Source organism: Streptomyces sp. NPDC052236 (assembly GCF_044548015.1).
GTDB lineage: Bacteria > Actinomycetota > Actinomycetes > Streptomycetales > Streptomycetaceae > Streptomyces.
Genome location: NZ_JBIUBL010000016.1, coordinates 167684 through 220832, shown reverse-complemented (window position 1 = coordinate 220832; position 53149 = coordinate 167684). Strand labels below are relative to the sequence as shown.

The following is a 53149-nucleotide window of genomic DNA, read 5'->3' as shown; positions in this document are numbered from 1 at the left end:
GTACTGCAGGGGGGACCCTGTGGGAGAGTAGGACGCCGCCGAACAATCATTGTGGGAATGCCCCGCACCTCTGGTGCGGGGCATTCCTGCGTTCAGGACCCATCGACTCCAGCCCGCGCCCAAAAGACGGCGCCTCGATTCCGCCCCCCCGCAGACGCCGCCTCCGTTTTCTAGAGGCGCCCTGCCGCCTTCAGCGCCAGGTAGGCATCCGCAAGTGCAGGGGCCAGATTGTCGGGAGTGGCATCGACGACTGTGACGCCGTGGCGCTGGAGCTGTTCTGCGGTGCGACGGCGCTGTGCCTGGGCCTGAGTGCCCGCTGCGGCATCGTAAACGGCGTCTACGGTGCCTCGGCTCTTGGTCATCTGCTCGATATAGGGATCCGCGACCGAGGCCACAAGCACGGTGTGGCGCTGCGTGAGCTGAGGGAGCACAGGCAGCAGCCCTTCTTCTATGGGCGCGGGGTCGAGGCTGGTGAGCAGAACAATGAGCGAGCGACGCGGAGCGCTGTGCAGTGTCGCGGCGCTGAGGCCCCGTGCATCGGTCTCTACGAGTTCGGGTTCCAGCGGAGCCATCGCGTTGACGACGGCGGGCAGAAGCTCGCCGGCAGAGCGGCCTTGGACCTGGGCACGGACACGGCGGTCGTAGGCCAGCAGGTCCACGCGGTCGCCTGCGCGCGTGGCCAGCGCGGTCAGGAGCAGTGCTGCGTCCATGGCGGCGTCGAGGCGCGGGACGTCGCCGACCCGGCCCGCAGAGGTACGTCCGGTGTCGAGGACGATGAGGATGTGACGGTCACGTTCGGGCCGCCAGGTGCGTACGGCGACGTTTGTCTGCCGGGCGGTGGCGCGCCAGTCGATGGACCGGGTGTCGTCCCCGGGGACGTAGTCGCGGAGGCTGTCGAATTCGGTGCCTTGGCCGCGGATCAGAACGCTGGTGCGGCCGTCGAGCTCGCGCAGCCGGGCCAGCCTGGACGGCAGGTGCTTGCGGCTGGTGAACGGCGGCAGGACGCGCACGGTCCAGGGAGCTCTGTGGGTGCCCTGGCGGCCCGCGAGGCCCAGTGGCCCGTATGAGCGGACGGTGATGCGTTCCGCCTGGCGGTCGCCGCGGCGTGTGGGGCGCAGGATCGTGGTGAGACGTCGCCGTTCGCCGGCCGGGATGGTGAGCTTGTGCCGGGACGCAGCGTGCTCGGTGCCGGTCAGCCAGCTGCTGGGCGGCCAGGCGTCGCGCAGGTGGGCACGCAGCGGGCGGCTCGAGGGGTTGGTGACGGTGAGATGGACTTCTGCGCTGTCACCCAGTCGAACTGATGTATCACCACTTCGAGTGAATCGGAGCGTTCGCACTGGCGCGGCGAGGGCGTAATCGCACAGGATTGCTAGTGACAGAGGCGCATTGACAGCGAGCATCCCGGCCCAGCTCGGTCCGAGGATGCCGACGGGGAGAGAGCCGAGAGCGGCGAGTAGCGCGGTTCGTCCGGTGAGAGCCATGGTCGCCGCCTCAGCGGGGGACGGGGACGTGGGTGAGGATCGCGGTGATGACGGAGTCGGCTGTGACTCCCTCCATCTCCGCCTCGGGCCGGAGCTGGATCCGGTGGCGCAGGGTAGGCAGGGCGAGGGCCTTCACATCGTCCGGGATGACATAGTCCCGGCCGGTGAGCCAGGCCCAGGCGCGGGCGGTGGAGAGCAAGGCTGTGGAGCCTCGGGGGGACACACCGAGGCTGAGTGAGGGGGATTCACGCGTGGCACGGCAGATATCGACGACATAGCCGGTGATCTCGGCGGAGACCGAGGTCTTGGCGACGGCGACCCGGGCCGCTTCAAGGTCTGCGGGCCCGGCGACGGGGCGTACGCCCGCCGCGTGGAGGTCGCGCGGGTTGAAGCCCTCGGCGTGCCGGGTGAGGACGTTGATCTCGTCCTCGCGGGAGGGCAGCGGGACCGTCAGCTTCAGGAGGAAGCGGTCCAGTTGGGCTTCGGGGAGGGGATAAGTGCCTTCGTACTCAACCGGGTTCTGGGTCGCGGCGACCAGGAACGGGTCGGGCAGCATGCGGGGTGTCCCGTCGACCGTGACCTGGCGCTCCTCCATCGCTTCCAGCAGTGATGACTGGGTCTTGGGCGGGGTGCGGTTGATCTCGTCGGCGAGAAGCAGGTTGGTGAAGACAGGGCCGGGCTGGAACGAGAACTCGGCGGTGCGTGCGTCGTAGATGAGAGACCCGGTGACGTCGCTGGGCATCAGGTCGGGGGTGAACTGGACGCGCTTCGTATCGAGCTTGAGGGACGCGGCGAGGGTGCGGACGAGGAGTGTCTTGGCGACGCCGGGGACTCCTTCGAGCAGGACGTGGCCCCGGCAGAGCAGGGCCACGACGAGCCCTGTGACAGCGGGATCCTGGCCGACCACAGCCTTGGCGATCTCGGTGCGCAGGGCCTCCAGGGAGGCGCGGGCGCGGTCCGAGTTCTCGGCTGTCTCGGGGGTCGGGGCGCTCATGAAGTGCGTACCTCTCTATCGAGGGCGTCTAGTTGGTCTGCCAGGCGGATGAGAGCGGTGTCGTTTGCCGGAGCCGGGCCGAAGAGGAGGGCCTTGAGGTCCCGGTCGCTGGTGTGGAGATGGGCCGAGACCGCCGGGAGGAGTGCCTCGGGGGAGTGGGCGTCGACCGGCGGGACGCCCAGGAGTGGCGCCAGCCGGGTGCGCGTCGCCGAGCGCAGGGACGAGGCCGCGCGGTCGCGGGCGTCCGCCTTGCGGTAGAGGCGGGCGCGGCCCTCGGTGGACTCGGAGGCGCGGATGGCCACGGGGAGTCGTTCGGTCACCAGAGGGCCGAGCCGGCGGGCGCGCCAGATGGCGGCCAGGACGGCGGCGAGGGTGAGTTGGAGCGTCCCCCAGAGCCAGCCGGAGGGGATCAGGTCGAGGAAAGAGCTGTCTTCCTCGCCCTCGCCGTCGGCGCCGCCGTCAGCAGCGGAGCCGTCGCTGACCGAAGGGAGGTACCAGATCAGTTGAGTGCGGGAACCGAGAAGCTGCAGGGCGAGGGAGGCGTTGCCGTGCTTGTCCAGACGGTCGTTGTACAGGATGTCGGGGGAGCCGAGCAGGACCGTGTCCCCGCTGTTGGGGGTGTCGATCCTGAGCAGAGTCGGCAGGCCGTCGCTCGGGTAGCAGCTGTCCGCGCCGGGGACCTCGGAGGCGTATCGCTCACCGCCGAGGTCGGCATTGCCCGCGCTGCGTGCGGCGGGGAGAGAGCATTGGGGGGTGCGTGCCGAGACGGGCGCCGGGGAGTCCGTGGTGACGCCGGGGGCCAGGGTGTCGACGGACGCGGGACCGGCACCGAGAAGAACGATGCGGCCGCCGGACGAGGCCGTCGCCGTGCTCAGCCTTTCCTGCTGGCGGCCCGTCAGCAGGTCAGGAGCGACGACGAGAAGCGTGGTGTCGGCGCCGGCCGCAGTGGTGGCCTCGTCGAGGGTGGTGACCACACGGGTGGAGACGCCGCGGTCCTTGAGAAGCTCGGCGACCGCCCGGCTGCCATAGCGGTCCGCGGAGCGGGGATCGAGGCGGCCATGCTGGTTTCCGGAGCGCAGAGCGGCCATGGCGATCCCGGCCGCGACGACGATGACGAGCGCGAGCAGCAGACCGCGGGTGCGGGTCCACACCTGGCGGGTGGTGGGGGACATGGAGGTGGAGGCCACGGACGCAGCGCTCATTCGGCTGCTCCTTGGGCAGCGCCACTGAGCAGCGGCTTGGCACGCTCCAGCCCGAGGTCCAGATCCCGCAGGCGCAGATACGCCTCCGGGGAGGCAGTGCGGCCTCCGTATGTGACGTCGTCGAACTCACGGGCGCCGACGCGGAGCCCGTGGGCGTGGTCGGGGAGGGAGCGGCCGGCCTCGGCGGCGGCCTCGTCGGCGGTGCGGCCCGGGCGCGGGTCGAGGAGAGTGCGTTCCTCCAGAGAGCGCACGATGGCTCGCATCCGTTCCTGGACGGCTTGGTTCCAGCGTCCGGCTGCGGCATGCGCCTCGGCGGCGGTGCGGTGTTCGGACGCGCTGCGGGGGCTGTCGTCGAAGAGGGAATCCGTGGAGCCAGGAGCACGCCGGGGCGTGCCAAGGCGCCACCAGAGAGCGGCGATCAGTGCCACGACGATCAGGGCGACGACGAGGAGACCGAGCACGCCACCCGGCGCGGAACCGGAGGCGGCATCGAAGATGCCGCCGACCCAGTCCCAGAAACGATCGAGAGCACGCTGGAGAAGGTTCGGATCGTTTTCGTGGTACATCGGCCTGGACAATTCCCGCTCCGCCGCCTCTCGGGCGGGGACGCGGGGAATGTCCACCGGTACGTCGTCGCTCTCGCGGGCCAGTAGCCGCGCCGCTGTCACGCCCCCCGTGATGGACACCGCGTCAACTCCGGGGGAAGTGGTGGCCCGGGGGCTCGGATCCGTAGCCGGGGACGCCCGCGGCCCGTGCGAGTTCGAGGTCGAGAGCCTCACGGCGGATGCGCTGGTCCACGTAGAGGAGGACGGTCACACCCGCGGAGATCGGATAGGTGATCGAAGAGGCGATCACCGAGCCGATACCCGTGATGATCAGGAACGGCCAGCCGAAGTCGGGCCCGCTCTCGGAGAACAGGTCGCTGAACCCGGTGCCGTCCACGGCGAACGCGATCAGGGCGAACGGCACAGCGATGATCATCGACACCAGCAGAGTCAGCAGCAGCGTCAGCGCGAGAATGCCGAAGGTCCGCCACCAGGCGCCCTGGACCAGTTTCGCCGAGCGGCGAAGGGAAGGAACGATGCCCTGGCGCTCCAGCATCAGAGCAGGAGACGAAAGGGCGAACCGGACCATCAGCCAGAGAGTCACGGCACAGCCCGCGAGGCCTCCGAGGATCGAGAGTGCGATTCCGGCGCCGCCGCCGAGCAGCACGCCCGGAAGGATGCCCGCGGTCAGGATGCCGACGCTCATGAGAGGCAGCAGCAGCGTCAGACCCAGCAGCTGGGGCAGCCGGGGCCGGGCCTCCTGCCAGGCCTCGGAGAGCGTCACCGAGTGGCCCAGCACGGAGCGGCTGATCACCACCGTGAGAACCGCTGTGGTGAAGAGCGTGCCGATCAAGGCAATGAGAATCGCCGGACCGGTGGCGAACAGGCTGGCCTGAAGGGAGTCCACAGACTGGCTGAGGGCTTCCGAGGGGCTCGCGTTCGGGTCGACCTCGGGTGGCTCAGGGAGCAGATAGCGCTCGACGAGGATGTCGCAGATCTGGGTGATCACGGACACAACGATCGTGACACCCAGCACCGTGCGCCAATGAGCGCGCAACGTCGACACCGCGCCGTCGAGGATCTCGCCGACGCCGAGAGGACGCAGCGGGATGACACCGGGCTTGGCCGCGGTCGGCGGCTGCCCCCAGCCGCCGGGCGGCTGACCACCCCAGCCGGGGGCGGGCGGCGGCGGTGCGGGGTTCGTGTGCGGGGCGGTCGGCGCGGACCACTGTCCTGCGGCCGGCTGCTCCTTGGACCACTTCGACGCGGGGCCGCTCTCGTCCGCGGGCCCGGCGGGCCGGGGCACGCCGGCTTCCTGACCGCCGGAGGGAGCAGATCCGGGCGAAGCCCAGCCCGGAGTGTCGTTCACGGTCGTCCACCTCATGGGTTGATCGCTTGGCCGACTCGGCGAGCCGGCACGTTCGCGGTGCCTGTCCGCCTGTCAAGGCGGTGGGTTGGCTGCCATCGTGCCACGCGTTGCCCGCTGGTGGGCGGGCCCTTGTGTCTCCTTCGTAGCTTCATTGTCAGTGCCTCACCGGGCAGACTGGGCAGATGGCTGATCAGTACGCACAAAACCCGTTCGGTACGGAGCGGCCGATGCTTCCGTCGCTGCGCTGGGACGAGCCACCGGAAGGGCCCGTGCTGGTCCTGCTCGACCAGACCCGGTTGCCCGCCGAGGAGGTCGAGCTCGTCTGTACCGACGTGCCCGCGCTGGTGGGTGCGATCCAGACGCTGGCCGTGCGGGGGGCGCCGCTGCTGGGGATCGCGGGTGCGTATGGTGTGGCACTTGCCGCCGTGCGGGGATTCGATGTGGATGAGGCGGTGGGACTGCTGGAGAACGCGAGGCCCACCGCGGTGAACCTGGGGTACGGGGTCCGGCGGGCCGCGGCCGCGTACCGGACGGCGGTCGACAGGGGAGCGGACCCGGAGCAGGCGGCCCGGACCGTGCTCGCGACGGCCAAGAAACTGCACCGCGAGGACGCCGAGGCCAGTGTCCGTATGGCCGCACACGGACTGGCGCTCCTCGACGAACTGCTGCCGGGCGGCAGCCACCGGATCCTGACCCACTGCAATACCGGGGCGCTGGTCTCGGGCGGGGAAGGGACCGCGTTCGCCGTGGCGCTCACGGCGCACCGGGCCGGCCGGCTGCGGCGCCTGTGGGTGGACGAGACGAGGCCGCTGTTGCAGGGGGCCCGACTGACCGCCTACGAGGCCGCCCGCAACGGAATGCCGTACACACTGCTCACGGACAATGCCGCTGGGTCTCTCTTCGCGGCGGGGGAGGTGGATGCCGTACTCATCGGGGCGGACCGGATAGCGGCCGACGGATCGGTGGCGAACAAGGTGGGAAGCTATCCGCTGGCGGTGCTGGCGAGGTATCACCATGTGCCGTTCATCGTGGTCGCGCCGACGACGACGGTGGATCTGAACACGCCGGACGGGGCGTCGATCGAAGTGGAGCAACGACCGGGGCATGAGGTGACTGAGGTCACAGCGCCGCAGCTGGCGGCGGCCCGGGTGAGCGGCGGGCTGCCGGTCGCGCCGCTGGGAACTCAGGCGTACAACCCGGCGTTTGATGTCACGCCCTCGGATCTGGTGACGGCGATCGTCACCGAGCAGGGTGCGTTGTCCCCGGTCACCGGCGGAGGAATAGCGGAGCTGTGTGCCAGGTCACGTCCAAGTAACGATTAGCTAATGGGATGATGTCGGTTATGAAGGGACGAGTCCTTGTCGTCGATGACGACACCGCACTGGCCGAGATGCTCGGGATTGTGCTGCGTGGTGAAGGTTTCGAGCCGTCGTTCGTAGCGGACGGGGACAAGGCACTTGCCGCTTTCCGTGACGCCAAGCCGGATCTTGTTCTGCTGGATCTCATGCTGCCCGGACGGGATGGCATTGAGGTGTGCCGGTTGATCAGGGCCGAGTCGGGCGTGCCGATCGTGATGCTCACTGCCAAGACAGACACTGTGGATGTGGTGGTCGGCCTGGAGTCCGGGGCCGATGACTACATCATGAAACCGTTCAAACCGAAGGAGCTGGTCGCCCGGATCCGGGCGCGGCTGAGGAGGTCGGAGGAGCCGGCGCCGGAGCAGCTGGCAATCGGGGATCTGGTCATTGATGTGGCCGGTCATTCGGTGAAGCGGGACGGGCAGTCGATCGCTCTGACCCCGCTCGAGTTCGACCTGCTGGTCGCCCTCGCCCGCAAGCCGTGGCAGGTGTTCACCCGCGAGGTGCTGCTGGAGCAGGTGTGGGGCTACCGCCACGCCGCGGACACCCGGCTGGTCAATGTGCATGTACAGCGGCTGCGCTCCAAGGTCGAGAAGGACCCTGAGCGCCCGGAGATCGTGGTGACAGTCCGTGGTGTCGGATACAAGGCCGGGCCGAACTGACATGGCCATGGGCAGCGCTGCTCCGAATCCCGGGGAGCCGGGAGTACGTACGGGGCAGGCTGCCCGGCCCGGGCGGGAGCCCTCACGATTCGGCCGGCTGCTTCAGGTGATTCAGAGCGGTCGGCTGCCCCAGGACGGGGCGCCCGGTGGACCGGTGCCCCGGCTCGTCATGCGCTGGGTGCGCCGTCCGCTGCTGCCCGCCGTGCGGCTGTGGCGGCGGAACATCCAGCTCAGGGTGGTCGCGAGCACACTGCTGATGTCGCTCGGCGTAGTGGTGCTGCTCGGCTTCGTCGTCATCGGGCAGGTGCGCAACGGACTGCTCGACGCGAAGGGGAAGGCCGCCCAGAGTCAGGCGGCCGGTGGCTTCGCGGTGGCGCGGGAGAAGGCGAACGAGCTGTCGGGGCAGGGCGAGGACGGCTCCGCCACAGACGGCAGGACCGCCCAGAACTCCTGGCGGTCGGATCTGGTGGAACAGCTCGCCAGTGGCGGTCAGGGCGCTTTCAACCTGGTGGCCCTGAGCGCCGACGACTCCGAGAACGCGGGCTCCAGCCGTGCGCCCCGGACCTCGGGCGGTGTGGACCACACGAGCATTCCCGAGGACCTGCGGGAAGCCGTCGGCCAGGGCACCGGGACGTACGAGACGTATGTCCTGATCAAGTACAACAACGCTGTCCACGATCCGGAGCCGGGGCTGGTGGTCGGCACCCGGCTGAACGACATCGAGGACAATCCCTACGAGCTCTACTACCTCTTCCCGCTGGCGCAGGAGGAGCAGTCGCTCAGCCTGGTCAGAGGGACCCTGGCCACCGCCGGGCTGTTCGTAGTCGTCCTGCTCGGAGCCATCGCCTGGCTGGTGGTGCGGCAGATTGTCACGCCTGTACGAATGGCTGCCGGGATCGCCGAGCGGCTCTCGGCCGGCCGCCTCCAGGAACGGATGAAGGTCACCGGCGAGGACGACATCGCCAGACTCGGCGAGGCCTTCAACAAGATGGCGCTGAACCTCCAGCTGAAGATCCAGCAGCTGGAGGAGCTCTCCCGGATGCAGCGGCGCTTCGTCTCGGACGTCTCGCACGAGCTGCGGACGCCGCTGACAACCGTACGGATGGCCGCCGATGTCATCTATGACGCGCGCAGCGCCTTCGACCCGGTGACCTCACGCTCCGCCGAGCTGCTCGGTGATCAGCTCGACCGCTTCGAGTCGCTGCTCTCCGACCTGCTGGAGATCAGCCGCTTCGACGCGGGAGCGGCGGCTCTGGAGGCCGATGCGATCGACCTGCGCGAGGTTGTACGGCGGGTGATCGGCGGCGCCGAGCCGCTGGCCGAGCGCAAGGGCACCCGGATACGGGTACTCGGCGACGAGCAGCCGGTCGTGGCGGAGGCAGATGCCCGGCGCGTGGAGCGAGTGCTGCGCAACCTGGTCGTCAACGCCGTCGAGCACGGCGAGGGCAAGGACGTCGTGATCCGCATGGCAGTGGCCGGCGGGGCCGTCGCGATCGCCGTGCGGGACTACGGGGTGGGATTGAAGCCGGGCGAGGCGACCCGGGTGTTCAACCGTTTCTGGCGGGCCGATCCGGCGCGCGCCCGTACCACGGGCGGCACAGGCCTTGGGCTGTCCATCGCGGTCGAGGACGCCCGGCTGCACGGAGGCTGGCTGCAGGCGTGGGGCGAGCCCGGCGGCGGCTCGCAGTTCCGGCTGACCCTGCCGCGTACGGCGGACGAGCCGCTGCGCGGCTCGCCGATACCGCTGGAGCCGGAGGACTCAAGGCAGAACCGCGAGCACGGAGGTCCGGTGGAGCCAAAGGCGAGCGGGCAGCTGCTCGCGTCAGTGCCGGTGCAGCCGATGGCGGACCGGCCGTCGCTGGCCGTACCGCCGCGTGTTTCCCTGCCGCCCCGTACGGCGCCTGCCGGGGTGCATCCGGCGGCCCTGCCGGGCAGCGGTGCCCGAGTGGTGGCGCGCCCTGCGGGGGAGCGGCGCGGCGGGGACCTCGCACCGCAGGGCCCGGGTGACCCGCAGATTCCGTCCGAGCGCTCAGGGCATTCAGGACACGCAGAGCCCTCGGAACTCTCAGATCGCTCGGAACGTACGGAACGTGAGGACACGACTCGTGGGCGCTGATCCCCGTCGGAACGGCCGCGCCGACGCGTTCCGCGCGTCCGCCCTGCTGGCCTGTAGCGGAGTGCTGCTCGCCGGCTGCGCGTCGATGCCCGACAGCGGTGACATCCATCCGGTGAAGGCGTCCCAGGGCGCGGACTCCCAGGTGCGCGTATACGCGGTGCCGCCGCGTCAGGGGGCCTCGCCGGATGAGATCGTCGCCGGCTTCCTGGAGGCGATGACCAGCGACGACGCGAATTTCGCCATCGCCCGGAAGTACCTGATGGCGGAGAAGGCCAAGGAGTGGCGGCCGGAGGAGAGCACGACGGTCCTGACGGCCGCGCCGGACTCGGAACCGCCCGAAGCCGGCGATGGAGAGAACCCGGGCATGAGCTCCAGGCTCGTCGGCAAACAGATCGCGATGGTGGACGCCCAACACGCATATCAGCCGATTACGCCCACCGACTTCAGCAGGACGATTCACCTCTCACGGCAGAGCGGTCCGGACGGCAAGGAATGGCGCATCGACCGCCTGCCGGACGGGCTGGTGCTCGGGGAGTCCGATTTCCAGCGCAACTACCGCTCCGTGAACAAGTATTACTTCGCCGCCGGGCGGGGTGATGTGGTGGTCGCCGATCCCGTCTTCATCCGGCAGCGACTGGACCCGGTCACCCGCATGGATCCGCTCACCCAGACCGTCAAGGCGCTGCTCGAAGGCCCGACGGACTGGCTGAAGCCGGTGGTCGAATCGCCGTTCCCCGCCGGTACGGCGCTGAAGGAGGGCACCAGGTCGCTGACGGTCGACGACCGGAACGCGCTGAAGGTGCCGCTCAATGAGAAGGCCTCCCACGTGGGCCGCACGCAATGCCAACAGCTGGCCGCACAGATCCTCTTCACCATCAGGAACATGACCTCCACGCGGGTGGACCAGGTGGAGCTGCAGCGTACGAACGGCTCGCAGCTGTGCGTGCTCGACAGCAGCCAGGCGGAGGGGATCGTGCCGGACCCCACCTCGGGCAGGCCCGGGAACCAGTACTTCGTCGACAAGCAGAAGCACCTGGCGCGGCTGCCTGGCGGCGCGAAGGACATCAGCGAGCCGGAGAGCGTGTCCGGGCCGTTCGGCAATGGGCAGCTGCAGGTCAGCCACGTCGGGGTGGCCCGGGACGAGAGCACCGCGGCGGCCGTCTCCGCGGATTCCAGCCGCCTGTACGTGGCGTCGATCATCTCGGACAGCCAACTGGGCGACGCGGTGGTGCGGAGCAAGGGCAAGACCGCCGTCAACCGGCTCTCGGCACCCAGCTGGGACGGTCGGGGTGACCTGTGGGTAGCCGATCGCGACCTCAAGAATCCGGCGCTGCTGCGCCTCCCGGGTGGTTCCGGCACACCGCAGCCGGTCGAGGTTCCAGGTCTTGACGGCGCGCGCATCGAGGCGCTGCGGGTGTCGGCGGACGGTGTGCGGATCGCGCTGCTGCTGACGAAGGGCGGTAAGACCACGCTGAGCATCGGACGCGTGGAGCGCGAGGGCCCCAAGAAGGACAAGGTGTCCGTGGCGGAGCTGCGGCCCGCCGCACCCCAGATGGAGACGGTGACGGCCGTCTCCTGGGCCGGTCCCAGCAGGCTTGTCGTGGTCGGCAAGGAGTCCGGCGGGGTCCAGCAGGTGCGCTACATCCAGACGGACGGCTCCACCTCGGCCGCGAGCATCCTGCGGGGCCTCAGTGGGGTCAAGGCGGTAGCGGCCTCGGACGACGAGAGCCGGCCCCTGGTGGCGTACTCCGATAGCGACGGCATCGTGCAGCTCCCGGCCGGCGCCAACTGGCAGACGCTGGTCAAGGAGGGCTCGTCGCCGGTCTACCCGGGGTAGCCGAGGCGGCCCGGGCGTCCGGTGCGGGGCGGACAGCTCTGCGCGCCGTTGTCCACAGGTCCAGTTGTCCACAGGGGTGGGAGGGCGCCCCGGATATGGGCAGAGTTGTCGCCATGCGGGGGTGGTGGCGCGAAATCACCGGTCTGGTGCTGCCGGTCGCCTGCAGCGGCTGCGGCACTCCGCGTACACCGCTGTGCGAGGAGTGCGGCCGCGCTTTGTATGGCGGCGCGGCGCGCCGGACGAGGCCGGTGCCGGAGCCCGCGGGCCTGCCGGTGGTGCATGCCGCCGCCCCGTACGAGGACGCGGTACGTGCCGTGCTGCTCGCCCACAAGGAGCGGGGCGCGCTGGGGCTGGCCCGGCCGCTGGGCGTCGCGCTCGCCGGGGCGGTACGGGCGTCGGCGTCCGCAGGGGCGGCGGGTCCGCTGCTGCTGGTGCCCGTGCCGTCCGCGCCTCGTGCGGTCAGGGCGCGTGGGCACGACGCGGCGCGGCGCATCGCGCTGGCGGCGGCGGGGGAGCTGCGGCGTACGGGGATCGAGGCGAGGGCTCTGCCCGTGCTGAGGCAGCGGCGGGCTGTGGCCGACCAGTCGGGTCTTACCGCCCGGCAGCGCATGGTGAACCTGGCGGGGGCACTGGAGGTGGTGCCCGGTGGCGGTCGGCTGCTGGAGGGCGGCCGGGCGGTGCTGGTGGACGACCTGATGACGACCGGCGCCTCCTTGGCCGAGGCGGCGCGGGCCCTTCGCGCGGCCATTGGTCTGCGATCCTCCGCATTCGTACGACTGCGGGCGGCGGTCGTTGCCGCGCCACCGCTGTCTTTCGAAGAACATCGAACGAATCGAACGAATGGAATGAACCGAGCGCGCCGATCGAACCGGAACTGATGAACAGGAACTGACACAGCCCCTGCATCGTTGCAGTAAGTAACGGAAGGAAATAACGTCGGAATCGAGGTACGCGCTGGTAGCGGGTGCCGTCAGCTGTCCGATCGAGCTATGTTCGGTGGTGAGGAAATGGCGATTGCCGGACCTCACCAAAATGGGCTGAGCCATGGATCCGGCCAGGGATTCGAGTCGGTGACAACCCCGGAAACTGGTGGGGTGGGGATCATGTCGGCTGGGGAGGAGGAGGTGAAGGTCGCCAAGTCCGAGGCTCCGGTGATCATCGGAGTCTGGTGCAAGAGGGAGACGCTCCGCAGCCAGTGAGCGAGCGGAGCCATCCGGAACGGAGTTCTGCGTGGACATCGTCGTCAAGGGCCGCAAGACCGAGGTGCCCGAGAGGTTCCGCAAGCACGTGGCCGAGAAGCTGAAGCTGGACAAGATCCAGAAGCTCGACGCCAAGGTGATCAGCCTGGACGTCGAGGTGTCCAAGGAGCTCAACCCGCGGCAGGCGGACCGTTCCGACCGCGTGGAGATCACACTGCACTCCCGCGGACCGGTGATCCGGGCCGAAGCCGCAGCCGCCGACCCGTACGCAGCGCTCGACCTGGCCACCGGCAAGCTCGAGGCGCGGCTGCGCAAGCAGCACGAAAAGCGGTACAACCGCCGTGGGCACGGCCGTATTTCGGCATCCGAAGTAGCCGATGTCGTTCCCGGCGTCGCCGAGCTGAGCGCGAATGGGCGGCCCCCTGCCGAAGAGGCGCAGCAAACCATTCCGACCACCAGGATGGGCTCGCTCGAAGTTCAGGGCGAAGGTCCGCTGGTGGTCCGCGAGAAGATCCACACCGCGGCCCCGATGACACTCGACCAGGCGCTCTACGAAATGGAACTGGTCGGGCACGACTTCTATCTCTTCGTCGACTCCGAGACGAAGCAGCCCAGTGTTGTCTACCGGCGGCACGCCTACGACTATGGCGTCATCCATCTGGAGACTGACCCGCTGGCCGGGTCCCGGGCAGGCGGCGCGGGAGGTGCGCTCGGCGGCTGATTCCGCCGACAGGTAGGCGGCGCCCCTGGGAGGCTTACGCGCCCCCCAGGGGCACCACCGTGCGACCAGAGGAACAGACGATCACCGCTCTGTCGTCCAGGCATGAAAGCATGGCGTCGCAAGCCAACCGGTGCCTTGTGTACTGATGTTGGCCGACCGCACATGACCATCAGGCCACGGCTTCAGGGGGAGGAACGATGGCGGACAGCTTCGGGCCGGTGCACGACGACGAGGGCAATACCGGTGCCACAGTCGCCGGGGCCGGCGCGGACACGGGCGGCTCACGCAAGGAGCCGATCCGGGTCCTTGTGGTGGACGATCACGCACTCTTCCGGCGGGGACTGGAGATCGTCCTCGCGCAGGAGGAGGACATCCAGGTCGTGGGCGAGGCGGGCGATGGCGCGGAGGCGGTCGACAAGGCCGCCGACCTGCTGCCCGACATCATCCTGATGGATGTCCGGATGCCCAAGCGCGGCGGTATCGAGGCCTGCACCTCCATCAAGGAGGTGGCCCCCAGCGCGAAGATCATCATGCTGACGATCAGCGACGAGGAGGCCGACCTCTACGACGCGATCAAGGCGGGCGCCACCGGCTATCTCCTCAAGGAGATCTCCACCGACGAGGTGTCCACCGCGATCCGTGCGGTGGCCGACGGCCAGTCGCAGATCAGCCCGTCCATGGCGTCCAAGCTGCTGACCGAGTTCAAGTCGATGATCCAGCGCACCGACGAGCGCAGACTCGTCCCGGCGCCCCGGCTGACCGAGCGCGAGCTCGAAGTGCTCAAACTGGTCGCCACGGGGATGAACAACCGCGACATTGCCAAGGAGCTGTTCATCTCCGAGAACACCGTGAAGAACCACGTCCGCAACATCCTGGAGAAGCTCCAGCTGCACTCCAGGATGGAGGCCGTGGTCTACGCGATGCGGGAGAAGATCCTCGAGATCCGGTAACCCCAAGATCCGGTAACCCCAAGATCCAGACATCCGGGGTCAGGCGGAGACGGCCCGGACCAGGTCCGTGGTGAGCTCCGGGCGGTCGACCCGTTCGATTCGTACGGAATCGCAGCCCACCCACTCCGCCGCCTCGCGCAGTGCCTGTGCCATGGGTGCCACGGCCTTGGGGGTGTCCAGGGACACCTGGCGCGCCACCAGCGTCGTGCCCTCACGGGCCGGGTCGACCCGGCCCAGCAGCTTTCCGCCCGACAGCAGCGGCATCGCGAAGTAGCCGTACATCCGCTTGGGCTTGGGGACGTACGCCTCCAGGCGGTGTACGAAACCGAAGATCCGCTCGGTGCGGGCCCGTTCCCATATGAGGGAGTCGAAGGGCGAGAGCAGGGTCGTACGGTGTCGGCCGCGCGGCTCGGAAGCGAGCGCCAGCGGGTCCGCCCAGGCGGGCTTGGACCAGCCCTCGACCGTGACCGGGACCAGCCCGGAGTCCGCGACCACCGCGTCGAACTGCTCGCCCTTGAGGCGGTGGTAGTCAGCGATGTCCGCACGAGTGCCGACGCCCAGGGACTGTCCGGCGAGCCGGACGAGTCTGCGCAGGCACTCCGCGTCGTCCAGGTCGTCGTGCAGGACGGCGTCCGGGATCGCCCGCTCCGCCAGGTCGTACACCCGCTTCCAGCTGCGCCGCTCGGTGCACACCACCTCGCCGTACATCAGCGCCCGCTCGACGGCGACCTTCGAGCCGGACCAGTCCCACCACTCGCCGCCGTTCTTCGCGCCGCCCAACTCGGTGGCCGTCAGCGGGCCTTCGGCGCGCAGCTGCTTGATCACCGTGTCGTACGCGTCGTCGGGGAGGTCGTGGTTCCAGTGCGGGCGGGCGCGGTAGGCGCGGCGGCGGAAGGCGAAGTGCGGCCACTCCTCGACGGGCAGGATGCACGCCGCGTGCGACCAGTACTCGAAGCTGTGGCCCTCGGTCCAGTACGCATCCTCGACCGTCCTGCGACCGACCGCGCCCAGGCGTGCGTACGGGATCAGTTCGTGGGAGCGGGCCAGCACCGAGATCGTGTCCAGCTGTACGGCGCCGAGGTGACGCAGCACGCCCCGCACCCCGCCCCGCCGGTCGGGCGCGCCCAGGAACCCCTGGGCGCGCAGCGCGATGCGGCGGGCCTCGTCGGCGGAGAGTTCGGCGGCGGGGGGCGGCAGCGTCGTCATGCTCCCGCACGATAGACGGCGCCACTGACAATCGGCCCGGCGGTCGGCCTGACAATCGGCCCCGCGCTCGGCCCTGCGCTCGGCCCTGCGCTCGGCCCCGCGCTCAGTTCCGCGCCGGGAGATACGGGTACGCGCTCGGCAGCCCCAGATCGGACGGGAGCAGCGCGCCGATCCAGGTATCCCTGAGGGTGTCCTTGTTCAGCAGCGCGGCGCGCAGCGCCCCCTCGACCACGAACCCGGCCTTCTCCGCGACAGCCCGCGACCCCGTGTTGCCGACCTCGGCGCGCCACTCCAGACGCGTCGCGCCCAGTCTCGTGAAGACCCAGTGCGCCACGGCGCCCACGCTCTCCGCCATGACACCGCGCCCTCGGTGCTCCTTGCCCGTCCAGAAGCCGATCTCCCAGGTGCCGGAGAACGTACGCAGGGTGACCGCGACCGAGGCCAGCAGCGGGCCGCCCGTGCGCGGCAGCACCGCGAACGTGTACATCGTGCTGGTGCGCCAGCCGTCCGGCACCAGCTGCCCGGTGAATTCGGCCGCGTGCTGCCGTTCGTACGGTGAAGGGACCGTCGTCCACCGCTGGATGTCGGGATCCTGGCAGGCCTGGTAGACCGCCTCGGTGTCTTCGGGAGTGAAGGGACGCAGCAAAAGGCGGTCGGTGGTAAGAGTGATGGGCTCCATGTCCGGATTCTTGTCAGGACCGCGGTCCTGTGCGAGTACTTTTCGTACCCCACCGGCATACTTTTCGTACCTCACCGGCACCTTCCAGGCGTCCCACGCGTTGTCTTGGCGGGTGAGAGCAGGCCTGGGTGACTTCGGACTGACGATGGACCTCCCGACCCGGCGGTGTCCTCGCTTACGATGGCCGTTGCGGTGGGGCCTACCTGCCGTGCCCGCGCCAGTGTCCATAACACGACCCAGTGCCCAGGCCCGATCGGCAAGGAGACCAACCTCAGTGTCCGTCTTCAACAAGCTCATGCGTGCAGGCGAAGGCAAGATCCTGCGCAAACTGCACCGCATCGCGGACCAGGTCAACTCCATCGAAGAGGACTTCGTCAACCTCTCCGACGCCGAGTTGCGGGCGCTCACGGACGAGTACAAGGAGCGCCACGCAGACGGTGAGAGTCTGGACGACCTGCTGCCCGAGGCGTTCGCGACCGTCCGCGAGGCCGCCAAGCGCGTCCTCGGCCAGCGCCACTACGACGTACAGATGATGGGCGGCGCGGCGCTGCACCTCGGGTACGTCGCCGAGATGAAGACCGGTGAGGGCAAGACCCTCGTCGGCACCCTCCCCGCCTATCTCAACGCGCTCTCGGGCAAGGGTGTCCACCTGATCACGGTCAACGACTATCTGGCCGAGCGTGACTCCGAGATGATGGGCCGGGTCCACAAGTTCCTGGGCCTGACGATCGGCTGCATCCTCGCCAATATGACGCCCGCCCAGCGCCGCGAGATGTACAGCTGCGACATCACGTACGGCACGAACAACGAATTCGGCTTCGACTACCTCCGCGACAACATGGCGTGGTCCCAGGACGAGCTCGTCCAGCGCGGCCACAATTACGCCATCGTCGACGAGGTCGACTCGATCCTCGTGGACGAGGCCCGTACGCCGCTGATCATCTCCGGCCCCGCCGACCAGGCCACCAAGTGGTACGGCGACTTCGCCAAGCTGGTGACGCGCCTGTCCAAGGGCGAGGCGGGCAACACGCTCAAGGGCATCGAGGAGACCGGCGACTACGAGGTCGACGAGAAGAAGCGGACCGTCGCCATCCACGAGCCCGGTGTCGCGAAGGTCGAGGACTGGCTGGGCATCGACAACCTCTACGAGTCGGTGAACACCCCGCTCGTCGGTTATCTGAACAACGCCATCAAGGCCAAGGAACTGTTCAAGAAGGACAAGGACTACGTCGTCATCGACGGCGAAGTCATGATCGTGGACGAGCACACCGGCCGTATTCTCGCCGGCCGCCGCTACAACGAGGGCATGCACCAGGCCATCGAGGCGAAGGAAGGGGTGGACATCAAGGACGAGAACCAGACCCTCGCCACGATCACCCTGCAGAACTTCTTCCGCCTCTACGGCAAGCTCTCCGGCATGACCGGTACGGCCATGACAGAGGCCGCTGAGTTCCAGCAGATCTACAAGCTGGGCGTCGTACCGATCCCGACGAACAAGCCGATGGTCCGCCTGGACCAGTCCGACCTGATCTACCGCACCGAGGTCGCCAAGTTCGCGGCGGTCGTCGACGACATCGCGGAGAAGCACGAGAAGGGCCAGCCGATCCTGGTCGGCACCACCTCGGTCGAGAAGTCCGAGTACCTCTCGCAGCAGCTCAACAAGCGCGGTGTGCAGCACGAGGTGCTCAACGCCAAGCAGCACGACCGGGAGGCGACGATCGTCGCCCAGGCGGGCCGCAAGGGCGCGGTCACCGTCGCCACGAACATGGCCGGCCGTGGTACGGACATCAAGCTCGGCGGCAACCCCGACGACCTCGCGGAGGCGGAGCTGCGCCAGCGCGGTCTCGACCCCGACGAGCACGTGGAGGAGTGGGCTGCGGCCCTGCCCGCCGCGCTGGAGCGGGCCGAGGAGGCCGTCCAGTCGGAGCACGACGAGGTCACGGGCCTCGGCGGGCTGTACGTCCTGGGCACGGAGCGGCACGAGTCGCGCCGTATCGACAACCAGCTGCGCGGTCGTTCCGGCCGTCAGGGCGACCCGGGCGAGTCCCGGTTCTACCTGTCGCTCGGCGATGACCTGATGCGTCTGTTCAAGGCGCAGATGGTCGAGCGTGTGATGTCGATGGCGAACGTCCCCGACGACGTCCCGATCGAGAACAAGATGGTCACGCGCGCGATCGCGTCGGCCCAGTCGCAGGTCGAGCAGCAGAACTTCGAGACGCGTAAGAACGTCCTGAAGTACGACGAGGTCCTGAACCGGCAGCGCGAGGTCATCTACGGCGAGCGCCGCCGCGTACTGGAGGGCGAGGACCTGCACGAGCAGATCCGCCACTTCATGGACGACACCATCGACGCGTACATCGCGGCCGAGACCGTCGAGGGCTTCGCCGAGGAGTGGGACTTGGACCGGCTGTGGGGCGCCTTCAAGCAGCTCTACCCGGTGAAGACCACGGTTGAGGACCTGGAGGAGGAGGTCGGCGACCGGGCCGGGATCACGGGCGAGTTCATCGCCGAGTCCATCAAGGACGACATCCACCAGCAGTACGAAGAGCGCGAGAAGCAGCTCGGCTCGGACATCATGCGCGAGCTTGAGCGGCGCGTGGTGCTGTCCGTACTGGACCGCAAGTGGCGCGAGCACCTCTACGAGATGGACTACCTGCAGGAGGGCATCGGCCTGCGCGCCATGGCGCAGAAGGACCCGCTGGTGGAGTACCAGCGCGAGGGCTTCGACATGTTCACCGCGATGATGGAGGGCATCAAGGAGGAGTCCGTCGGCTACCTGTTCAACCTGGAGGTCCAGGTCGAGCAGCAGGTCGAGGAGGTCCTGGTGCAGGACGGCGCGGAGAAGACCTCGCTCACGAAGGAGGACGCGGTGCCGGCGGGCGTCTCGCGTCCGGAGATCCGTGCGAAGGGGCTCGACGCTCCGCAGCGGCCGGACCGGCTGCACTTCTCGGCGCCTACGGTGGACGGCGAGGGCGGTGTCATCGAGGGCGACTTCGACAGCGACGGGCAGCCGGCGCGGGCGGAGACGGACGGGCTGACGCGGGCGGAGCGCCGGAAGGCGCAGAAGGGCGGCGGCGGGCGTCGCCGCAAGAAGTAGCAGGCGCGCTTGCTGGGCGCGTAGCGCCTGCGCGGACCCTGCGCGGGGTCTGCTCATGACGGACACGGCCAGGCCCGGACACCGATTGCGGTGTCCGGGCCTGGCCGTGTCCGTGGGGCCTGAGATCGACTGTGGGCAGGTGGGTGGTGCCGACCCGAAGCCGAGGACTCGGGCCCCGGCCTCACCACGGCCGTCAGGGCCCGCCTCATAGGGCGTTACGGCCCGGCTACGGGCCGTTGTCGGTCTGGGTGAGGTCGATGGGGGCTGCGGGCGGCCCTGAGGGGCTGTGTCGGCTTGCAAGCGAGGCCCCGGGCCCCTCGGCCCCGCCACGGTCTGCTACGCCCCGCCACGGCGCGTTACGGGCAGTTGTAGGGCTGAGCTGGCCCGACCCGAAGCCGCCGACTGGTGCGGGCCAGGCCTGCGGCCTCAGGCTCCGGCCGGTAAGGTCCGCCTGCCCCGGCTGAGGGGCGAGGTCCGTCCGGCGGTGCTTGTTGGCGGGCCTGGGCCGTTTTGCCCGCGCGGGAACCCTCTTGGGCTGGCGCCGTAGCCCCGACTGAGGGCCCGGGTCGGTGTGGGCCTGGGCCGTTCGCTCGCCGGGGTCACAGTGCCTGCCCTTTTCCCGGGTCGACGGGATGCAGGCTCTGCTGCGGGCAAGGGTGTTTCCACGCTTCCGACGCAGGACACTAGCCCGACGTCCTCCGCGTCGAGGCCCGTTCGCCGCCCACTTCCACCGCCGCGCAGCGCCACCGCATGTCCGGGCCCTGTTCCAGGCGGAATGCCATCGCGCTCACCCGGTCGCCCGAGCCGATTCTGGCGAAGGCCTCGATCACCCCCGGGCCCGGCTGGTACTCCCCGCAGTGCCGGACGACCGGCGTCACCCGGTCCGCCGGGCGCAGCGGGGCTCCCGGGGCCAGCCGTACCAGTTGCTCGTACGCCTCCCCGATTGTGTGGCCGATCATCCAGTGCACCGGGCGCTGGCCGCTGAGCACCGCGAGCAGGCGGTCGGCGAACCAGTAGTGCGGCTTCTGGCGCCGCCGGGCGCGGGCCGCCGCCGCTCCCGCCGCTCTTGTTGCTGCCGCCGCTGCCGTCGTAGCGGCCGGACCGCGCTGGTCGCGCCTTCCCGCAGGCCTGGTCCTGTCCATGCAGATCGCCCCCGTTGTGCCGGGCCCGGTCCCCATACCGGGCGGTAACTTCGCTGGTGATCTTCTATGGGGGCAGGGCGGGCGACCGCAATCCCCCACCGGCAGCGCGGGCGCGGAGTCGCGAAATCACCTATCAGGGTGACCTCGGCCGTGCAGCGTCTCGCCACAGGCCGACCCGCAGACGTCGCAGGTGGACGGTGTGCGCGGCCCGCGGGCCACCCCGAAGGGGGACGCCACACGTATCCTGAGGTCGCCTTCCGCCTACGAAAGTTGCCAGCCATGCGCGTCTACGTCCCCCTGACCCTCCCCGGTCTCGCAGAGGCGCACACGACGGGCACGCTGGGCCCCGGCCCGCTGGCCGCCTATGCCGTCACTCCGGCACTGCGCGAGTGGTACCTCTCCGACGACATCGAGGAGCTGGAGTACGCCGCGCTGAGCCGCGCCGCCACCGCCTCGCTGCGGCTGATCGCGGGCGACCCGGCCGCCGCCCGGCGCCGGGTCGTCGTCGCCGTCGACGTACCGGATCAGGAGGCGGTCGCCGATCCCGATCAGCTGCTCGGCGGGAGCGGGCTCGGCGAGGTGCGGATCTCTTCCGCGGTGCCGCTGGCCAAGGCGGCGGCTGTGCATGTGGACGCCGACGACGCGGTTGCCGATGTCTCAGCGGCGGCCGACGCCCTCGGGGCCGCCGATCAGGGCGACGACGACGCCCAGTTCACCGTGGACGGCGCGGAGGATCACGAACTCCTCTGGTACGGGGTCCAGGAGATTCCGAACCTCATCGCTGAGCTGAGCTGAGCCGAGCTGAGCCGACCCCCCGGCCGGTTGTCGGACCCGGCCGGTACGGTTTTCGCATGGGGAAACACAGCACGCACCTGGTCTGGGACTGGAACGGCACACTGCTCGATGACACCACCGCGGTCATCGGAGCCACCAATGCCGCCTTCGCGGAGGCCGGCCTGGAGCCGATCACGCTGGAGCGCTACCGCGAGCTGTACTGCGTACCGATTCCCCGCTTCTACGAGCGGCTGATGGGCCGCCTGCCCTCGGAAGCCGAATGGGTGGCCATGGACGATGCCTTCCACCGGCACTACAGCGAGCACCGCATCGGGTGCGGGCTGACCGCGGGCGTCGAGGAACTGCTGCACGAGTGGGGAGTGGCGGGCCGCAGCCAGTCGCTGCTGAGCATGTACGGACATGAGCAGCTGGTCCCGGTCGTGCGGGGGTACGGCATCGACGGCCACTTCATACGCGTCGACGGGCGCACCGGGCCCTCCGGCGGCACCAAAGCGCTGCACATGGAGCGCCACCTCGCCGCGCTGACCGCCGTGGCCCCGGACCGTACGGTGGTGATAGGCGACGCGGTGGACGACGCCATGGCCGCGGCGCACGTCGGCGCGCGAGCCGTGCTGTACACGGGCGGCTCGCACAGCAGGGCCAGCCTGGAGGCCGTCGGCGTACCCGTCGTGGACAGCCTCGCGGACGCGGTGGAAGAGGCCCTGCGCCTGGTCGCCTGACCAGGCGCAGAGTCCCGACCCCTGAGGGAAAGCCCAAGGGTGCTGCCTACGCCACCGGCGCCTTCGCCCGCAGCACCGTCAGGAACTCCCGCATCCAGGCGGAGTGATCCGGCCACGCGCGCGACGAGACCAGGGTGCCGTCGACCACGGCCTCCGCGTCCTGGAACGTGGCTCCCGCCGCCTGCATGTCCAGTTCCAGCGCGGGATACGCGGTGACCCGGCGGCCCTCCAGGCCTCCGATGGCCGCCGTCAGCAGCGGCCCGTGGCAGATCTGGGCGACCGGCTTGTCGGCGTCGAAGAAGGCCTTGAGGACCTTGCGCAGCTCCAGGTCGTTGCGCAGATACTCCGGGGCGCGTCCGCCCGGGATCACCAGTGCCACGTACTGCCCGGGGTCGACTTCCGAAAAGGCCAGGTCGGCGGGGAAGGTGTAGCCCGGCTTCTCGGTGTACGTGTCGAAGCCCGGCTCGAAGTCGTGCACGACGAACTGCAGCTTCTTGCGGGCGGGCGCCGCGATGTGGACCTCATATCCTTCCTCCCGCAGCCGCTGGTACGGGTAGAGGACTTCGAGGGACTCGGCTGCGTCGCCGGTGACGATCAAGATCTTCGCTGTCATGGCTGCTCCCCGGTGTCGGGCTGTTGACTGGCTCCCTGAACTGCTGAACTCGCTGAGCGTCCGGCGCTCCAGCGCTCCGGCGCTCCCGCGGCGATCCGTACGGTTCGTCTGATCCATCCGGATATGTAGGTACGTGTCCTTACCGACAACGTGCACCGCGGAAGGCTCTTTGCCAAGAGGGGCCTGTGTCGTTGTCCAGAACGTCAAACTTCCCGTCCCACTTTTGTACACATACGGCTCATGACGGGGCGGGGGTGCGGGGCGATAGCCTGGAGCTGTGATCAGCGCGATACGCCGTGGGGGCAGCAAAGTCCCCGGCCTGCGCCCGGAGCGCCACAGCGCCCGGGCGATCGCTGATCCCCCCGTTCCGAGTCGATTGCCTGTATTGGCCTGTTACGGCTCGGGCGGCTCTCATCGCGGCATAGCGTCGACTCCGACCGGACACCCCGCGTCGTGGCGTTGCGCCGTCTCTCCCATCTACGTCACGCAATGGCGCGGTGACAGGAGCCAGAGGACATGCAGACCAAGCTGGACGAAGCCAAGGCCGAGTTGCTCGGACGAGCCGCCCGGGTAGCTGAGCACGGCCCGGCGGGGGGCCACCTTCCGACTGGGCCGGAGCAAGGAGAACGTCCCGACCAGGACGCGCTGCTTACTTACCTCCAGCGCTACTACCTGCACACCGCCCCGGAGGACCTCGTCGACCGCGACCCGGTCGACGTATTCGGTGCGGCCGTTTCCCACTACCGCCTCGCCCTGAACCGCCCGCAGGGGACCGCCAATGTGCGGGTCCACACCCCGACCGTGGAAGAGAACGGGTGGATGTGCACCCACACCGTCGTGGAGGTCGTCACCGACGACATGCCCTTCCTGGTCGACTCGGTCACCAATGAGCTCTCCCGCCAGGGCCGCGGCATCCATCTCGTGATCCACCCGCAGGTCGTCGTCCGCCGCGATGTGACGGGCAAGCTCATCGAGGTCCTGCCGTCCTCCGCTGCGACCCGCGAAGCGACCGGCGAAGCGACCGGCGAAGCGCCCGGCCCGCCCGGCCGGGAGCTGTCGCACGACGCGCTCGTGGAGTCCTGGATCCATGTCGAGATCGACCGCGAGACCGACCGCGCCGACCTGAAGCAGATCACCGCCGACCTGCTGCGCGTCCTGTCCGACGCACGCGAGGCCGTCGAGGACTGGGAGAAGATGCGCGATCGCGCCCTGCGCATCGCCGAGGAACTGCCCAGCGAGCCGACCGCCGACGACCTGCGCGACCAGGAGGTGGAGGAGGCGCGTGAGCTGCTGCGCTGGCTCGCCGCCGACCACTTCACCTTCCTCGGCTACCGGGAGTACGAGCTCACCGACGCCGACGCGCTCGCCGCCGTCCCCGGCACCGGCCTCGGCATCCTGCGCTCCGACCCCCACCACAGCGAGGACGAGAAGCACCCGGTCAGCCCGTCCTTCAGCCGGCTGCCCGCCGACGCCCGCGCCAAGGCCCGCGAGCACAAGCTGCTCATCCTGACGAAGGCCAACAGCCGCTCCACCGTGCACCGCCCCAGCTACCTCGACTACGTGGGCGTCAAGAAGTTCGACGCCGACGGCAACGTCATCGGCGAGCGCCGCTTCCTCGGGCTCTTCTCCTCCGCCGCGTACACCGAGTCGGTCCGCCGCGTCCCGGTCATCCGTCGCAAGGTCGCCGAGGTCCTCGAAGGCGCGGGCTTCACACCGAACAGCCACGACGGCCGCGATCTACTGCAGATCCTGGAGACCTACCCCCGCGACGAGCTCTTCCAGACGCCCGTCGACCAGCTGCGGTCGATCGTCACCAGCGTGCTGTACCTCCAGGAGCGCCGCCGCCTGCGGCTCTACCTCCGCCAGGACGAGTACGGGCGTTACTACTCCGCCCTCGTCTACCTGCCGCGCGACCGCTACACCACCGGTGTACGGCTGCGCCTGATCGACATCCTCAAGGAGGAACTCGGCGGCACCAGCGTCGACTTCACGGCCTGGAACACCGAGTCGATCCTCTCCCGCCTGCACTTCGTGGTCCGCGTCCCGCCCGGCACCGAGCTGCCCGACCTCACCGACGCCGACACCGAGCGCATCGAGGGCCGGCTGGTCGAAGCCACCCGCTCCTGGGCCGACGGCTTCGGCGAGGCGCTCAACGCCGAAGTCGGCGAGGAGCGCGCCGCCGCGCTGTTGCGGCGTTACAGCAACGCCTTCCCCGAGGGCTACAAGGCCGACCACTCGCCGCGCGCCGCCGTCGCCGACCTGGTCCGCCTCGAAGAGGTCGCCCGCTCCGGCACGGACTTCGCGCTCTCCCTCTACGAGCCGGTCGGCGCCGCCCCCGGCGAGCGCCGCTTCAAGATCTACCGCGCGGGCGAGCAGGTCTCCCTCTCCGCCGTCCTGCCGGTGTTGCAGCAGCTCGGCTGCGAGGTCGTCGACGAGCGCCCGTACGAGCTGCGGCTCTCGGACCGTACGACCGCGTGGATCTACGACTTCGGTCTGCGCATGCCACGCACCAGCGGCAGCGGCAGCAGCGGCGACTATCTCGCCGATGACGCCCGCGACCGTTTCCAGGAAGCCTTCGCCGCCGTCTGGCAGGGCAAGGCGGAGAACGACGGCTTCAACGCCCTCGTCCTGGGCGCCGGTCTGGACTGGCGGCAGGCGATGGTGCTGCGCGCCTACGCCAAGTATCTGCGCCAGGCCGGTTCGACCTTCAGCCAGGACTACATGGAGGACACCCTCCGTACCAACGTCCACACCACCCGGCTGCTGATCTCCCTCTTCGAGGCGAGGATGTCGCCGACCCGCCAGCGCGCGGGCACCGAGCTGACCGACGGGCTGCTCGAAGAGCTCGACGGCGCGCTCGACCAGGTCGCGTCCCTGGACGAGGACCGGATCCTGCGCTCCTTCCTCACCGTGATCAAGGCGACCCTGCGCACCAACTTCTACCAAGGGGCGGCGGGCGGCGGTCCGCACAGCTACGTGTCGATGAAGTTCGACCCGCAGGTCATCCCGGATCTGCCCGCGCCCCGCCCCGCGTACGAGATCTGGGTCTACTCCCCGCGCGTCGAGGGTGTGCACCTGCGCTTCGGCAAGGTCGCGCGCGGCGGCCTGCGCTGGTCCGACCGGCGCGAGGACTTCCGTACGGAGATCCTGGGCCTGGTCAAGGCGCAGATGGTCAAGAACACCGTGATCGTGCCGGTCGGCGCGAAGGGCGGCTTCGTCGCCAAGCAGCTCCCGGATCCGTCCGTGGACCGGGACGCCTGGCTCACCGAGGGCATCGCCTGCTACAAGATCTTCATCTCGGCGCTCCTCGACATCACCGACAACCTGGTGGCGGGCGAGATCGTGCCGCCTGCCGACGTCGTACGTCACGACGAGGACGACACCTACCTCGTCGTCGCCGCGGACAAGGGCACCGCGTCCTTCTCCGACATCGCCAACGAGGTCGCGGTCGCGTACAACTTCTGGCTCGGGGACGCCTTCGCGTCGGGCGGCTCCGCCGGTTACGACCACAAGGGCATGGGCATCACGGCCCGTGGCGCCTGGGAGTCCGTCAAGCGCCACTTCCGCGAGCTCGGCCACGACACCCAGTCCCAGGACTTCACGGTCGTCGGCGTCGGCGACATGTCCGGCGACGTGTTCGGCAACGGCATGCTGCTCAGCGAGCACATCCGGCTCGTCGCGGCCTTCGACCACCGCCACATCTTCATCGACCCGAAGCCGGACGCGGCGGTTTCGTACGCCGAGCGACGCCGCCTGTTCGAGCTGCCCCGCTCCTCCTGGGCGGACTACGACAAGAAGCTGCTGTCGCAGGGCGGCGGCATCTTCCCCCGTACCGCCAAGTCGATCCCGGTCAACGCCCATATGCGCGCGGCCCTCGGCATCGAGGCCGGGATCGCCAAGCTGACACCCGCCGAGCTGATGAAGGCGGTCTTCAAGGCCCCGGTGGACCTGCTGTGGAACGGCGGCATCGGTACGTACGTCAAGGCATCCACCGAGACCCACGCCGATGTCGGCGACAAGGCCAACGACGCCATCCGCGTCAACGGCGAGGACCTACGGGTCAAGGTCGTCGGCGAGGGCGGCAACCTGGGGCTGACCCAGCTCGGCCGGATCGAGTTCGACCGCCACGGCGGAAAGATCAACACCGACGCCATCGACAACAGCGCGGGAGTGGACACCTCCGACCACGAGGTGAACATCAAGATCCTGCTCAACGGCCTGGTGACGGACGGCGACATGACCGTCAAGCAGCGCAACAAGCAGCTCGCCGAGATGACGGACGAGGTCGGCGCGCTGGTGCTGCGCAACAACTACGCGCAGAACATCGCGCTGTCCAACGCGGTCAAGCAGTCGCCGTCGCTGCTCCACGCCCACCAGCGCTTCATGCGGCGGCTGGAGCGGGACGGGTATCTGAACCGGGCGCTGGAGTTCCTGCCGACCGACCGGCAGATCCGCGAACTGCTCAACGCGGGTAAGGGACTCAGCCAGCCGGAGCTGGCCGTCCTGCTCGCCTACACCAAGATCACGCTCGCGAAGGATCTGATCGGGACGGGCCTGCCGGACGACCCGTATCTGCGCCGGCTGCTGCACGCGTACTTCCCCCAGCCGCTGCGCGAGAAGTTCCCCGAGGCGATCGACGGGCACGCGCTGCGCCGCGAGATCGTGACGACCGTGCTGGTCAACGACACGGTGAATACGGGCGGTTCGACCTTCCTGCACCGGCTGCGGGAGGAGACGGGCGCGTCGGTCGAGGAGATCGTACGGGCGCAGACAGCGGCCCGTGAGATCTTCGGGCTGAACGCGGTGTGGGACGCCGTCGAGGCGCTCGACAATGTCGTCCCGGCCGACATCCAGACCCGTATCCGGCTGCACTCGCGCCGCCTGGTCGAGCGCGGTACGCGGTGGCTGCTGGGCAACCGTCCGCAGCCGCTGGAGCTCGCCGAGACCATCGACTTCTTCGCCGACCGCGTGGAGGAGGTCTGGGCCGAGCTGCCGAAGATGCTGCGCGGCGCGGATCTGGAGTGGTACCAGCGCATCCTGGACGAGCTGACCGTGGAGGGCGTTCCGCAGGAGCTGGCGCTGCGGGTGGCCGGATTCTCGTCCGCCTTCCCGACGCTGGACATCGTCGCGATCGCGGACCGTACGGACAAGGAGCCGATGGCCGTCGCGGAGGTGTACTACGACCTCGGTGACCGGCTGCAGATCGCTCAGCTGATGGACCGGATCATCGAGCTGCCGCGGGCCGACCGCTGGCAGTCGATGGCCCGGGCGTCCATCCGCGAGGACCTGTACGCGGCGCACGCGGCGCTGACGGCGGACGTGCTGTCGGTGGGCGACGGCGCGTCGACGCCGGAGCAGCGGTTCAAGACGTGGGAGGAGCGGAACGCGGCGATTCTGGGGAGGGCGCGGGCGACGCTGGAGGAGATCCAGGGGTCGGACACGTTCGATCTGGCGAATCTGTCGGTGGCGATGCGGACGATGCGGCAGTTGCTGCGGGTGCACAGCTAGCCAGCTAGCCAGGGGTTACGGGGAGAAAGGGGCGTGCGGCATCCCGTGCCGCACGCCCCTCGATTATTTCTTCGGCGCGTTGAACTCTTCGTACGCCGCGACGACCTCCGCCGCGGGACCGTCCATCCGCAGCGCCCCCGCCTCCAGCCAGAGCGCGCGGTCGCAGGACTCGATGATCGTCCCGTTGCTGTGACTGACCAGGAAGACCGTCCCCGCCTCCGCCCGCAGTTCGTCGATGCGCCGCTGGCTGCGGCGGCGGAAGCGGGCGTCGCCGGTGGACAGCGCCTCATCGATCAGCAGGACGTCGTGGCTCTTCGCGGCGGCGATCGAGAAGCGCAGCCGGGCGCCCATGCCGGAGGAGTACGTACGCATCGGCAGTGAGATGAAGTCGCCCTTGTCGTTGATCCCCGAGAACTCCACGATGTCGTCGTAGCGCTCGCGGACCTGATGGCGCGTCATGCCCATCGCGAGCCCGCCGAGTACGACATTGCGCTCGCCGGTCAGATCGGCCATCAGCGCGGCGTTCACGCCGAGCAGCGCGGGCTGGCCGCGGGTGAAGACCTTGCCCCGGGAGGGCGGCAACAGGCCCGCGATCGCCTTGAGCAGGGTCGACTTGCCGGATCCGTTGGAGCCGATCAGGCCGATGGCCTCGCCCTTGTACGCGGCGAAGCTGACGCCTTTGACGGCGTGCACCTCCCGTACGCCGGGAGTCCCGGCCTTGCCGCCGCGGGCGCCGTGCACCTGGTACGTGATGTGGACGCCGTCGACGACGACGGTGGGTACGCGGGAGTCAGCCACGGCCGTACTCCTCCTCTGCTGTCCAGAAGTACAGGAATCCCCCGGCCGCGAACAGCACGCCCCAGGCGATGGCGAGGGCCCACACGTGCGGGGGGAGTTGGGCGGCGCCGTAGCTCTCGATGAGCGCGAAGCGCACGAGGTCGATGTAGACGGCGGCCGGATTGCACTGCAGCGCCAGCTTCACGACGTGCGGCAGGTCGTCATGGCTGAGGACCTTGTCGATCGACCACATCACGCCGGAGACGTACATCCAGGTGCGCAGGATGAACGGCATGAGCTGAGCGATGTCCGGGGTACGACTGGCCAGCCGCGCCATGATCATCGACAGGCCGGTGTTGAAGAGGGCCTGCAGGAGCAGTGCCGGGACGGCGAGCAGCCAGTTGACCCGGGGGAGCTCCCCGACCGCGACAAGGATCACCAGCAGCGCGGCGAGGGAGAAGAGCAGCTGCTGAAGCTGCTGGAGCGCGATGGCGATGGGCAGGCTCGCGCGGGGGAAGTGCAGGGCGCGTACGAGGCCGATGTTGCCGGAGATCGCGCGGGTGCCGGCCAGCACGGAGCTGGCGGTGAAGGTCCAGATGAAGACGCCGGTGACGAGGAACGGGATGAAGTCCGGCACGCCTTTGCTGGTGCCGAGGATCACGCCGAAGATGAAGTAGTAGACGGTCGCGTTGAGGAGCGGGTTCATGATCTGCCAGATCTGACCCATTCTGGCCTGGCTGTACTGGGCGGTCAGCCGGGCGGTGGCGAACGCGACGATGAAGTGGCGGCGGGACCAGAGCTGCCGGGTGTAGTCGCGGAGAGGGGGGCGGGCGCCGCTGACGGTGAGGCCGTGGCGGGCGGCGAGCGCGGCGAGATCGGTTTCCGGTGGCTGTGACCTCACGGTGGTCTGGCTGCTGCTCACAGTGCTCCCTTTCCGCAGGACGACTTCCACTGGACGACGGGACGGGACCGTTTCGTCGCTACGTGGAGAGTAGGGCGTCGTTACGTCGCAACGCAACCGTCTCGTCGTCACGCTATGCTCGTGCGCATGACGACCGACCCCGCCCCTGGAACCCCACGTCGCGTACCGGCCGGAGCCGCGGTGCTCCGGGAGGATGTGACCGACGCGATCCGCGCGGCCGTCTTCGAGGAGCTGGCCGCGGTCGGCTTCGCGCGGATGTCGATCGAGGGGATCGCACGGCGGGCGGGCGTCGGCAAGACGGCGGTCTACCGGCGGTGGAAGTCGAAGCTCTCGCTCGTACTGGACCTGGTCTCGGCGTTCGCGGCGCAGGGCCTGCCCGCGCCGGCGACAGGTTCGCTGTACGGCGACGTACGGGCGCTGCTCGAAGTGGCGTCGCACGCGCTGCGCCATCCGGTGGCCTCGCAGGTCATCCCGGACCTGCTGGTGGAGTCGGTGCGCCACCCGGAAATCGCGGACGCGATCAAGGCGGCGCTGCTGGACGGCCAGCAGGGGGTGGCGGCGCGGGTGGTCAGGGACGCGGTCTCCCGCGGCGAACTCCCGGAGGCGACGGACCCGGGCAGGGCGCTGGACCTGATGGTGGGACCGCTGTACTGGCGGCTCGTGGTGGTGCGGGAGGAGCTGCCGAAGGGCTACTTGGACGACCTGGCGAGGTCGGCGGTGGCGGCGCTGCGGGCGTGACCGGCCGTGAGCGTGGCGCGACCGGGTGCGGGCCGCGCCCCGGTGGGCCCTGAGGGCTGCGCGGCCCTGGCTCGGCGGACTCGGCTGTCGGGTGAGGTGGCTGCGGGTGTGCGACCGGCAGGGAGCCGCGCGTTGCGGGCCTGCGTTCGGGGGCAGGGGGCAGGGGGCAGGGGGCAGGGGGCGCGGCGAGGTACCGCGGGCCCGTGCAGGGCGGTTGCCAGTCGGCCACGGGGCATCCTGCGGCCTGGGACGGAGAGTCATCTGGCGATCAAGAAGAGCGCATGCCCGCGGTCCCCGCCGCCGCATCTGTCGCGGCCGGAGATATCACGCCCGTCATCTCGGACGCTGAGTCATATGGCTAGGAGGCCGATGAAGATCTTGAAATCTTGCCCGGGTCGCACCAGTTCGACCTGATTGACATTTACCGGCAATCCGGGGTGAATCGGGCGGCCCGAGCAAGATCTTCAGGAATCTTCTAGACGCATCGGGGAGGCGGCGGGATCTCGTAGTCCTGAAGTCCGTCCCCGCCATGTACAGAGTTCTGCCACCGAGGTCCCGCCAAAGCTCCCGTCCGACCGGGCGGCTACGGCCCCGAGGGCGCCGACCGTTTCGAGTCCTGCGTGGGCGGCTGCGTCGCGGCGTCGCTCGTCGTGGCCAGCCAGCCGCCGACGCCAGCCGCCGCGGCCAGCACCAGCGCCACCACCGTGAGCGTGATGCGGCGTTTGCGGACCGTACCGGACTTGTGACGGGCCGAGCCCGGGCGCGGTTGGCCCGGAGCGCGGGGCGCGCGGGCCGTGCCCCGCGCTCCGCCCGCGAGTTCGTCCGGGGCCGGGACGCGCATGGAGGTGTGGGTGTCGCGGTTGGAGTCCGCGGGGGCCGCGCCGGGGACCAGCGGGACCGCCCCGCGGCGGCGGGGCTCCTCCTCCGGGGTGTGGTGCGCCACATCCTCGTACGGCTCCGAGGGCGGCTCGGAATCGGGCTCGTCCACGTCCAGCGGCGGCATGCCCGCGAGCAACGGCAGCAGGTCGTGCAGACGGGCGGCCAGCTCGGAGGCGCGCAGCCGGGATGCCGGGGCCTTGGCCAGGCACTGGACCATGAGCTGCCACAGCTCGTCCGGGATGCCGGGCAGCGGGACCACGGCCTCGGTGACATGGCGGCGCAGGACCGCCCCGGGGTGGCCACCGCCGAAGGGTGTGAAGCCCGCGAGGAGCTCGTACAGCACCGTGGCGAGGGCGTAGATGTCCACGGCGGCCCGCGGCGGCAGGCCCTCGACGATCTCCGGCGCAAGATAGTCGGGCGTGCCGATGATCTTGGTCGCCTTGGTGCGGCGCGGGGTGTCGATCAGTTTCGCGACGCCGAAGTCGGTGAGCAGCGCCGGATGGGACCCGGCCGGACCGAGCGGGCCCTCCATGTCGAGGAGGATGTTCTCCGGCTTGACGTCGCGGTGGACGACCCCGGCCGCATGGGCGGCCGCGAGGGCGTCCGCGACGTCCGCGACGATCGCGGTGGCCGCCTCGGGCGCGAGACGGCGCTCACGGTCGAGGCGGGTGCGCAGGTCCGTGCCGCGTACGAGGTCCATGACGAGCGCGAGGTCGTTGCCGTCCACGACGAGGTCGCGGACGGCGACGACCCTGGGGTGGTCGAGTCCGAGCAGGGCCGTGCGCTCCTGGACGAAGCGCCCGACGAGCTCCTGGTCCGAGGCCAGGTCTTCGCGCAACAGTTTGATGGCGACGGGTCCCTCGGGTCCCTCGCCGAGCCACACCGTGCCGGCGCTGCCCCGCCCCAGGATCTGGTGGGCGGTGTAACGGCTGCCGATATTCCGTGCCAAGACTGCTCCCTCAGCGGCTGGCGTTGCCCATAAAGTACGCGGGCATCGGGGGGCTGTGTGCCCAGGATGGCGCGAACCTTCACCTCTGCGGCGTAAATCGGCCGCAGAAGTCGACAAAGCTGCATGGTCGCCGTTGTCCGGCGCCGACGGCTGACACTACTGGCCAGAGCGGCTGTCAGTTGTTGCGGGAGTCCGTTCCGGTGTCGCCATCGGTCCCGCCCGAGCCGCCGTCCGAGCTGCCGAGGTCCGAGAACCAGTCCGTGACCTTCGAAATGCCGTCACCGACCGCCTCCCAGTAGCTCTTGCCCTCCGAGATCCAGCCCTGAAGCGGGGTCAGTTCCCAGATCAGCCAGCTCGCGACGACGAGCAGGAGCACCGTGAACAGGCAGCCCTTCAGACAGCCCAGGCCGGGGATCCGCATGCGGTTGGGGCTGGGCTGACGCGGCGGCCGTGGCTGGCGGCCCGCGGGCTGCTGGGGCGGCGGAGCCTGCGGGGGCGCGTACTGCTGCTGCTGGGGCGGCGGGGCGTACTGCTGGCGCCGCGGCGGCTGAGGCTGGGGCTGAGGCGGCTGCTGGTAGCGCTGGGGCTGGGGGTACGGCTGCGGCTGCTGGGGCTGCTGCCCGTACTGCTGGTGTTGCGGGCGCTGTTGGTGCTGCGGGGGCTGCTGTTGTTGCGGCCGTTGCTGCTGGCGCTGCGGGCGGCGGCGCAGCGGATCCTCGCTCGGGTCGAGGTACTGGACCTGCGTCTGGTCGTTGCGGTCGCGGGCCGCCTGGAGCTGGGACTGCCAGGGGTGCGGGTCCTCCGGACGCGGCTCGCCCGGCGGTACGGGCGGCATGACCGAGGTCGGGTCGGCGCCGTTGGGCGGGAGCCCGGTCTGCTGCATGACGCTGGTCGCGCCGTTCGGATCGTACGAACCGGCGTTGCTCGGCAGGACCTGCGTCGGATCGGCGGCGCCCGGGTCCTGCGGCACCGCGGCGGGCGCCGGGTCGGGCCCGAGCAGCGCGGCGACCCCCAGCGCGGCGTCGATCTGGGCGGATGAGGAGTGCACGCCGACACCGGCGGCGACGGTACGCAGCGCCCGGGCGAGGTTCTCCGCGCTGGGCCTCTCGCCCGGCTCCTTGCGCAGGCAGCGCTCTATGACGGTCCACAGCGGCTCGGGCACGGTGGTGGGGCGGCGCGGCTCCTCGCTGAGGTGCCGGTGGAGCACTTCGAGAGCCGTGCCGCCCGCGAAGGGCGGCCGGCCGGTCACCAGCTCGTACAGCAGGATGCCCGCGCCGTAGATGTCGACGGCGGAGGTCTGCGGACGGCCCTCGGCGGACTCCGGCGCCACATACGCGGGCGTGCCGACGAACTCATGCGTACGGGTCAGTCCCGGCGAGTCCGCGAGGCGCGCGATGCCGAAGTCGGTCAGCATCGGGTGCATCTGGCCGTCTGCTTCGGTCTTGAGCAGTACGTTCGCGGGCTTGAGGTCGCGGTGGACGACACCGTCCGCGTGGCTGGCGGCCAGCGCGTCCGCGATCTGCGCGGTCATCAGGGCGGCGGCGACCGGGGTGAACGGGCCGTTGTCGCGCAGATAGCGGTGCAGGTCCGGCCCGTCGATCAGGTCCATGACCAGGGCGAGCAGATCGCCCTCCACGACCAGGTCGCGGGTGCGCACGATGTTCGGGTGGGTGAGGCGGAGCAGGACGGAGCGCTCGCGCAGGAAGCGCATCACCACGTCCGGGTCGTTCGCCAGCTCTTCCTTGAGAACCTTGATCGCTACGGTCTCGCCGGGCTGGCCCGCGACGGCCGCCTCGGCGCCGGCGGTCTCGCGCTGACTCGCTCGCCAGACGGTGCCCGTGGCGCCGCGCCCGAGGGGCTCCTCGAGGAGGTACTTGCTGCCTACAGGCCGCACGTCATGCGCTCCCTGCTGATCGTGGTCCTTGCGTGTGGTCCCGGATCACTGTTGCCCTGCCCGGGTGTCCGACCCACTTTAGTGCCGCCGAATGGACCACTGGCCGGTCGCAACAGAGAGGTGTTCAGAACAGAGACGCGAGCGTCGTACGGATGGTTGCTGCCGTGACTGCTGCCGGCCGAGCGTGCCGTACGCCTCAGAGAGGCTCCGGACAGGATCGCAACCAGGCATTTTTACGTCCAGAGCCGACCAATCAAGATCACTTAAGGGTGATCCCCGGGCGTGTTGTCAGTGGCAGGTGCGAGGATGCCCCCAGCACGAAGTCGTGGGTACGGGGGACCCGGGGCACGTGCCGACCTGCCGGGTGGGGGCGATCACAGGGCGGCTCCCCCACCGGGCACTCCGCGCAGAAGGGATTGCTGACGGCGATGCAGATCCGGCTGACCGTTCTCGCGCCGCGCGGCGGGCAATCCGCGGCGTCGTCCGTGGCCTCGGGACACTCCTCACACTCCTCGGCGCATGCCTCCGCGGGACGCGCGTGCGACGTACTGATCACCGCGCCTGCCGGGACGGCCCTGGCGGCGGTGGCCTCCGGCCTGGCGACGGCTGTCTCCGGCCCCGACGCCTCGGGCGCGGTCGTGCTGTACGCGGGCCGCGAGCGGCTAGACGCGCAGTCCCGGACGCTGGGCGAGCCGCCGCTGGTGGACGGCGCGGTGCTCTCCCTCCAGGTCCCGAGCGCCGACGAGTCCCCCAGGAGTGACGCCTGCGCACAGCTCCAGGTGGTCGCCGGTCCCGACGCGGGCGGGGTGCATCTGCTGCAAGGCGGCCGGATCACGATCGGCCGCTCCGCCGACGCGGACGTACCGCTGGACGACCCGGACGTATCGCGGCTGCACTGCGCGGTCACGGTCGGGGACGACGGCGCTGTCACGGTCGAGGACCTCGGCTCGACGAACGGCACGACGCTGGACGGCACGGTCGTTCGCGCGCGCCAGATGAACCTGCCTGCGGGCGCGCTGCTGCGGCTGGGCGAGTCGACGCTCCGCGTCGCCCCGGGCGAGAACCCGCCCGCGCTGGCGACGGCCCCGGACGGCGAGGGGCACCTGCGGGTGACCCGGCCGGCGGACTCCGCGTCGCAGGAACCGGGCGGGGCGGCTCCTGGTGCCCACGGGCCGGGGAGCGTGTCCGAACCCGGCGGTACGCGCTCCCGGCTGTCCAGCCCGGGAGGGGCGGGCCCCGGCGGGTACGACACGGACGGCTTCGGCTCTGGCGCGTACGGTCCGGACAGGTCGCGTTCCGATGGGTACGGGGGCGGCGGGTCGGCTGCTGCCGACGAGTCGGCCCACGGTCCGTACGGCCCGGCAAGCGGGCCCGGTTCCCACGGTTCCGGCCGGTACGGCTCAGCGGGCGCTCCCGCTCCCGATCCCGGCGCGGCTCATGCCGACCGGACAGCCCACGGCACGTACGGCCCGACAGACAGGTCCGGCACGGCAGACAGGTCCGGATCTCACAGTTCCCGGCCGAGCGGGTCCGCCACGGGCGGGCACGGCTTGATGGGTGGCGGGCACGGCGAGGAGGAGTCCGATCCCGGCGGGTACGGCTCGGCGGGCGCACCCGCTCCCGGCGCGGTTCGTCGCGGTTCGGGTTCGGGCATATCCGGCCCTGGCGGTTACGGCTCGGCGGGCAGGCCACGTCCCGGCGGTTCGGGCCCCGGCGCCAACGAAACGGATGGATCGGGTCCTGACCCGTACGGACCGGGCCTGAGCGCGGCCGGTGGAGACGCGTCGGCTCACGGCGCGTACAGCCAGGGGCGGGGCGCAGACAGCCAGGCAGAAAAGCCCCGTCCCGGCGGTTCCGGCACCGGCACCGGCTCCGCGCCCGACGGGGCGACGTCCCACGCATACGGCCCGGCGGACGGCATCCATCCCCGAGTGCCCTCCCAGTACGTACCCACCGCCCCGACACACGCCGGTCTCGGCGATGCCGCGACCCTCAACACGTACGGCACCCCCGCGCGCGGCACGCAGCTGCCCAGCAGCGTCACCCGGCGGCGCGGCATAGGAGCCTGGGCGCGGCGGCTCGCCGGCGTCCGGGAGGAGCAGGTCGCCGAGGTCGCGCCTCGGCCGGGGCCGCAGGTCGCCGCCGCGCCGCTCGTCGACAGCTGGCCCGACCCCGCCGCCGTACTGCTCACCGCGCTCGGCCCCGGGCCCCGGCTCTGGGAGCGGGGGCCTCGCCATCCCGAGTCCCTCGTCCTCCGCCTCGGCACCGCCGACCGGGCCGAGCTGCCCTCCGTGCCGGTGACCGTGGGGCTGCGCGAGGCCGGTTCGCTCGGGCTCGCCGGGCCCAGCCCACGGCTGGCCGGTCTGGCCAGATCCGCCGTGGCGCAGCTCGCCGCGCTGCACTCGCCCGTGGACCTGGAGTTCGTACTGATCTCCACGGACCGCTCGCGGAGCCTGGAGGAGCGCATAAGTGAATGGGCCTGGCTCGGCTGGCTGCCCCATCTGCGCCCCGCGCACGGCCAGGACTGCCGGCTGCTCGTGGCGTACGACCGGGACCAGGCCACTGCCCGCACCGCCGAGCTGACCCGCAGGCTGGACGACGGGCCGCTTGGCCCCAGCTGGCCCAGCGCCGACCGCCGGGCCGTCGCCGAGGCCGCCGCGGCGTACGAGGGCGCGCGTACCGTCGTCATCGTCGACGGCGACCCCGGATCGGCCGCGCTGCGCGAGGCCACCGCCCGGCTGGCCGGTGTCGGAGCCGCCGCCGGGATCCATCTGATCTGTCTGGCCGAGACCCAGGCCGCCTCGCCCCTCTCCCCGGTCGCGGCGACGTACGAGAGCGCGTGCGCGGCCTCGCTCGCCTTCCGCGAGTGCGGGGCGGTCGCCCTGCTCAGCGGCGATGTGGCGACCGCGCTGCGGCTGCTGCGTACGGCCGGCGGGCAGCCCGCAGGGCATGGCACGGTGGCCGCGGTGGACGCGGTGTCGGCGGCCTGGGCGGAGCGTTTCGGGCGCGCGCTGGCGCCGCTGCGCGCCGAGGGGACGGGCGCGCACCACGGCCGGGCCGTGGCGCTGCCCCGGTCCGCGCGGCTGCTGGACGAGTTGGGTCTCGCCCGTGCGACGCCCGCCTCCCTGATGGCGCGCTGGGCCTCCGCGAGCGATGGCACGCTGGTGCTGGGCGCGGGTCCGCGCGGCTCGCTGGCCGTGGACCTGACCGAGGAGGGCCCGCATCTGCTGATCGAGGGCCCGGTGGGCAGCGGCCGTACCGAGCTGCTGCGCGCCGTCGCGGCCTCCCTGGCCGCCGCGGGACGCCCGGACCGGCTCGGTCTGCTGCTGGTCGACGGCGCGGGCGGCGAACGCGGTGAAGGACTGGCCGCCTGTACGGAACTGCCGCATGTCACCGAGCACTTGGTGGCATCGGACCCGGTGCGGATGCGGGCGTTCGCCCAAGCCCTGGGGGCGGAGCTGAAGCGGCGCTCCGAGCTGCTGGGCAGTGTGGGCTTCGCCGAGTGGCACACGCAGCGGGAGGTGGCAGACCGGATGGTCGGCCAGCGTGCGCCCGGTGCGGCACCGGAATCGGGCCGCCATCCTTCCGGCGCCGCCGAGCAGCGCGGCGACCTCGACTCTGCCTCCTCCGGCACGCTTCGGCTGCGCGCCGGAGGCCGTACGAAGGTGCAGGGGCCCGCCCCGCTTCCTCGCCTCGTCGTGCTGGTGGACGACTTCGACGCGCTGGTCGCTCCGGCGCTCGGCAGCCCCGGGCGGCCCGCGGCCGGTTCCGTCGTCCGCGCTCTGGAGGCCGTGGCGAGGGACGGCGACAGGCTCGGCGTACATCTGGTGGCGACCTCCGCGCGCCCCGACCGTACGGCCGACACTGAACTGGCCCATGGCGCGCGGCTGCGGGTCGTGCTGGATGTGCCGCCCGCCTCACCCGGACCGGACGACCCCGCTCCGGGGCGGGGCAGGCTCGGCCATCCGGATGGCAGGGTGACCCCGTTCCAGAGCGGCCGGGTGACGGGACGCATACCTCGTACGGCGACCTCACGGCCCACTGTGGTGGTGCTGGAGTGGGACCGGATGGGCGACCCGCCGACCCGCAGGCCCGTTCGGGAACTGGGCAACGGGCCGACGGATCTGGCGCTGCTGGCCAGCGCCCTGGAGCGAGCCGCGCGGTCGGTGGACGCCGCTCCGGTTCCGCCGCTGACTCCGGCTCACCCCTGAGGCAACTGACCGGACATCACGTCTCAAGGGCATCACAAAACGCTGGTTGACACCTGGTGCGGTATTGCGGCACCCGACTACCGGGCGTACACCTGTCGGTGCCGGGGCAGGCCCACAGGAGAAGTTCGGGCCCAAGGTTCGGGCCCAAGGTTCGGACCACGGTCCGGGACAAGACGCGGAACACGTCAGGTACAGAGCAGCGTACGAAGCACAGCGCGCGCACGGAGCCACAGGCCACGGAGAAGCGCGCACCGAACAGGACATGGGACTGCGCTCGGGACAGCGCACGGGAGAGACGGGGCAGCAATGCGCACAACTCTTCGCACGGGCAGGATCTCGGTGGTGTTCGCCGCCGTCAGCGCCCTCGCACTCGCCCTCGCCGGCTGCGGCGACGACGATGACGGCGCCAACGCGACACCCAACGAGACCAACGGCAATCAATCCGCTTCGACAGTGCAGCTGCCCAGGCTGAACGGCGAGAAGCTCCAGATCGCGGCGGTCTGGAGTGGCGCCGAGCAGAAGAACTTCACCAAGGTCCTCAAGGAATTCGAGAAGCGCACCGGCGCCACGGTCACCTTCGTGCCCGCGCAGGACCCGATCGTCAACTTCCTCGGTACGAAGATCGCGGGCGGCGCTCCGCCCGATGTGGCGATGCTGCCCCAGGTCGGGGCGATCCAGCAGGCCGTGGAGCGCAAGTGGGCCAAGCCCGTGGGCGCCGAGGCGAAGGCGCAGCTGGCGAAGAACTACTCCACGGGCTGGCAGCAGCTCGGCGCCGTCGACGGCACCCAGTACGGCGTCTACTACAAGGCCGCCAACAAGTCCCTGATCTGGTACAACAACACCGTCTTCGAGAACGCGGGCGCGACGGAGCCGAAGACCTGGAAGGAGTTCCTGGCGACGGCCGAGACGATCTCCGCGTCCGGCGTCACGCCGGTCTCCGTCGGTGGCGCGGACGGCTGGGTGCTCACCGACTGGTTCGAGAACATCTACCTCTCCCAGGCGGGCCCGGAGAAGTACGACCAACTGGCCCAGCACAAGATTAAGTGGACCGATCCGTCCGTGAAGGCGGCGCTGACGACGCTCGGTGAGCTCTTCGGCAAGCCCGCGCTCATCGCGGGCGGCGCGGACGGCGCGCTCCAGACGGAGTTCCCGACGTCGGTCACCCAGACCTTCAGCGGCGGCGACCAGCCCAAGGCCGCGATGGTCTTCGAAGGGGACTTCGTCACGGTCAATATCGCGCAGACCAAGGCCAAAATCGGTACGGACGCGAAGGTGTTCCCGTTCCCCGCGGTGGGCGCGCAGCCGCCGGTGGTGACGGGCGGAGACGCGGCCGTGGCGCTGAAGGACAGCAAGGGCGCCCAGGCGCTGCTGACGTTCCTCGCCTCCTCGGACGCCGCCAAGATCTCGGCCGAGTCGGGCGGATTCATCTCCCCGAACAAGTCGCTGGACCTCTCCGCGTACCCCAATGACGTACAGCGCGCCATCGCCAAGGCGCTGATCGCGGCGGGCGACAACTTCCGCTTCGACATGTCGGACCAGATGCCGCAGTCGTTCGGCGGCACGCCCGGCAAGGGGGAGTGGAAGGCCTTGCAGGACTTCCTGAAGAACCCGAAGGACGTCGCCGGAGCCCAGCAGCGGCTGGAGTCGGACGCGGCCAAGGCGTACAAGAGCTGACGCGGTGACCACCGCGGCCGCTGCGGGGGGTTCGGCGGTTCCGACGCCTCCCGTCGACAAACGTAAGAGTGTGACAGGCACGCGTAAAACAATCGCGGTCGGCTTTCTGCTGCCCGCGCTGGTGCTGCTGGGCGCGCTCGTGGTCTACCCGATCGGGTACTCGCTCTACCGGTCCTTCTTCGACCAGTCCGGCAACGGCTTCGCCGGGATCGACAACTACAAGGCGATTTTCACCGAGGACACCATCCTCACCGCCGTCAAGAACAACGCGATCTGGGTCGTGGTCGCGCCGACTGTCTCGACGGCGCTGGGCCTGATATTCGCCGTGCTCACCGAACGGGTCCGCTGGGGTACGGCGTTCAAGCTGATCGTCTTCATGCCGATGGCGATCTCGATGCTCGCCGCGGGCATCATCTTCCGGCTGGTCTACGAGCAGGACCCGGAGCGGGGCGTGGCCAACGCGGTCTGGGTGGGTGTCCATGACACCTTCGCCGAGTCGGCGGGGTACCCCAAGGCGCATCCGCTGCCCGCGGCTCCGCTGAAGGCGGGGGGCGGCGGGGCGTTCGTCACCAAGGATCCGGTCACGGCGGGCACACCGGTCCAGCTGCCGCTGGTGGGCGTCGCGCCGGCCAAGATGCCGTCCGACGCCGAGCCCGCGAAGGCGGCGGAACCGAAAAACGGGGAGAAGATCACCGGCACCGCCTGGCTGGACTTCACCAAGGGCGGCGGCGGCAAACCGAACGTCATCGACGCCAAGGAGCTCGGGCTCAAGGGCATCAAGGTGGAGGCGGTCAAGGACGGCAAGGTCGTGGCCTCGGCACAGGCGGGCGCGGACGGTACGTTCACGCTGCCCGCGTCCGCGGACGGCGCGCTGCTCCGGCTGCCCGCCGAGAACTTTCGGGAGCCGTACAACGGCGTCAACTGGCTCGGCCCTTCGTTCGTCACCCCGGCGATCATCGGCAGTTACGTGTGGATGTGGGCGGGCTTCGCGATGGTGCTGATCGCGGCGGGCCTGGCGGGCATGCCACGCGAACTCCTCGAAGCGGCCCGGGTGGACGGCGCGAACGAGTGGCAGGTCTTCCGCAAAATCACCGTCCCGCTGCTGGCGCCGGTGCTCGCGGTCGTCCTGGTCACGCTGATGATCAATGTGCTGAAGATCTTCGACCTGGTCTTCATCATCGCGCCGGGCTCGGCGCAGGACGACGCGAATGTGCTGGCGCTCCAGCTGTACCGCTCGTCGTTCGGCACGGACGCGGATCTCGGGGTGGGCAGCGCGATCGCCGTGGTCCTGCTGTTGCTGGTGGTCCCGGTGATGCTGTTTAACATCCGCAGGATGCGAAGGGAGGCCCGCCGATGACCACGACCGTGGGTGTGGTGAAGGCGAAGCAGTCCCTTCCGGCGCGTATCACGGCCCGCGCGGGCGGTGGCGTGATGCGGGTGTTCCTCATCCTGGTGGCCCTGTTCTGGCTGATGCCGACGTTCGGGCTGCTGGTGTCCTCGCTGCGCGGGCCGACCGACATCAGCGCGAGCGGCTGGTGGAAGGTGTTCACCGCGCCGGCGCAGATCACCACCGAGAATTACTCGTCGCTGCTGGAGAACGAGGAGATCAGGGACTCGCTCTTCTCCACCGTGATGATCACCGTCCCGGCGACGGTCCTGGTGGTGGTGATCGGCTCGCTGGCCGGTTACGCCTTCGCGTGGATGGACTTCCCGGGCCGCGACTGGTGGTTCATGGCGGTCGTCGGCCTCCTCGTGGTCCCGGTCCAGGTGGCCCTGGTGCCGGTGTCCAAGCTGTTCGGCAAGATCGGGATCTTCGAGACGACGATCGGCGTGATCCTTTTCCATGTCGCGTTCGGTCTGCCGTTCGCGATCTTTCTGCTGCGGAATTTTTTCGCGCAGATCCCGAGGGAGCTGCTGGAGGCGGCGAGGCTGGACGGCGCGGGTGAGATCCGCCTGTTCACGCGCGTCGTCATGCCACTGGGCGGCCCGGCGATCGCGTCGCTGGGCATTTTCCAGTTCCTGTGGGTCTGGAACGACCTGCTGGTCGCGCTGATCTTCGCGGACTCGGAGAGCGCGCCGATCACGGTGGCGTTGCAGCGGCAGGTGAGGCAGTTCGGCAACAACATCGATGTGCTGGCGCCGGGCGCGTTTGTCTCGATGATCATCCCGCTGGCGGTGTTCTTCGCGTTCCAGCGGCAATTCGTTACGGGTGCGATGGCGGGGGCGGTCAAGTAGCGGGAAGCGGGGCGCGTCCCAGGTCGCGCCCCGCTAACCTCCGCCGTTATGACGATCGTTTCGCTCAAGGCTTTGCGGGCCGAGCTGCGGGATCTGGCGGAGCCCGGGATCCGGGCACAGCACATGCGGGTGCTCACCCCTGCGGACGACGACGAACTGCTCGGCGTTCGCGTGCCGGTGCTGCGCGAGCTGGCCCGTACGTACCGGGACATGGTGCTTGACGATGTGGATGTGCTGCTGCACAGCCGTGTCCACGAGGAGCGGTTCGCCGGCCTCCTCGTCCTGGCCGAGCGGGTGCGGACGGCGTCGCACGCTGCGGACCGTAAGGCCTTGGTTGACTTCTATCTGGCGCGTACCGACTGTGTGGACAACTGGGACCTGGTGGACGGTTCCGCGCATGTCGTGCTCGGGCCGTGGCTGGTGGACGGGCCTTTGGACACCTTGGATGTCCTGGACGAACTGGCCGCGTCGTCGTGGCTGTGGGACCGCAGGATCGCGGTGGTCGCCACGCTGGCGCTGATACGCGAGGGGCGTTTCGAGCCGACGCTTCGCTTGGCGCTCACGTTGTGCCGGGACCCGGAACCGCTGATCCACAAGGCGCTCGGCTGGATGCTGCGAGAGATCGGCCGCCGGGACGGACCGCTGATGGTGGCGTTCCTCGAACGGCATCTCGCCGAGCTGCCGCGCATCACCGTGCGCTATGCGACGGAGCGGCTCGCACCGGCCGAGCGGGCACGATTCGTGAGGGCTCGCTCTAGCCGGTGACGTTGCCGACGAACGCCGTCCAGGCGGCGGCTCCGATGACGAGGACGGGGCCGGAGGGGGTCTTGCTGTCGCGTACGGGGATAACGCCGGGGACGTTGTCCAGGACCTCGACGCAGTTGCCGCCCTCGCCATTGCTGTGCGTGCTCTTGCGCCACGGGGCTGCGCCGGGGAAGTCGTACGCCACCTCGACGCAGCTACCGCCCTCGCCGTTGCTGTAGGTGCTCTTCCGCCAGCGGGCGGTGCTCAGGTCGTACTCGCGCATCGTCTGTAGTCCTCCGCCGCCGATTCCAGCAGGGTCAGGGACGCCTCCGGCGACAGCGCGGCGACCCTGAGCAGATCGTAGGCGCGCTGGGCTCGCTTCACCACCGCCGGATCGTCCACCAGCTCCCCCGAAAACGAGGTCTCTGTATAGGCGGTTGGTGGCGCGTCCTCGAACTCCATGAGCGTCAGCATCCCGCCCATGGAGGCGCAGGCTCCCACCGCGTACGGGACCACCATCACCAGCACCGTCGACTCCCGCGCCAGCGTGGCGATGCGCTCCAGTTGCTCCGCCATGGCGGTTGGGCCGCCGACCGGGATGCGCAGCACCGACTCGTGCAGCACCACCCAGTACTCGGGCCTTGTAGCGTCCTTGAGGATGCCCGCCCGCTCAAGCCGGGCCCCGACGGTCTCGTCGACGTACTCCTTGGCGGCGAACGGATTGGCCGCGACCGTGACCGCCCGTGCGTACGCAGGCGTCTGCAGGAGACCCGGCACCACCGTCGGCGCGAACTCGCAGATCTTCGTCGCCAGCCGCTCCAGCTCCGCCACCGGAGCGAAGTAGTCGGCGTACCGCCGGTCGTTGATCAGCTTCCGGCACATCCGCTCGAAAAGGCCTCCGGTTTTCAGCGTCTCATCGATCCGCTGTGCCACATCCAATTGCGGCTTCCGAATGGCCTGTTCGAATTGCCCGATGTACCCGCCGGACACGAAAACCCGCAGGCCCAGCGCCGCCTGCGTGATTCCCGCCTCCTCCCGGCACCGCTTCAACTCCGTGCCGAAGAACTCCCAAGCCGCCTGCCGTGAAGCGTTGGCCATGGTTCAACCTCCTTGTGCTGCCCATCTGTTGTGGTGCGCGTACCTCATTGAGATTAGCTGCGGATTGTCACCGCTGTGATGCATAGAGTGAAATTCGAAAACCAGGGGGCAACACCGCCGCCCTGCGGCGTCATATGGATTTCTATATAGTCGCGGTCTGTGACCGAGTCCTGACAGATCGAGATCGAGTCGGAGGTTCGGCAGTGGCTGGAGCTTCTGCCGGATGGCCAGTACGACAAGGCCGAACGGGCAGCCGACATGCTCGCGGCGGAGCCGACGACTCTGGGCGAGCCCTACTCTCGCCACCTCGGTGGCAAGGTCCGCGAGCTGCGCTTCACCGTGAACGGCAACGCCGTGCGTGTCACGTACTGGCTCGCACCCGGTCGGCGCATCGTGCTGCTGACGGTGTTCCGCAAGACCAGACAGCGCGAGGCCGCCGAAGTCGAGCGCGCCCAGCAGGCCCAGAAGCTGTGCCAAGCGGATCATGATCCCGCCCAGCACGGCTACGACCGGATCAAGGAGGAGAAGCCGTGAACCACTCCCAGTGGAAGACTCGGCGGACCAGGAAGCTCCTGGGTGAGACGGTTGAGGAGTCCCCCGCTTACACCGAGGCCGGGTATGCGTTCGCGCTCGGCCAGGCCGTCTATGACAGGCGAACCGCGCTGGGCCTCTCGCAGACCGAACTGGCCCGGCGCGCCGAGATGACCCAGCCGCAGGTCTCCAATATCGAGGGCGGCGATTCCGTGCCGACCCTGCCCCTGCTGACGCGCCTGGCCAAGGCCCTGGACGCGTCGCTGACCATTGACCTGGACGGCGATGCCTCCGGATTCGTCTTCACCGCGCACGGCGATCGCCCGCCTGGTGAGGCGTCGCCGGATGGACGTTCCTCTGCGGCTTGACCCACGGCTGCTCCCAAGGTGCAGCGCACCATCGACCCTGGCTCTCTGTTGAAACCCTCCCCCGTCGGCTACGGGCCCAGGACCCAGGCGGCAGCGAGCCCTCTTCATGCTGGGCCAGCGTGGTTCTGTCCGCCGTGCCGTTACGCTGGACCTGTGGCAGTCGTCGATGTATCCGAAGAGCTGAAGTCCCTCTCCTCGACCATGGGGTCGATCGAGGCCGTCCTGGACCTCGAAAAGATGAGGGCCGACATTGCCGTGCTTGAGGAGCAGGCCGCGGCGCCCTCCCTCTGGGACGACCCGGACGCGGCGCAGAAGATCACCAGCAAGCTTTCCCACCTCCAGGCCGAGCTGCGCAAGACCGAGACCCTGCGCGGCCGGATAGACGACCTCTCCATCCTCTTTGAGCTCGCTCAGGACGAGGATGACGCGGACGCCCTGGGTGAGGCCGAATCCGAGCTCGCCGCCGTCCGCAAGGCGCTGGACGAGATGGAAGTACGTACGCTCCTGTCCGGCGAGTACGACGAGCGCGAGGCGCTCGTCAACATCCGCGCCGAGGCCGGAGGCGTCGACGCGTCCGACTTCGCCGAGCGGCTGCAGCGCATGTATCTGCGCTGGGCCGAGCGGCACGGCTACCCCAGCGAGGTCTACGAGACCTCGTACGCGGAAGAGGCCGGCATCAAGTCGACCACCTTCGTGGTGAAGGCGCCGTACGCCTACGGCACGCTCTCCGTCGAGCAGGGCACCCACCGCCTGGTGCGCATCTCGCCCTTCGACAACCAGGGCCGCCGCCAGACCTCCTTCGCGGGCGTCGAGGTGCTGCCCGTCGTCGAGAAGACGGATCACATCGAGATCGACGAGACCGAGCTGCGCGTCGACGTCTACCGCGCCTCCGGCCCCGGTGGTCAGGGCGTCAACACCACCGACTCCGCGGTGCGGCTGACGCACATCCCGACCAACATCGTCGTCTCCTGTCAGAACGAGCGCTCCCAGATCCAGAACAAGGCGAGCGCGATGAACGTCCTGCAGGCCAAGCTCCTTGAGCGCCGCCGCCAGGAGGAGCAGGCATTGATGGACTCCCTCAAGGGCGACGGCGGCAACTCCTGGGGAAATCAGATGCGTTCATATGTTCTGCACCCGTACCAGATGGTCAAGGATCTGCGCACGGAGTTCGAAGTCGGCAACCCGCAAGCGGTACTTGACGGTGAGATCGACGGATTCCTCGAAGCGGGCATTCGCTGGCGCAAGCAGCAGGAGAAGTAGAGGGTCATATTCAGGTCGCTTTGTCGACAAGGGAACTGCCGCCGCCCAGGTGGCAGTTCCTTTTTATGTCACAGTTGCATCCGTGCAGGCCAGGCAAGTGGCCCGATTCCGGACATCGCGCACGCAAACGACCTTGACGCGTTTACCAATCTTGGGAAGGCTGACGCGCGGCATGCGTTTCTCTGGGGCGCGTGCGTTCGGGGGCCAAGCGCAATACCCCCAGCGGCAGTTGCCCCGGACGCTGCTCCATTCACGATTAGCTACTGGGGGTAGCAGCCAGATGACCAAGAAGATGCGGATCCGTGTAGCGCGGATAGCAGCCGGCGCCGTGATTGCCGCCGGTGCCTCGCTCACCGCCGCCGGAGTCGCTTCCGCCGTTGGTGTCGACATCAACGCCGGTGGCCTCGAAGTGAGCGCCAACGCCAACGCGAACGGCATTGACGCCGGTATCGGTATCGACGCGGACCCCACCGAGATCCCGGACCCGGGTGCGACGGAGCCGACGGACAAGCCGACGGACAAGCCGACGGACAAGCCGACGGACAAGCCGACGGACAAGCCGACCGACAAGCCGACCGACAAGCCGACGGACAAGCCGACGGACAAGCCGACGGACAAGCCGACCGACAAGCCCACCGATAAGCCGACGGACAAGCCGACGGACAAGCCCACCGATAAGCCGACGGACAAGCCGACCGACAAGCCGACGGACCAGCCCACCGGCAACCCGGGCAACGGCAACGACGACGGTGACGACGCCGGTACCTGCACCGTCGACCTCGACGGTGCCGAGTGCGTCGACAACACCGACACCGACAGCGCCGGCTCCCAGCCGGTCGAGCAGGGCGTGGCCAAGGAGGAGCTGGCTGAGACCGGCGCCGCCGAGACCACGTTCCTGCTGATCGGCGCCGCGACCATGATCGCCGGTGGCATCGGCTTCCGTATGCTGCCGCGTCTCGTTGGTGGCGGCCGTACCGTCGCCTAAGCGACAGCGATAAAGCACGTGCACGTACGGAAGGGCCCGGAGTGCTGATGCACTCCGGGCCCTTCCGTACGTCCGTCCGTACGTCTTACGCGGTCTGCTGCGCCGCCACCAGCACCACCGCCGCTATCAGCAGCACCAGCAGTGTCAGCACCGCCACCGGGCTCAGGCCGCCGAAGGGGCCCTCCTGCTGCAGCCGCTCGCGGTTCGCCCGGCAGACCGGGCAGCGGCCCTCCACCACAGGGGCCGCGCAGTTCGCGCACACCAGTCGGTCGTAGGTCATGCGCTTTCCTCCTCCCGCGCGCCGGCGCCGCAGACGCGGACCGTGAGCACAGTTCTCTTATGACAACGCTCCGGGAAACGCCACTGTTCCCCTGCGTTCCCCTATCACTGTGCCAGCTGACGCGAGTTTCGGCGCTCCTCGGCGGCTGATACCGGCCGATACCCGTTCTCCGACCGGACAAAAGACGCAACCCTGGACGCCGACTGCGCGCCCCATCCACCGTCGCGTAAGGTCACGCACACCTATTCCCTGCCGACCGTGGTGCACCCGTGATCCGATTCGACAGCGTCTCCAAGACCTACCCCAAGCAGAGCCGCCCAGCCCTGCGCGAAGTCTCACTCGACATCGCCAAGGGAGAGTTCGTCTTCCTCGTGGGCTCGTCCGGTTCCGGAAAGTCGACCTTCCTCCGTCTCGTACTGCGCGAGGAGCGCGCCAGCCAGGGCATGGTCCATGTTCTCGGCAAGGACCTGGCCCGCCTGTCCAACTGGAAGGTGCCGCAGATACGCCGCCAGCTCGGCTGCGTCTTCCAGGACTTCCGGCTTCTCCCCAACAAAACCGTCGCCGAGAACGTGGCGTTCGCGCAGGAAGTCATCGGCAAGCCGCGCGGTGAGATCCGCAAGGCCGTGCCCCAAGTCCTCGATCTCGTCGGTCTCGGCGGCAAAGAGGACCGGATGCCCGGTGAGCTCTCCGGCGGTGAGCAGCAGCGCGTCGCGATCGCGCGGGCCTTCGTCAACCGCCCCATGCTGCTGATCGCGGACGAGCCGACCGGCAACCTCGACCCGCAGACCTCCGTCGGCATCATGAAGCTGCTGGACCGGATCAACCGCACCGGCACCACCGTGATCATGGCGACGCACGATCAGAACATCGTCGACCAGATGCGCAAGCGCGTCATCGAACTCGAACAGGGCCGTCTCGTACGCGACCAGGCTCGCGGCGTCTACGGCTACCAGCACTGAGCACGTAGAGCGACCCGACTGAAAGGCTGAAAGACTCGCCATGCGCGCCCAGTTCGTACTCTCGGAGATCGGTGTCGGTCTCCGCCGCAATCTCACGATGACCTTCGCCGTGATTGTCTCCGTAGCCCTTTCGCTGGCCCTTTTCGGCGGTGCTCTGCTCATGAGCCAGCAGGTCAGCACGATGAAGGACTTCTGGTACGACAAGGTCAACGTCTCGATCTTCCTCTGCAACAAGAATGACGCGGCGACGACGCCCAAGTGCGCCAAGGGCGCTGTCACCGCTCAGCAGAAGCAGCAGATCGAGGGCGACCTCAAGAAGATGGACATCGTCTCGACCGTCCATCACGAGACGGCCGAAGAGGCGTACAAGCACTACCGGGAGGAGTACGGCGACACTCCCATCGCCACCATCCTTACGCCGGACCAGATGCAGGAGTCGTTCCGAGTCAAGCTGGACAATCCGGAGAAGTTCAAGGTGGTCACCACGGCTTTCGCCGGCCGGGACGGTGTGCAGTCCGTCCAGGATCAGCGCGACACCCTGGACAGCCTCTTCGAGATGATGAAGGGCATGCGGGTCGCCGCGATCTGCGTGATGGGGCTAATGCTGGTGATCGCCCTGATGCTGATCGTCAACACCGTGCGTGTTTCGGCGTTCAGCCGCAGGCGTGAGACCGGCATCATGCGGCTGGTGGGAGCCTCCAGTTTCTATATCCAGCTGCCGTTCATCATGGAGGCCGCTTTCGCCGGTCTGCTGGGGGGCGTGGTCGCCTGTGGCCTGTTGATGGTGGGCCGTTACTTCATGATCGATCACGGTCTGGCGCTTGCCGACAAGATGCCACTCGTCAACTTCATAGGCTGGGACGCGGTGCTCACCAAGCTGCCGCTCGTGATCGCGATCGGGCTGCTGATGCCCGCCATGGCCGCTTTCGTCGTTCTGCGCAAGTACCTCAAGGTGTGACAAGCGCCCTTGGCGTGGTACCGCCAACCAGCCGTCCGGTGCTCGGCGTTGTCCTAGACTCGGCGCCATGCCGGGCCCGGAGTTCAGCTCTCGGCCCCGCGGCATCTGCCGCGGGGCGGCCCTGACGTTGCTTTTCACGAGCGTGCTCGCCACCGCCGCGGCCACCGACCACCTGCCGCGCGACGACGAGGAAGCCGCCCGCCCGCCGTCCGTCCGCGCCGCCGCTGCCGCCGCGACCGTCGACGGCGAAGCCGTCACCCGTGCCGCCACCGAGGCCATGGCCGACGGCAAGTCCGCCACGAAGGCGGCCGAGGGCGTCGTCAGCCGCAGCGGGGACCGCTGGAGCGCGGTGTACGACAAGGACGAGTACGAGGAGTTCGAGCAGGCCCTCGACGGCGAGTACACCGGCGTCGGCGTGAGCGCCAGGCGCGCCGCCGAAGGCCGGGTGGAGATCACCCGGGTCCAGCCCGGCGGCCCGGCCGCCAAGGCGGGCATCAGGGCGGGCGACCGGCTCCGTACGATCGACGGCCGCCGGATCGAGTCCAGCCCCGTCACCGAGGTCGTGGCGCTGCTGCGCGGCGGGGACCGTACGCGCGTGGTCCTGGGCCTGGAGCGCGACGGCCGGATCTGGGCCGAGGCGCTTCGGCGCACCACGCTGACCATCGAACCGGTCACCGTCCACCGCCTCGACGGCGGGGCCGTCGTGATCAAGGTCGACTCCTTCACCAAGGGCTCGGGCACGCGCGTACGCGACGCGGTGCGGGACGCCCCCGAGGGCGCCGGGGTTCTGCTCGATCTGCGGGGCAACGCCGGCGGCCTGGTCACCGAGGCCGTCACGGCCGCCTCGGCCTTCCTGGACGGCGGCCTGGTCGCCACGTACGACATGCGGGGCGAGCAGCGCGCGCTGTACGCGGCGCCGGGCGGGGATACCGACAGGCCCGTGGTCGCGCTGGTCGACGGCGGCACCATGAGCGCCGCCGAGCTGGTCACCGGGGCGCTCCAGGACCGGGGCCGGGCCATCACCGTCGGCTCGCGCACCTTCGGCAAGGGCTCGGTGCAGATGCCCAGCCGCCTGCCGGACGGTTCGGTGGCCGAACTGACCGTCGGGCATTACCGCACTCCGGCGGGCCACGACGTCGACGGCACGGGCATCACACCGGACCTCGCGGCGGGCGAACAGCCCGAGGAACAGGCCCAGACAGTATTGAGTGGCCTCGGGGGCGGGTCTTAGTGCGAAAATGAACGCACTATGGCTAAGGAAACAGGGCGCAAAATGATCGCGCAGAACAAGAAGGCGCGGCACGACTACCTCATCATCGACACCTACGAGTGCGGTCTCGTGCTGACGGGTACCGAGGTGAAGTCGCTGCGCCAGGGGCGTGCCTCGCTGACGGACGGCTTCGTCCAGATCGACGGCCACGAGGCGTGGCTGCACAACGTGCACGTCCCCGAGTACACGCAGGGCACCTGGACCAACCATGCCGCGCGGCGCAAGCGGAAGCTGCTGATGCACCGGCTGGAGATCGACAAGCTGGAGTCGAAGTCGCAGGAGACGGGGCACACGATCGTGCCGCTGGCGATGTACTTCAAGGACGGCCGGGCCAAGATCGAGATCGCGCTGGCCAAGGGCAAGAAGGAGTACGACAAGCGGCAGACGCTGCGGGAGAAGCAGGACCGGCGGGAGACGGACCGCGCGATCTCGGCGGTGAAGCGGCGGCAGCGGGCCTGATCCGCTCGCGGGTCGGCCCCCGGGAATATGCTGGCACCGTCCTGCGCTGTTAACGTACGATGGCGCCTACGCCCCGGAGACGGGGCAGGCACCACCAGGCACCACCTTGAAAAATCAACATGGGGATGATCGGTTTCGACAGCGGATGTCGAAGCAGGGGAAGCGAGTCGAGGAAGCGGCAATGATCTCGTTAACCATATGTCGCAAACAATAATCGCCACTTCTAAGCGCGATTCCTCCGCCTTCGCCCTCGCTGCCTAATCAGCAGCTAAGCGAAGACTCTGCGGAGTGTCAGCCCGGGGCTGTTCCCGACCCGGATCCTGGCATCAACTAGGGAACTAAACCTCTAGACCCGGTCACGGGGCCTGGAGGGAAATCAAACAGTGACTGAGCCCGTCGGAGACTTGTTCGCGTGATCTCCGGGGCCGAGAAAAGCGCAGCGAACTGCACTCGGAGAAGCCCTGATTCTGCACCGTTGGACGCGGGTTCGATTCCCGCCATCTCCACGATTCCCATGTTTGATGCTTGAAGACGAAGGCCCGGCTGTCCCCACGGACAGCCGGGCCTTCGTCGTATCAGTCCTGTCTCGGAGCCGTCGACGCGCGCAGCGTCAGACGCGGCGCCAGCAGCGTCGCCTCCGGGACCTGGACCCCCGCCAGCTTCCGCATCAGCAGATCCACCGCCCCGGCACCCACCTCGGCCCCCGGGATCGCCACCGATGTGAAGGGCAGCGGGCCCCGCACCGCGAGTTCGTCCGGGCAGATCGCCACCACCGACATGTCCTGCGGCACCCGCCGGCCCAGCGCCTGGAAGGCCTCGATCAGCGGCTGCACCACCGGTTCGTTGTGGACGACCACACCCGTCAGCGCCGGATGCCCGCGCAGCAGCCGCTCGGCCAGCTCCCGCGCCGCCGCCGGTGTCGCCTCGCACGGGTGTACGGACGAGGTGAGCCCATGCCGGTCGGCGGCAGCCGTGAAGCCGCGGACCACGCGCTGCGCGAAGCCCGTCTCCCGTACATACACGGCGGGCGGCGAACCGACCAGCGCCACACAGCGGTGACCCAGCAGCGCCAGCTGCTCCACGCAGACCTCGCCCGCGGCCTGGAAGTCGAGGTCGATGCAGGTGAGCCCGGCCGGGTCGGCGGGGAAGCCGATCAGGACGGAGGGCCGGTCCAGCCTGCGCAGCAGCGGCAGCCTCGTGTCGTGGAGCTGGACGTCCATGACGATCAGCGCGTCGACGAGCGCGCTGTCGGCGACCCGGCGCAGTCCGTCCTCGCCCTCCTCCTGTGTGAGCAGCAGCACATCGTGGTCGTAGCGCCGTGCCGCCGTCACCACGGCGACCGCGAACCGCGTGACCACGGAGACATGAATGCCGGCCCGCAGCGGCACCACCAGGGCCAGCACCTTGGAGCGGCTGCTGGCGAGCGCGCGGGCCCCCGCGTGCGGCCGGTAACCCAGTTCCAGGATGCTCGCCTCGATGCGGCGGCGGGTTTTCTCGGAGATGGGGCGCTTGCCACTCAGGGCGTACGAGACGGTGCTCGCGGAGACCCCGGCGTGCCGAGCCACATCTGTGATCTTGACCATGATGTCTGTGATGTCCGTCTGGCTCAGTGCAGCTCGGTGGACCAGCTGCCGGGGGCGACACCCTCGCCGGGCGTCGTACGCAGAGCGTCCCCGTCCGCGTCCCCGTCCCGTACGACGGTGAACGTGGCGGTCCCGGCACGTACCGTGACTTCCGCGCCGTCCGCGAGCTCGTACGCCCGCAG

The 53149-nt window shown here is 69.5% G+C and carries 43 protein-coding genes and 1 other RNA gene (1 of these 44 only partly in view); 26 read left to right on the top strand and 18 right to left on the bottom strand.

Features of this window, described 5'->3' with window-relative positions; translation table 11 throughout:
- Nucleotides 1-170: 170 nt before the first annotated feature.
- Genes ACIHCQ_RS26075 through ACIHCQ_RS26055 form a run of 5 tightly spaced genes read right to left on the bottom strand, consistent with a single transcriptional unit; the run spans nucleotide 171 to nucleotide 5591 of the window.
- Complete coding sequence (locus tag ACIHCQ_RS26075; RefSeq protein ID WP_399666888.1) at nucleotides 171-1481, bottom strand: DUF58 domain-containing protein; 1311 nt, start codon at nucleotides 1479-1481, stop codon at nucleotides 171-173.
- 10 nt (nucleotides 1482-1491) lie between these two features.
- Nucleotides 1492-2475: an AAA family ATPase gene (locus ACIHCQ_RS26070; RefSeq protein ID WP_399666885.1), complete on the bottom strand. Its 984-nt coding sequence runs from the start codon at nucleotides 2473-2475 to the stop codon at nucleotides 1492-1494.
- Complete coding sequence (locus tag ACIHCQ_RS26065) at nucleotides 2472-3677, bottom strand: DUF4350 domain-containing protein (RefSeq protein ID WP_399666882.1); 1206 nt, start codon at nucleotides 3675-3677, stop codon at nucleotides 2472-2474. Before ACIHCQ_RS26065 ends, ACIHCQ_RS26070 begins: the two co-directional genes overlap by 4 nt.
- Entirely contained in the window at nucleotides 3674-4363 is a 690-nt protein-coding gene (locus tag ACIHCQ_RS26060) for a DUF4129 domain-containing protein (RefSeq protein WP_399666879.1), read from the bottom strand. Before ACIHCQ_RS26060 ends, ACIHCQ_RS26065 begins: the two co-directional genes overlap by 4 nt.
- A 4-nt stretch (nucleotides 4364-4367) precedes the next feature.
- Nucleotides 4368-5591 carry a hypothetical protein gene (locus tag ACIHCQ_RS26055; RefSeq protein ID WP_399666876.1) on the bottom strand — a complete coding sequence of 408 codons (1224 nt, stop codon included), beginning with the start codon at nucleotides 5589-5591 and terminating at the stop codon, nucleotides 4368-4370.
- Nucleotides 5592-5773: 182 nt separating this feature from the next.
- Between ACIHCQ_RS26055 and mtnA the strand changes: the two genes are divergently transcribed.
- From mtnA to ACIHCQ_RS26020, 7 genes are all read left to right on the top strand, one after another.
- Entirely contained in the window at nucleotides 5774-6913 is a 1140-nt protein-coding gene (mtnA, locus tag ACIHCQ_RS26050; protein ID WP_399666873.1) for an S-methyl-5-thioribose-1-phosphate isomerase, read from the top strand.
- Nucleotides 6914-6921: 8 nt separating this feature from the next.
- Entirely contained in the window at nucleotides 6922-7611 is a 690-nt protein-coding gene (gene mtrA / locus ACIHCQ_RS26045) for a two-component system response regulator MtrA (protein WP_399666870.1), read from the top strand.
- A 1-nt stretch (nucleotide 7612) separates the two neighbouring features.
- The gene (gene mtrB, locus ACIHCQ_RS26040) at nucleotides 7613-9727 is read left to right on the top strand and encodes an MtrAB system histidine kinase MtrB (protein ID WP_399666867.1); all 2115 of its coding nucleotides are present in this window, start codon (nucleotides 7613-7615) and stop codon (nucleotides 9725-9727) included.
- The gene (locus ACIHCQ_RS26035; RefSeq protein ID WP_399666864.1) at nucleotides 9717-11564 is read left to right on the top strand and encodes an LpqB family beta-propeller domain-containing protein; all 1848 of its coding nucleotides are present in this window, start codon (nucleotides 9717-9719) and stop codon (nucleotides 11562-11564) included. The genes mtrB and ACIHCQ_RS26035 overlap by 11 nt, the downstream gene beginning before the upstream one ends.
- Before the next feature lie 113 nt (nucleotides 11565-11677).
- A complete protein-coding gene (locus ACIHCQ_RS26030) occupies nucleotides 11678-12442 on the top strand; it encodes a ComF family protein (RefSeq protein ID WP_399666913.1) in 765 nt (254 codons plus the stop codon).
- Between the two features lie 352 nt (nucleotides 12443-12794).
- On the top strand, nucleotides 12795-13484 hold the full coding sequence (gene hpf, locus ACIHCQ_RS26025) for a ribosome hibernation-promoting factor, HPF/YfiA family (protein ID WP_399666861.1): 690 nt from the start codon (nucleotides 12795-12797) through the stop codon (nucleotides 13482-13484).
- 197 nt (nucleotides 13485-13681) lie between these two features.
- Nucleotides 13682-14434, top strand: coding sequence for a response regulator (locus ACIHCQ_RS26020; protein ID WP_399666858.1), 753 nt, complete (start codon nucleotides 13682-13684; stop codon nucleotides 14432-14434).
- 39 nt (nucleotides 14435-14473) lie between these two features.
- Here ACIHCQ_RS26020 and ACIHCQ_RS26015 read toward each other — a convergent pair whose 3' ends face one another.
- Together ACIHCQ_RS26015 and ACIHCQ_RS26010 are read right to left on the bottom strand one after the other, a co-directional pair.
- Entirely contained in the window at nucleotides 14474-15640 is a 1167-nt protein-coding gene (locus ACIHCQ_RS26015; RefSeq protein ID WP_399666855.1) for a winged helix-turn-helix domain-containing protein, read from the bottom strand.
- 103 nt (nucleotides 15641-15743) lie between these two features.
- On the bottom strand, nucleotides 15744-16319 hold the full coding sequence (locus tag ACIHCQ_RS26010; RefSeq protein ID WP_399666853.1) for a GNAT family N-acetyltransferase: 576 nt from the start codon (nucleotides 16317-16319) through the stop codon (nucleotides 15744-15746).
- 274 nt (nucleotides 16320-16593) lie between these two features.
- Here ACIHCQ_RS26010 and secA point away from each other — a divergent pair, with 274 nt between their 5' ends.
- Nucleotides 16594-19416, top strand: a complete 2823-nt coding sequence (secA, locus tag ACIHCQ_RS26005) for a preprotein translocase subunit SecA (protein WP_399666850.1) — start codon at nucleotides 16594-16596, stop codon at nucleotides 19414-19416.
- Nucleotides 19417-20099: 683 nt separating this feature from the next.
- On the opposite strand, the gene ACIHCQ_RS26000 is transcribed toward secA, so the two are convergent.
- A complete protein-coding gene (locus ACIHCQ_RS26000; protein ID WP_399666847.1) occupies nucleotides 20100-20558 on the bottom strand; it encodes an Rv3235 family protein in 459 nt (152 codons plus the stop codon).
- Between the two features lie 279 nt (nucleotides 20559-20837).
- Here ACIHCQ_RS26000 and ACIHCQ_RS25995 point away from each other — a divergent pair, with 279 nt between their 5' ends.
- A complete protein-coding gene (locus ACIHCQ_RS25995) occupies nucleotides 20838-21353 on the top strand; it encodes a DUF6912 family protein (protein WP_399666844.1) in 516 nt (171 codons plus the stop codon).
- A gap of 56 nt (nucleotides 21354-21409) precedes the next feature.
- Nucleotides 21410-22072: an HAD family hydrolase gene (locus ACIHCQ_RS25990; protein ID WP_399666841.1), complete on the top strand. Its 663-nt coding sequence runs from the start codon at nucleotides 21410-21412 to the stop codon at nucleotides 22070-22072.
- Between the two features lie 46 nt (nucleotides 22073-22118).
- On the opposite strand, the gene ACIHCQ_RS25985 is transcribed toward ACIHCQ_RS25990, so the two are convergent.
- A complete protein-coding gene (locus ACIHCQ_RS25985) occupies nucleotides 22119-22685 on the bottom strand; it encodes a DJ-1/PfpI family protein (protein WP_399666838.1) in 567 nt (188 codons plus the stop codon).
- 516 nt (nucleotides 22686-23201) lie between these two features.
- On the opposite strand from ACIHCQ_RS25985, the gene ACIHCQ_RS25980 reads away from it, so the two are divergent.
- Nucleotides 23202-28193: an NAD-glutamate dehydrogenase gene (locus ACIHCQ_RS25980; protein ID WP_399666835.1), complete on the top strand. Its 4992-nt coding sequence runs from the start codon at nucleotides 23202-23204 to the stop codon at nucleotides 28191-28193.
- Nucleotides 28194-28256: 63 nt separating this feature from the next.
- Here the strand turns inward: ACIHCQ_RS25980 and ACIHCQ_RS25975 are convergent, their stop codons facing one another.
- On the bottom strand, nucleotides 28257-28991 hold the full coding sequence (locus ACIHCQ_RS25975; protein ID WP_399666832.1) for an ABC transporter ATP-binding protein: 735 nt from the start codon (nucleotides 28989-28991) through the stop codon (nucleotides 28257-28259).
- A complete protein-coding gene (locus tag ACIHCQ_RS25970; protein ID WP_399666830.1) occupies nucleotides 28984-29892 on the bottom strand; it encodes an ABC transporter permease in 909 nt (302 codons plus the stop codon). Before ACIHCQ_RS25970 ends, ACIHCQ_RS25975 begins: the two co-directional genes overlap by 8 nt.
- Nucleotides 29893-30006: 114 nt before the next feature.
- Between ACIHCQ_RS25970 and ACIHCQ_RS25965 the strand changes: the two genes are divergently transcribed.
- Nucleotides 30007-30630 carry a TetR/AcrR family transcriptional regulator gene (locus tag ACIHCQ_RS25965; protein ID WP_399666827.1) on the top strand — a complete coding sequence of 208 codons (624 nt, stop codon included), beginning with the start codon at nucleotides 30007-30009 and terminating at the stop codon, nucleotides 30628-30630.
- A 583-nt stretch (nucleotides 30631-31213) separates the two neighbouring features.
- Here ACIHCQ_RS25965 and ACIHCQ_RS25960 read toward each other — a convergent pair.
- Entirely contained in the window at nucleotides 31214-32458 is a 1245-nt protein-coding gene (locus ACIHCQ_RS25960; protein WP_399666824.1) for a serine/threonine-protein kinase, read from the bottom strand.
- A gap of 175 nt (nucleotides 32459-32633) precedes the next feature.
- A complete protein-coding gene (locus ACIHCQ_RS25955; protein ID WP_399666821.1) occupies nucleotides 32634-34352 on the bottom strand; it encodes a serine/threonine-protein kinase in 1719 nt (572 codons plus the stop codon).
- A 428-nt stretch (nucleotides 34353-34780) separates the two neighbouring features.
- On the opposite strand from ACIHCQ_RS25955, the gene ACIHCQ_RS25950 reads away from it, so the two are divergent.
- From ACIHCQ_RS25950 to ACIHCQ_RS25930, 5 genes are all read left to right on the top strand, one after another.
- The gene (locus ACIHCQ_RS25950) at nucleotides 34781-38563 is read left to right on the top strand and encodes an FHA domain-containing protein (RefSeq protein ID WP_399666818.1); all 3783 of its coding nucleotides are present in this window, start codon (nucleotides 34781-34783) and stop codon (nucleotides 38561-38563) included.
- 306 nt (nucleotides 38564-38869) lie between these two features.
- The gene (locus tag ACIHCQ_RS25945; protein WP_399666815.1) at nucleotides 38870-40237 is read left to right on the top strand and encodes an ABC transporter substrate-binding protein; all 1368 of its coding nucleotides are present in this window, start codon (nucleotides 38870-38872) and stop codon (nucleotides 40235-40237) included.
- A 4-nt stretch (nucleotides 40238-40241) separates the two neighbouring features.
- Complete coding sequence (locus ACIHCQ_RS25940) at nucleotides 40242-41594, top strand: carbohydrate ABC transporter permease (protein ID WP_399666813.1); 1353 nt, start codon at nucleotides 40242-40244, stop codon at nucleotides 41592-41594.
- Nucleotides 41591-42472 carry a carbohydrate ABC transporter permease gene (locus ACIHCQ_RS25935; RefSeq protein ID WP_399666810.1) on the top strand — a complete coding sequence of 294 codons (882 nt, stop codon included), beginning with the start codon at nucleotides 41591-41593 and terminating at the stop codon, nucleotides 42470-42472. The genes ACIHCQ_RS25940 and ACIHCQ_RS25935 overlap by 4 nt, the downstream gene beginning before the upstream one ends.
- A 48-nt stretch (nucleotides 42473-42520) precedes the next feature.
- On the top strand, nucleotides 42521-43237 hold the full coding sequence (locus ACIHCQ_RS25930; RefSeq protein ID WP_399666807.1) for a DNA alkylation repair protein: 717 nt from the start codon (nucleotides 42521-42523) through the stop codon (nucleotides 43235-43237).
- Here the strand turns inward: ACIHCQ_RS25930 and ACIHCQ_RS25925 are convergent.
- Complete coding sequence (locus tag ACIHCQ_RS25925) at nucleotides 43227-43499, bottom strand: DUF397 domain-containing protein (RefSeq protein WP_399666805.1); 273 nt, start codon at nucleotides 43497-43499, stop codon at nucleotides 43227-43229. The genes ACIHCQ_RS25930 and ACIHCQ_RS25925 overlap by 11 nt on opposite strands.
- Nucleotides 43481-44314 carry a Scr1 family TA system antitoxin-like transcriptional regulator gene (locus ACIHCQ_RS25920; protein ID WP_399666802.1) on the bottom strand — a complete coding sequence of 278 codons (834 nt, stop codon included), beginning with the start codon at nucleotides 44312-44314 and terminating at the stop codon, nucleotides 43481-43483. The genes ACIHCQ_RS25925 and ACIHCQ_RS25920 overlap by 19 nt, the downstream gene beginning before the upstream one ends.
- A gap of 177 nt (nucleotides 44315-44491) precedes the next feature.
- Between ACIHCQ_RS25920 and ACIHCQ_RS25915 the strand changes: the two genes are divergently transcribed.
- From ACIHCQ_RS25915 to ACIHCQ_RS25900, 4 genes are all read left to right on the top strand, one after another.
- Entirely contained in the window at nucleotides 44492-44848 is a 357-nt protein-coding gene (locus ACIHCQ_RS25915; RefSeq protein ID WP_399666910.1) for a type II toxin-antitoxin system RelE/ParE family toxin, read from the top strand.
- Nucleotides 44845-45213: a helix-turn-helix domain-containing protein gene (locus ACIHCQ_RS25910; RefSeq protein WP_399666799.1), complete on the top strand. Its 369-nt coding sequence runs from the start codon at nucleotides 44845-44847 to the stop codon at nucleotides 45211-45213. The genes ACIHCQ_RS25915 and ACIHCQ_RS25910 overlap by 4 nt, the downstream gene beginning before the upstream one ends.
- A 153-nt stretch (nucleotides 45214-45366) precedes the next feature.
- Nucleotides 45367-46473 carry a peptide chain release factor 2 gene (prfB, locus tag ACIHCQ_RS25905; protein WP_399666796.1) on the top strand — a complete coding sequence of 369 codons (1107 nt, stop codon included), beginning with the start codon at nucleotides 45367-45369 and terminating at the stop codon, nucleotides 46471-46473.
- Nucleotides 46474-46753: 280 nt separating this feature from the next.
- Complete coding sequence (locus ACIHCQ_RS25900; protein WP_399666793.1) at nucleotides 46754-47458, top strand: hypothetical protein; 705 nt, start codon at nucleotides 46754-46756, stop codon at nucleotides 47456-47458.
- An 85-nt stretch (nucleotides 47459-47543) separates the two neighbouring features.
- Here the strand turns inward: ACIHCQ_RS25900 and ACIHCQ_RS25895 are convergent, their stop codons facing one another.
- Nucleotides 47544-47738 carry a hypothetical protein gene (locus ACIHCQ_RS25895; RefSeq protein WP_399666790.1) on the bottom strand — a complete coding sequence of 65 codons (195 nt, stop codon included), beginning with the start codon at nucleotides 47736-47738 and terminating at the stop codon, nucleotides 47544-47546.
- A 269-nt stretch (nucleotides 47739-48007) separates the two neighbouring features.
- Here ACIHCQ_RS25895 and ftsE point away from each other — a divergent pair, with 269 nt between their 5' ends.
- From ftsE to ssrA, 5 genes are all read left to right on the top strand, one after another.
- Nucleotides 48008-48697: a cell division ATP-binding protein FtsE gene (ftsE, locus tag ACIHCQ_RS25890; RefSeq protein ID WP_399666787.1), complete on the top strand. Its 690-nt coding sequence runs from the start codon at nucleotides 48008-48010 to the stop codon at nucleotides 48695-48697.
- Nucleotides 48698-48737: 40 nt separating this feature from the next.
- The gene (gene ftsX / locus ACIHCQ_RS25885) at nucleotides 48738-49655 is read left to right on the top strand and encodes a permease-like cell division protein FtsX (protein ID WP_399666784.1); all 918 of its coding nucleotides are present in this window, start codon (nucleotides 48738-48740) and stop codon (nucleotides 49653-49655) included.
- Between the two features lie 67 nt (nucleotides 49656-49722).
- Nucleotides 49723-50886 (top strand): S41 family peptidase, encoded by a 1164-nt coding sequence (locus ACIHCQ_RS25880; protein ID WP_399666781.1) that lies wholly within the window; start codon nucleotides 49723-49725, stop codon nucleotides 50884-50886.
- Between the two features lie 18 nt (nucleotides 50887-50904).
- A complete protein-coding gene (gene smpB, locus ACIHCQ_RS25875; RefSeq protein ID WP_399666779.1) occupies nucleotides 50905-51384 on the top strand; it encodes an SsrA-binding protein SmpB in 480 nt (159 codons plus the stop codon).
- Between the two features lie 121 nt (nucleotides 51385-51505).
- Nucleotides 51506-51893: a transfer-messenger RNA gene (ssrA, locus tag ACIHCQ_RS25870) on the top strand.
- Nucleotides 51894-51959: 66 nt separating this feature from the next.
- On the opposite strand, the gene ACIHCQ_RS25865 is transcribed toward ssrA, so the two are convergent.
- Together ACIHCQ_RS25865 and yicI are read right to left on the bottom strand one after the other, a co-directional pair.
- Nucleotides 51960-52967 (bottom strand): LacI family DNA-binding transcriptional regulator, encoded by a 1008-nt coding sequence (locus ACIHCQ_RS25865; protein ID WP_399666776.1) that lies wholly within the window; start codon nucleotides 52965-52967, stop codon nucleotides 51960-51962.
- A gap of 23 nt (nucleotides 52968-52990) precedes the next feature.
- Nucleotides 52991-53149: the 3' end of an alpha-xylosidase gene (yicI, locus tag ACIHCQ_RS25860; RefSeq protein WP_399666773.1), read on the bottom strand. 2055 nt of this gene lie beyond the right edge of the window; only the last 159 of its 2214 coding nucleotides appear in the window; the start codon falls outside the window, past its right edge — the gene reads right to left on this strand; its stop codon occupies nucleotides 52991-52993.

Bases quoted from the DNA above. Each gene is read 5' to 3' on its own strand.
- ACIHCQ_RS26075 (WP_399666888.1), bottom strand. From the start codon at position 1,481: ATGGCTCTCACCGGACGAACCGCGCTACTCGCCGCTCTCGGCTCTCTC.
- ACIHCQ_RS26070 (WP_399666885.1), bottom strand. From the start codon at position 2,475: ATGAGCGCCCCGACCCCCGAGACAGCCGAGAACTCGGACCGCGCCCGC.
- ACIHCQ_RS26065 (WP_399666882.1), bottom strand. From the start codon at position 3,677: ATGAGCGCTGCGTCCGTGGCCTCCACCTCCATGTCCCCCACCACCCGC.
- mtnA (WP_399666873.1), top strand. From the start codon at position 5,774: ATGGCTGATCAGTACGCACAAAACCCGTTCGGTACGGAGCGGCCGATG.
- mtrA (WP_399666870.1), top strand. From the start codon at position 6,922: ATGATGTCGGTTATGAAGGGACGAGTCCTTGTCGTCGATGACGACACC.
- mtrB (WP_399666867.1), top strand. From the start codon at position 7,613: ATGGCCATGGGCAGCGCTGCTCCGAATCCCGGGGAGCCGGGAGTACGT.
- ACIHCQ_RS26030 (WP_399666913.1), top strand. From the start codon at position 11,678: ATGCGGGGGTGGTGGCGCGAAATCACCGGTCTGGTGCTGCCGGTCGCC.
- ACIHCQ_RS26020 (WP_399666858.1), top strand. From the start codon at position 13,682: ATGGCGGACAGCTTCGGGCCGGTGCACGACGACGAGGGCAATACCGGT.
- ACIHCQ_RS26015 (WP_399666855.1), bottom strand. From the start codon at position 15,640: ATGACGACGCTGCCGCCCCCCGCCGCCGAACTCTCCGCCGACGAGGCC.
- ACIHCQ_RS26010 (WP_399666853.1), bottom strand. From the start codon at position 16,319: ATGGAGCCCATCACTCTTACCACCGACCGCCTTTTGCTGCGTCCCTTC.
- ACIHCQ_RS26000 (WP_399666847.1), bottom strand. From the start codon at position 20,558: ATGGACAGGACCAGGCCTGCGGGAAGGCGCGACCAGCGCGGTCCGGCC.
- ACIHCQ_RS25995 (WP_399666844.1), top strand. From the start codon at position 20,838: ATGCGCGTCTACGTCCCCCTGACCCTCCCCGGTCTCGCAGAGGCGCAC.
- ACIHCQ_RS25990 (WP_399666841.1), top strand. From the start codon at position 21,410: ATGGGGAAACACAGCACGCACCTGGTCTGGGACTGGAACGGCACACTG.
- ACIHCQ_RS25985 (WP_399666838.1), bottom strand. From the start codon at position 22,685: ATGACAGCGAAGATCTTGATCGTCACCGGCGACGCAGCCGAGTCCCTC.
- ACIHCQ_RS25980 (WP_399666835.1), top strand. From the start codon at position 23,202: ATGCAGACCAAGCTGGACGAAGCCAAGGCCGAGTTGCTCGGACGAGCC.
- ACIHCQ_RS25965 (WP_399666827.1), top strand. From the start codon at position 30,007: ATGCTCGTGCGCATGACGACCGACCCCGCCCCTGGAACCCCACGTCGC.
- ACIHCQ_RS25950 (WP_399666818.1), top strand. From the start codon at position 34,781: ATGCAGATCCGGCTGACCGTTCTCGCGCCGCGCGGCGGGCAATCCGCG.
- ACIHCQ_RS25945 (WP_399666815.1), top strand. From the start codon at position 38,870: ATGCGCACAACTCTTCGCACGGGCAGGATCTCGGTGGTGTTCGCCGCC.
- ACIHCQ_RS25935 (WP_399666810.1), top strand. From the start codon at position 41,591: ATGACCACGACCGTGGGTGTGGTGAAGGCGAAGCAGTCCCTTCCGGCG.
- ACIHCQ_RS25930 (WP_399666807.1), top strand. From the start codon at position 42,521: ATGACGATCGTTTCGCTCAAGGCTTTGCGGGCCGAGCTGCGGGATCTG.
- ACIHCQ_RS25925 (WP_399666805.1), bottom strand. From the start codon at position 43,499: ATGCGCGAGTACGACCTGAGCACCGCCCGCTGGCGGAAGAGCACCTAC.
- ACIHCQ_RS25920 (WP_399666802.1), bottom strand. From the start codon at position 44,314: ATGGCCAACGCTTCACGGCAGGCGGCTTGGGAGTTCTTCGGCACGGAG.
- ACIHCQ_RS25900 (WP_399666793.1), top strand. From the start codon at position 46,754: ATGACCAAGAAGATGCGGATCCGTGTAGCGCGGATAGCAGCCGGCGCC.
- ACIHCQ_RS25895 (WP_399666790.1), bottom strand. From the start codon at position 47,738: ATGACCTACGACCGACTGGTGTGCGCGAACTGCGCGGCCCCTGTGGTG.
- ftsX (WP_399666784.1), top strand. From the start codon at position 48,738: ATGCGCGCCCAGTTCGTACTCTCGGAGATCGGTGTCGGTCTCCGCCGC.
- ACIHCQ_RS25880 (WP_399666781.1), top strand. From the start codon at position 49,723: ATGCCGGGCCCGGAGTTCAGCTCTCGGCCCCGCGGCATCTGCCGCGGG.
- smpB (WP_399666779.1), top strand. From the start codon at position 50,905: ATGGCTAAGGAAACAGGGCGCAAAATGATCGCGCAGAACAAGAAGGCG.
- ACIHCQ_RS25865 (WP_399666776.1), bottom strand. From the start codon at position 52,967: ATGGTCAAGATCACAGATGTGGCTCGGCACGCCGGGGTCTCCGCGAGC.